This is a genomic window from Subdoligranulum variabile, assembly GCF_025152575.1.
GTDB lineage: Bacteria > Bacillota > Clostridia > Oscillospirales > Ruminococcaceae > Gemmiger > Gemmiger variabilis.
This window is the reverse complement of sequence record NZ_CP102293.1, coordinates 1,761,881-1,819,551: the sequence shown is the minus strand read 5'-3', so window position 1 is coordinate 1,819,551 and position 57,671 is coordinate 1,761,881. Positions and strand designations below refer to the sequence as shown.

The 57,671-nt window shown below is 55.7% G+C and carries 42 protein-coding genes and 1 tRNA gene (2 of these 43 running past the window's edge); 31 read left to right on the top strand and 12 right to left on the bottom strand.

Annotated features, from left to right (window positions below; all coding sequences use genetic code 11):
- Positions 1 to 955: the 5' portion of a DUF3048 domain-containing protein gene (locus NQ490_RS08665; protein ID WP_007048250.1), read on the bottom strand. 464 nt of this gene lie to the left of the window's left edge; the window shows 955 of its 1,419 coding nt (coding positions 1–955); it begins with the start codon at positions 953 to 955; its stop codon lies off the left edge, out of view.
- 128 nt (positions 956 to 1,083) lie between these two features.
- Complete coding sequence (locus tag NQ490_RS08660; RefSeq protein ID WP_007048252.1) at positions 1,084 to 1,584, bottom strand: CYTH domain-containing protein; 501 nt, start codon at positions 1,582 to 1,584, stop codon at positions 1,084 to 1,086.
- Positions 1,585 to 1,839: 255 nt separating this feature from the next.
- Here NQ490_RS08660 and NQ490_RS08655 point away from each other — a divergent pair, with 255 nt between their 5' ends.
- From NQ490_RS08655 to NQ490_RS08645, 3 genes are all read left to right on the top strand, one after another.
- Positions 1,840 to 3,930, top strand: coding sequence for a glutamine synthetase III family protein (locus NQ490_RS08655; RefSeq protein WP_007048255.1), 2,091 nt, complete (start codon positions 1,840 to 1,842; stop codon positions 3,928 to 3,930).
- A 313-nt stretch (positions 3,931 to 4,243) separates the two neighbouring features.
- Positions 4,244 to 5,554, top strand: a complete 1,311-nt coding sequence (locus NQ490_RS08650) for a glutamine synthetase family protein (RefSeq protein WP_007048257.1) — start codon at positions 4,244 to 4,246, stop codon at positions 5,552 to 5,554.
- Between the two features lie 35 nt (positions 5,555 to 5,589).
- Positions 5,590 to 6,159, top strand: a complete 570-nt coding sequence (locus NQ490_RS08645; RefSeq protein WP_007048258.1) for an ANTAR domain-containing response regulator — start codon at positions 5,590 to 5,592, stop codon at positions 6,157 to 6,159.
- A gap of 161 nt (positions 6,160 to 6,320) precedes the next feature.
- Here NQ490_RS08645 and NQ490_RS08640 read toward each other — a convergent pair whose 3' ends face one another.
- The 4 genes from NQ490_RS08640 to NQ490_RS08625 all read right to left on the bottom strand — a co-directional run bounded on the left by NQ490_RS08640 (position 6,321) and on the right by NQ490_RS08625 (position 11,561).
- The gene (locus NQ490_RS08640) at positions 6,321 to 8,639 is read right to left on the bottom strand and encodes an LPXTG cell wall anchor domain-containing protein (RefSeq protein WP_007048259.1); all 2,319 of its coding nucleotides are present in this window, start codon (positions 8,637 to 8,639) and stop codon (positions 6,321 to 6,323) included.
- A gap of 94 nt (positions 8,640 to 8,733) precedes the next feature.
- The gene (locus tag NQ490_RS08635) at positions 8,734 to 9,582 is read right to left on the bottom strand and encodes a class B sortase (RefSeq protein ID WP_007048260.1); all 849 of its coding nucleotides are present in this window, start codon (positions 9,580 to 9,582) and stop codon (positions 8,734 to 8,736) included.
- Complete coding sequence (locus NQ490_RS08630) at positions 9,579 to 10,064, bottom strand: hypothetical protein (RefSeq protein ID WP_040918490.1); 486 nt, start codon at positions 10,062 to 10,064, stop codon at positions 9,579 to 9,581. Before NQ490_RS08630 ends, NQ490_RS08635 begins: the two co-directional genes overlap by 4 nt.
- Before the next feature lie 249 nt (positions 10,065 to 10,313).
- Positions 10,314 to 11,561, bottom strand: a complete 1,248-nt coding sequence (locus tag NQ490_RS08625) for a DNA polymerase Y family protein (RefSeq protein ID WP_007048262.1) — start codon at positions 11,559 to 11,561, stop codon at positions 10,314 to 10,316.
- 117 nt (positions 11,562 to 11,678) lie between these two features.
- Between NQ490_RS08625 and argF the strand changes: the two genes are divergently transcribed.
- Entirely contained in the window at positions 11,679 to 12,674 is a 996-nt protein-coding gene (gene argF, locus NQ490_RS08620; RefSeq protein WP_040918494.1) for an ornithine carbamoyltransferase, read from the top strand.
- A gap of 200 nt (positions 12,675 to 12,874) precedes the next feature.
- Here the strand turns inward: argF and NQ490_RS08615 are convergent, their stop codons facing one another.
- From NQ490_RS08615 to NQ490_RS08595, 5 genes are all read right to left on the bottom strand, one after another.
- Entirely contained in the window at positions 12,875 to 14,599 is a 1,725-nt protein-coding gene (locus NQ490_RS08615; RefSeq protein ID WP_007048264.1) for a peptide ABC transporter substrate-binding protein, read from the bottom strand.
- A 190-nt stretch (positions 14,600 to 14,789) separates the two neighbouring features.
- A complete protein-coding gene (locus NQ490_RS08610) occupies positions 14,790 to 15,788 on the bottom strand; it encodes an ABC transporter ATP-binding protein (RefSeq protein ID WP_007048265.1) in 999 nt (332 codons plus the stop codon).
- The gene (locus tag NQ490_RS08605; protein WP_007048266.1) at positions 15,785 to 16,786 is read right to left on the bottom strand and encodes an ABC transporter ATP-binding protein; all 1,002 of its coding nucleotides are present in this window, start codon (positions 16,784 to 16,786) and stop codon (positions 15,785 to 15,787) included. Before NQ490_RS08605 ends, NQ490_RS08610 begins: the two co-directional genes overlap by 4 nt.
- 21 nt (positions 16,787 to 16,807) lie before the next feature.
- Complete coding sequence (locus NQ490_RS08600; protein ID WP_007048267.1) at positions 16,808 to 17,857, bottom strand: ABC transporter permease; 1,050 nt, start codon at positions 17,855 to 17,857, stop codon at positions 16,808 to 16,810.
- A 14-nt stretch (positions 17,858 to 17,871) separates the two neighbouring features.
- Positions 17,872 to 18,789, bottom strand: a complete 918-nt coding sequence (locus tag NQ490_RS08595) for an ABC transporter permease (RefSeq protein WP_007048268.1) — start codon at positions 18,787 to 18,789, stop codon at positions 17,872 to 17,874.
- A 549-nt stretch (positions 18,790 to 19,338) separates the two neighbouring features.
- On the opposite strand from NQ490_RS08595, the gene NQ490_RS08590 reads away from it, so the two are divergent.
- The 26 genes from NQ490_RS08590 to NQ490_RS08465 all read left to right on the top strand — a co-directional run bounded on the left by NQ490_RS08590 (position 19,339) and on the right by NQ490_RS08465 (position 55,783).
- A complete protein-coding gene (locus tag NQ490_RS08590) occupies positions 19,339 to 20,412 on the top strand; it encodes a tyrosine-type recombinase/integrase (protein ID WP_040918958.1) in 1,074 nt (357 codons plus the stop codon).
- Complete coding sequence (locus NQ490_RS08585; RefSeq protein WP_147644578.1) at positions 20,342 to 21,514, top strand: hypothetical protein; 1,173 nt, start codon at positions 20,342 to 20,344, stop codon at positions 21,512 to 21,514. Before NQ490_RS08590 ends, NQ490_RS08585 begins: the two co-directional genes overlap by 71 nt.
- Positions 21,511 to 21,828: a hypothetical protein gene (locus tag NQ490_RS08580; protein WP_007048737.1), complete on the top strand. Its 318-nt coding sequence runs from the start codon at positions 21,511 to 21,513 to the stop codon at positions 21,826 to 21,828. The genes NQ490_RS08585 and NQ490_RS08580 overlap by 4 nt, the downstream gene beginning before the upstream one ends.
- 92 nt (positions 21,829 to 21,920) lie before the next feature.
- On the top strand, positions 21,921 to 22,322 hold the full coding sequence (locus NQ490_RS08575; RefSeq protein WP_007048738.1) for a hypothetical protein: 402 nt from the start codon (positions 21,921 to 21,923) through the stop codon (positions 22,320 to 22,322).
- 5 nt (positions 22,323 to 22,327) lie between these two features.
- Complete coding sequence (locus tag NQ490_RS08570; protein WP_007048739.1) at positions 22,328 to 23,284, top strand: 3'-5' exonuclease; 957 nt, start codon at positions 22,328 to 22,330, stop codon at positions 23,282 to 23,284.
- A gap of 198 nt (positions 23,285 to 23,482) precedes the next feature.
- Positions 23,483 to 24,238 carry a ParA family protein gene (locus NQ490_RS08565; RefSeq protein ID WP_007048741.1) on the top strand — a complete coding sequence of 252 codons (756 nt, stop codon included), beginning with the start codon at positions 23,483 to 23,485 and terminating at the stop codon, positions 24,236 to 24,238.
- Positions 24,239 to 24,243: 5 nt separating this feature from the next.
- Positions 24,244 to 25,206 carry a ParB/RepB/Spo0J family partition protein gene (locus tag NQ490_RS08560; RefSeq protein ID WP_007048742.1) on the top strand — a complete coding sequence of 321 codons (963 nt, stop codon included), beginning with the start codon at positions 24,244 to 24,246 and terminating at the stop codon, positions 25,204 to 25,206.
- 116 nt (positions 25,207 to 25,322) lie between these two features.
- The gene (locus NQ490_RS08555) at positions 25,323 to 25,478 is read left to right on the top strand and encodes a hypothetical protein (protein WP_156793910.1); all 156 of its coding nucleotides are present in this window, start codon (positions 25,323 to 25,325) and stop codon (positions 25,476 to 25,478) included.
- Positions 25,479 to 25,504: 26 nt separating this feature from the next.
- Positions 25,505 to 26,296 carry a class B sortase gene (locus tag NQ490_RS08550; protein ID WP_084759191.1) on the top strand — a complete coding sequence of 264 codons (792 nt, stop codon included), beginning with the start codon at positions 25,505 to 25,507 and terminating at the stop codon, positions 26,294 to 26,296.
- Positions 26,293 to 27,555: an Ig-like domain-containing protein gene (locus NQ490_RS08545; protein ID WP_007048745.1), complete on the top strand. Its 1,263-nt coding sequence runs from the start codon at positions 26,293 to 26,295 to the stop codon at positions 27,553 to 27,555. Before NQ490_RS08550 ends, NQ490_RS08545 begins: the two co-directional genes overlap by 4 nt.
- An 80-nt stretch (positions 27,556 to 27,635) precedes the next feature.
- Entirely contained in the window at positions 27,636 to 27,962 is a 327-nt protein-coding gene (locus NQ490_RS08540) for a BlaI/MecI/CopY family transcriptional regulator (protein WP_084759192.1), read from the top strand.
- Between the two features lie 220 nt (positions 27,963 to 28,182).
- Complete coding sequence (locus tag NQ490_RS08535; protein ID WP_007048747.1) at positions 28,183 to 33,459, top strand: hypothetical protein; 5,277 nt, start codon at positions 28,183 to 28,185, stop codon at positions 33,457 to 33,459.
- Positions 33,460 to 33,482: 23 nt separating this feature from the next.
- A complete protein-coding gene (locus NQ490_RS08530) occupies positions 33,483 to 34,523 on the top strand; it encodes a DUF3991 and TOPRIM domain-containing protein (RefSeq protein WP_007048748.1) in 1,041 nt (346 codons plus the stop codon).
- 42 nt (positions 34,524 to 34,565) lie between these two features.
- The gene (locus tag NQ490_RS08525) at positions 34,566 to 34,841 is read left to right on the top strand and encodes a hypothetical protein (RefSeq protein ID WP_007048749.1); all 276 of its coding nucleotides are present in this window, start codon (positions 34,566 to 34,568) and stop codon (positions 34,839 to 34,841) included.
- Positions 34,842 to 34,918: 77 nt separating this feature from the next.
- Positions 34,919 to 35,779: a conjugal transfer protein TrbL family protein gene (locus NQ490_RS08520; RefSeq protein WP_007048750.1), complete on the top strand. Its 861-nt coding sequence runs from the start codon at positions 34,919 to 34,921 to the stop codon at positions 35,777 to 35,779.
- A gap of 404 nt (positions 35,780 to 36,183) precedes the next feature.
- Positions 36,184 to 38,520, top strand: a complete 2,337-nt coding sequence (locus NQ490_RS08515) for a VirB4 family type IV secretion system protein (protein WP_259951105.1) — start codon at positions 36,184 to 36,186, stop codon at positions 38,518 to 38,520.
- On the top strand, positions 38,520 to 39,833 hold the full coding sequence (locus NQ490_RS08510) for a M23 family metallopeptidase (protein WP_007048752.1): 1,314 nt from the start codon (positions 38,520 to 38,522) through the stop codon (positions 39,831 to 39,833). The genes NQ490_RS08515 and NQ490_RS08510 overlap by 1 nt, the downstream gene beginning before the upstream one ends.
- Before the next feature lie 323 nt (positions 39,834 to 40,156).
- Positions 40,157 to 40,567 carry a hypothetical protein gene (locus NQ490_RS08505; RefSeq protein ID WP_040918967.1) on the top strand — a complete coding sequence of 137 codons (411 nt, stop codon included), beginning with the start codon at positions 40,157 to 40,159 and terminating at the stop codon, positions 40,565 to 40,567.
- A gap of 110 nt (positions 40,568 to 40,677) precedes the next feature.
- On the top strand, positions 40,678 to 41,991 hold the full coding sequence (mobL, locus tag NQ490_RS08500) for a relaxase MobL (protein WP_007048755.1): 1,314 nt from the start codon (positions 40,678 to 40,680) through the stop codon (positions 41,989 to 41,991).
- 200 nt (positions 41,992 to 42,191) lie between these two features.
- The gene (locus NQ490_RS08495; RefSeq protein WP_007048756.1) at positions 42,192 to 42,893 is read left to right on the top strand and encodes a TnpV protein; all 702 of its coding nucleotides are present in this window, start codon (positions 42,192 to 42,194) and stop codon (positions 42,891 to 42,893) included.
- 84 nt (positions 42,894 to 42,977) lie between these two features.
- Positions 42,978 to 51,212 (top strand): YodL domain-containing protein, encoded by an 8,235-nt coding sequence (locus NQ490_RS08490; RefSeq protein ID WP_007048757.1) that lies wholly within the window; start codon positions 42,978 to 42,980, stop codon positions 51,210 to 51,212.
- Positions 51,213 to 51,225: 13 nt separating this feature from the next.
- A complete protein-coding gene (locus tag NQ490_RS08485) occupies positions 51,226 to 53,094 on the top strand; it encodes a type IV secretory system conjugative DNA transfer family protein (RefSeq protein WP_040918970.1) in 1,869 nt (622 codons plus the stop codon).
- A 62-nt stretch (positions 53,095 to 53,156) separates the two neighbouring features.
- A complete protein-coding gene (locus NQ490_RS08480) occupies positions 53,157 to 54,128 on the top strand; it encodes a helix-turn-helix domain-containing protein (RefSeq protein ID WP_007048759.1) in 972 nt (323 codons plus the stop codon).
- Between the two features lie 35 nt (positions 54,129 to 54,163).
- On the top strand, positions 54,164 to 55,009 hold the full coding sequence (locus tag NQ490_RS08475; RefSeq protein ID WP_007048760.1) for a hypothetical protein: 846 nt from the start codon (positions 54,164 to 54,166) through the stop codon (positions 55,007 to 55,009).
- Between the two features lie 242 nt (positions 55,010 to 55,251).
- Positions 55,252 to 55,524: a type II toxin-antitoxin system RelB/DinJ family antitoxin gene (locus tag NQ490_RS08470; protein ID WP_040918972.1), complete on the top strand. Its 273-nt coding sequence runs from the start codon at positions 55,252 to 55,254 to the stop codon at positions 55,522 to 55,524.
- A complete protein-coding gene (locus tag NQ490_RS08465) occupies positions 55,511 to 55,783 on the top strand; it encodes a type II toxin-antitoxin system YafQ family toxin (RefSeq protein ID WP_007048762.1) in 273 nt (90 codons plus the stop codon). Before NQ490_RS08470 ends, NQ490_RS08465 begins: the two co-directional genes overlap by 14 nt.
- A gap of 648 nt (positions 55,784 to 56,431) precedes the next feature.
- Here the strand turns inward: NQ490_RS08465 and NQ490_RS08460 are convergent.
- Positions 56,432 to 56,508 (bottom strand) — tRNA-Arg (locus NQ490_RS08460).
- 188 nt (positions 56,509 to 56,696) lie between these two features.
- Here NQ490_RS08460 and NQ490_RS08455 point away from each other — a divergent pair.
- A protein-coding gene (locus NQ490_RS08455) for a phospho-sugar mutase (protein ID WP_007048272.1) crosses the window boundary here: on the top strand, positions 56,697 to 57,671 show its 5' portion. It continues 699 nt past the right edge of the window; the window shows 975 of its 1,674 coding nt (coding positions 1–975); it begins with the start codon at positions 56,697 to 56,699; its stop codon lies beyond the right edge, outside the window.

Below are 57,671 nucleotides of genomic sequence, written 5' to 3'. Positions count from 1 at the left end.
CCTTGGCCTCATGGCCGGGATAGGTGTGGATGTCGGTGTAGAGCACGATGACGTTGGGGAAGCTCAGCACGGTGTTGTCGGCGGCTTCATCCACGGTGTCGCGCCACTGGCCGTCCGAGTAGTTCTGCTGCATCTTGTAGGTGTTGGAGGCGCTGTCATAGATGAAGCGGGTCTTGTAGGAGGGGCTGTGCTCGATCTCCACGTACTCGCCGTCGCTGACCACCGGGCCGTACTTGTCGCTGTAGGCGCTGTCCAGGCTGTTGGACAGGTCGCGGGTCTGGCCCAGACGGTAGTCCACGAAGTTGAAGAAGGTGGAGTTGTAGGTGCGGTCCATATCCACGCTGTTGTCGTCGATGTACTTCTGGATGTTCTCCGAGTTGGTGTACATCGTGTGCTCCAGCGCCAGGTTGCCGTTGTTATAGGAAGCGCCCGCCCAGTTCACGCGGCCGTAGTCGCGGTAGCCGTTGGCACCGTCGTTGTTGTTCAGGTTGCCGTAGCTGTAGTCGATGGCATACTGCTGCATGACGACGGACTGGCCCTCGTGGATATACAGCGCCTGCCAGGGCAGGATCAGGCGGAAGAACTGGTCACGGCCGGAGCGGACGGGACCGATCTCGCCGATGTCCTGATAATCGGTGAAGACCGGCATGAAGCGGGTGATGCCGCCTTCCACCTTGATCTCGAACAGGATGTCGGCCTTGGACAGACCGCGCTGGGGACGGGCCGCCACGATGTTGTTCACCATGACGGCGGTGATGCGCTGGTTCTTGTAATCGTCGCCCTGGGGCTCACCGGTGAGGACGTTGGCCTTGTAGGGCTCCAGCGAGGGTTCCGGCGTGGCGGTGACTTCCGGTGCTGCGGAGGTGGTGTCCGATTCGGCCTTCTGCTTCTTGCAGGCGGCAAGCACGACGCACAGCGACAGGATGGCCATGACGAGCAGTAACTTACGTTTCATTCACAGTTCCTCTTTTCTTGGTTGATCCGTCCGGGCGGCGGGGCGCACACAGACTTTGCCGACAAGTAGTTAGCTCTATTGTAGCCGCTTTGTAATCATTTGTAAAGGCGGGCGGCACAATTTTACAATTATAAGGAAGCGATCTGCCCCCGGGTCTGGATCCAGTATTCCCCCATGCTGGACCCCGGTTTGCCGGTGCATTCGTCGGAGAGATACTCCCCCAGGCCCACCGACGCCGGGTCCCAGGCCAGGGCTTCGGCCTCGGTGGCAAATTCCACCTCGGCGTACCAGAAAGCGGTGGGCAGGTCGGCATCCACGCAGTTGACCTCCAGCGTCAGCCCGCCGGGCAGCGCGTAGCCCCGGCGTTCCTTATGGATGAGGGGCTTGCCGATGAGGTGTTCCAGCTTTGCAAAGAGCTCGGGGTCGATCTCGGTCTCGATCTCCTCCCGGCTCAGGGTGCCCCCGCCCTTGAAGCAGAGCACCAGCGCCGTGGGCCCGCCCGCCAGCGCCTCCCGCCGGATGCGCACCGTGGGCCGCACGCTGATGTAGCCCTGGTCCATCCGGTACTCCTCGGTCAGGGGCAGACCTTCCGGCCAGCCGGTGACCATCCATTTCCGTTCAATTTCCATAGTATACCTCGTCCGGCGGCCCGCAGAGTGTCGTTTTGGGGCCGCCTTTCCAGTATACCATATCCCGCCGTGCCCCGGCGATGGACAATATTGCCAGTTTTTGCTTTGGAATCACCCGGGATTTGAGCAGTTCGCCAGTTGCATTTTTCCATCACAGCCCGTATAATGGGAACATAACAGCAAGGGCGCTGCGAATGTGTTTTCGCAGCGTCTTTTTCTGTACTACAGAGTTTGTGATGTAAGGAGTAAGTAGTTATGGCAGCAACCGTCATGGAACTTTACGGCAGCAAAGTCTTTAACGAGCACGAGATGCGTGAGCGTCTGCCCAGCTCTACCTACAAGAGCCTGAAGGCGACCATCGAGAAGGGCCAGCCCCTGGACCTGGAGGTCGCCAACGTGGTGGCCAGCGTCATGAAGCGCTGGGCCATCGAGCAGGGCGCCACCCATTACACCCACTGGTTCCAGCCCCTGACCGGCATCACCAGTGAGAAGCACGACGGCTTCGTCAGCCCCCAGCCCGACGGCACCGCCATCATGGAATTCTCCGGCAAGGAGCTCATCAAGGGCGAGCCGGACGCTTCCTCCTTCCCCTCCGGCGGCCTGCGCGCCACCGCCGAGGCCCGCGGCTACACTGCCTGGGACCCCACCAGCTACGCCTTCGTGAAGGATGACGTGCTGTGCATCCCCACCGCTTTCTGCTCCTACACCGGCGAGGCCCTGGACAAGAAGACCCCGCTGCTGCGCTCCATGCAGGCCATCAGCGACCAGGCCTGCAAGGTGCTGCACCTCTTCGGCAAGGATGTGCCCCGCGTGGCCACCACCGTGGGCCCCGAGCAGGAATACTTCCTCATCCGCAAGGAAGACTATGAGAAGCGCCTGGACATCGTGCTCACCGGCCGTACGCTGTTCGGCTCCGCCCCCTCCAAGGGCCAGGAGCTGGAGGAGCACTACTTCGGCACCATCCGCCCCATCGTCTCCGACTTCATGAAGGAGCTGGACGAGGAGCTGTGGAAACTGGGCATCCCCGCCAAGACCAAGCACAACGAGGTGGCCCCCGCTCAGCATGAGCTGGCCCCCATCTACGATACCACCAACGTGGCCATCGATCACAACCTGCTGACCATGGAGATGATGAAGAAGATCGCCCTGAAGCACGGGCTGGTCTGCCTGCAGCACGAGAAACCCTTCGAGGGCGTCAACGGCAGCGGCAAGCACAACAACTGGTCCATCTCCACCGCCGACGAGAACCTGCTGGATCCCGGCGACACCCCCATGGAGAACCTGCAGTTCATGGTCTTCCTGTCCGCCGTCGTCAAGGCGGTCGATGAGTACGCCGACCTGCTGCGCACCTCGGTGGCCACTCCGGGCAACGATCACCGTCTGGGCGCCAACGAGGCGCCCCCGGCCATCATCTCCATCTTCGTGGGCGAGGAACTGGAAGCGGTCATCGATGCCGTCTGCACCGATTCTCCCTACGCCGGCCCCGTCAAGATGAAGATGGACCTGGGCGTGGATGTCCTGCCCAAGTTCAGCAAGGACACCACCGACCGCAACCGTACCTCTCCCTTCGCCTTCACCGGCAACAAGTTCGAGTTCCGTATGCCCGGTTCCGCCGAGAACCTCTCCGACGCGAACACCATCCTGAACACCGCCGTGGCCAAGGAACTGAAGGAATTCACCGAAGAGACTTCCGGCGCCGCCGACTTTGAGTGCGCGGCTGCCGCCTGGGTGAAGAAGACGCTGAACGACCATCGCCGCGTCATCTTCAACGGCAACGGCTACAGCGAGGCCTGGGAGGCCGAAGCCGAGCGCCGCGGCCTGCCCAACCGCAAGTGCACCCCCGATGCCATGATCGCCCTGAAGGACCCCAAGAACATCGCCCTGATGGAAGAGTTCGGCGTCCTGACCAAGACCGAGATGCTCAGCCGCTACGAGGTGGAGATGGAGCACTACTCCAAGATCATCAACATCGAAGCCCGCACCATGCTCAAGATCGCCAACAAGCAGCTGATCCCCGCCGCCACCTCTTACATGGGCGAAGTGGCCAACACCGCCGCCGCCAAGGCCGCCGCTGTGGAGGGCATCTCCACCAAGGCCGAGACCAAGGTGCTGCAGGCTCTGAGCCACTACACCGATGAGATGTCCGACGCGGCCGATGAACTGAAGGAAGTCACCGACAAGGTCTGCGCGCTGGAAGACGAGAGCGCCAAAGCCCACGCCTTCCACGACGAGGTCCTGCCCGCCATGGCCCGGCTCCGTGCCGCCGCCGACGTGGCCGAGGAGCTCGTCGATGAGGAATACTGGCCCCTGCCCTGCTACAGCCGTATGCTGTTCTACACCGAGTAAGGCGCAGATTCCTTCTTAATTATTGCCATTCTCCTTTTCCTATTTCTTACACCGCTCGAAAGGCCCGCCCGGAAACGGCGTGAGTGACCTGACAAAACAAAGTCTTTCAAAGTCGCGCAAAAGCGGCAGATGCAAGGCAGAGGGTTGCAGCACTCCTTTGTGGAATGCAAAACCCGATAACGCAGCAGATGCCGCTTTGGCGGCAGACTGGACGGCTTTGGTTTGTCAGGGAGCTCCGCTTACAGGTGGGCCTTTCGGGTATCTATCTGCGGCAGCCCTTGCGCCAAGATGCAATTGATTCCCGGAGGCATTTATGAAACGTACCGCACAGGATATACTGAATTTTGTGGAGGACAACGACGTCAAATTCGTCAAGCTGACCTTCTGCGACATCTTCGGCAACCAGAAGAACATCTCGCTGTTTGCCAGCGAGCTGCCGCGTGCTTTTGCCCAGGGCATCAGCTTTGACGGGTCCTCCATCGCCGGCTTCATGAACGTGGAGGAGAGCGATCTGGTGCTCTGGCCCGATCCCGACACCGCCACCGTGCTGCCCTGGCGTCCCACCGAGGGCCGGGTCATCCGGATGTACTGCGACATCACCCTGCCCAACGGCAAACCCTTTGAGGGCAACTGCCGGGGGTATCTGCAGTCGGTGGTGGGCCGGGCCAAGGCCATGGGCCTGACCTGCAACGTGGGCTGCGAGTGTGAATTCTACCTCTTCGAAACCGACGAAAACGGCAACCCCACCCACATTCCCCTGGACCGGGGCGGCTACTTCGACATCCCGCCCCTGGACAAGGGGGAAAACATCCGGCGGGAGATCTGCTTCGCCATCGAGGAGATGGGGCTGCACCCCGAGCACAGCCATCACGAGAGCGGCCCGGGCCAGAACGAGGTATGCTTCCTCTACACCCCGGCCCTGAAATCCGCCGACAACCTGAACACCTTCAAGAGCACCGTCAAAGCCATTGCGGCCCGCAACGGTCTGTTTGCCAGCTTCATGCCCAAACCCCTGGCCGACCAGCCGGGCAGCGGGCTGCATGTGAACATGTCGCTGGTGCGGGACGGCAAGAACCTCTTTGAGGGGGATCTGGTGCCGGACAGCGAGGCCGGCCATTTTGTGGCGGGCATCATGGCCCACGCCCGGGAGCTGACGGCCTTCTGCAATCCGGTGCCCAACTCCTACGCCCGGCTGGGCGCCAACGAGGCGCCCCTCTATGTGAGCTGGAGCCGCCAGAACCGCAGCCAGCTGGTGCGGCTGCCCAGCGCCAGCGGCGAGTTCTGCCGTGTGGAGCTGCGGGGGCCCGACCCCGCGGGCAACCCCTATCTGGTCATCGGGCTGATCCTGGCGGCGGGGTTGGACGGCATCCAGCGCCAACTGCCTCTGCCCGAGGCGGTGAACCGCAACCTGTTCCATCCCAGCGCCGCGGCGGGGTTGGAAAGCCTGCCCCGCTCTCTGCGGGAGGCCATCACGGTGGCCGGGCAGAGCGAATTTATCAGCGCGGAACTGCCCATTGCCCTGATGAACAAGTATTTCGAGTACCAGACCCTGCTGTGCCACGACTACGAGGCTGCCACCGACGTGGACGCCTGGGAGCGGGCCAACGGGTTCCTGATCATCTGACGGCCGTATAAATATGCAGAGAGGAGGGGCGGCCTGTGGCCAAGGCGCTGATCGTATCGGCGGGCACCAACGCCAATGAATACCTGGCCCGGCACATTGCCGAGCTGGGCTACACCCGCCCTGTCATCGTACCCAGCGGCGGCGAGGCCCGCCGTCAGATGGACGGCAAGGATTTCGAGGTCATCGTCATCAACACCCCGCTGCCCGACGAGTTCGGCCATGAACTGGGCACCGATGCCGTCCAGAAGACAGACGCCGGCGTTATTTTGCTGGCCAAGAGCGGCACGGCAGAGCAGATTTCGGCCAAGCTGCAGGACTTCGGTGTGCTGGTGCTGAGCAAGCCCTTCAGCGGGCCCCAGTTCCGGCAGGCGGTGCAGATCGCGGCCAGCAACTATAAGCGGCTGGCCCTGCTGCGGGCGGAAAACCAGAAGCTGCTGGACAAGATCGCCCAGCTGCGGCTGGTGGACCGGGCCAAATGTTTCCTTATCGAGAAGCGGGGCATGACCGAGACGGAGGCCCACCGGCTCATCGAGAAGAACGCCATGGATACCCGCCGCAGCCGCGGCGAGGTGGCCCAGGAGATCCTGGAGTCCGCCGAGGAATAACCAGAACACCCCCGGCAGAGCGGATGCTCTGCCGGGGGTGTTCTGTTCTGCGCCGCCGGGAAGAGCCGTCCCCGGCTGTGGAGGACGGCTTTCCGGCCGGGCCGGGCGTTCGGCCTTCAGGCCGGGAACGGCCCAGGGGGAGAGGTCCGAACGCTGCGCGCTCAGTTCAGTTTCTTACGGAGCGCGAAGAGGTAGACTGCCGCACCGGCCAGTGCTGCAAAGAGCATGACCACGAAGACGACGGACGTCTGGGTCTGCAGACCGGTCTTGGGCAGGATCTTGGTGGTGTTGGCCGCCGGGGCCGCCGCCTTGACGACCTGCTGGGCCGCCGGTTTGGCCTGGGCCTTGGCGGCAGGCTTGTTCTGGGCGGGTTTGGCCTGGGACGGCTTGTTATCCGCCGGCTTGGCGGGGGCGGGGTTCTTGGCGCAGTGGGCCGCCAGCTCCCAGCTGCCGGGCACTACCAGCTCGGTACCCTTATAGGTGTTGGTGCCGTTCCAGCTGCTCAGCGTCTTGAAGGTGTAGCCCATGGCGCCCACGGTGGCCAGGGTGTCCTTGAGCTGCGCCATCAGGTTCAGCTGCTGGCCCTCGGTCCAGCTCACCTTCACGGTGGCGGCGGACTGGAACTCCTTGCCCTTCTCATCCACGAAATGGACGATGTAGCTGCTCTCGTAGTGGGCGAGCGGCGCCAGATGCACCGTCACCGTCTTGCCGGCCAGGGCCGGGGTCACGGTGAACTGTCCGGCGGCGGTGTAGGACGCCTCTCCCGCCGGCTGTACCACCGTGAAGTCCCGGACACGGTAGCCCTCGGCGCCGTAGCTGCGGGCGGTGGCGGTGCCCGCCAGATAGTTCCAGGCATCAAAGCCCTTGGTGCTGGGATCGTAGGTGACGGAGGCCTGCCTGGTCACGTCGATCTTGCCGTCGTCGCTGAGGAAATGCAGGGTGAAGTCCACCATCTCGGTCTTGGCAGTGCTCTTCTTGACCAGGTGGACGACGATTTCCTTGCCCTGCAGGTCGGTGGTCACCGCCTGCATGCCGCGATGCTCGCAGACGCGGTCGCCGTTCTGCGCCGGGATCACGTAATCCGACAGGGTGTAGTCCTGGGCTGCGTAGGTCTTGTAGGGTTCCTGGGCCATCACGAAGTCCCAGACATCGGTGAGCACGCCGTTGGGATCATAGACCAGGGAGATGGCCTGGCTCTTCTGGATCTGGTTGTCGGTGCTCAGGTAGCGCAGGGTGAAGTCCACCGTCTTGTTGGGGGAGACCACCGGCTTGTCCAGCGTCACGGTGACGGTGATGCCGCGCAGGCTCGGGGTCACGGCGAACTGATCCGCGCCGGTGTAGGTCTTGTTGCCCTCCTGGTGGGGCACCTCGAAGCTCTTCATGGTGTAGCCGGCCGTCTGGTAGCTCTGGTAGACGCGGGAGTTTTCGATGTAGCTCCACAGGTCGTAGATCTTGCCGTTGGGATCGTAGGGGACTTCCACGTCCTTGTCATCCGCGATGTTGCCGTCGGTGCTCAGGTAGCGCAGCCGGAAGGCCACCTGCTCCGCCTTGGCCTCGGTCTTCTTCACCAGGTGGACGATGATCTCCTTGCCCTCCAGGTCCGCGTTCACGTTCTGCAGTCCCTGTTTGTCGCAGAGGCGGTCGCCGCCCTCGGCGGGAATCACATAGTCCTCCATCTTGTAGCCCTGGGCTTCGTAGGTCTTGTAGGCAGCCTGGTCCATCACGAAGTCCCACAGATCGGTACCCGCTTCGTCGGGGCGGTAGGTCAGGGTGGCGGGCTGGGTATCCTGGATCTGGTTGTCGGTGCTCAGGTAGCGCAGGGTGAAGTCCACCGTCTTGTTCTCCGGCTCCTTGCCCAGCGTCACCACCACGGTCTTGCCCGCAATGGCATCGGTCAGTCCGTAGTGGTCCGCCTCGGTGTAGGGGGCGTGGTCATCCCCCGAAACGGTAAAGCCCTTGATGCGATAGCCCTGTTCCTGATAGGTCTTGTACGCCGTCATGTTCTGCAGGAAACTCCAGGCATCCACACTGCGGCCCGGCCGGTAGGACAGCGATACGCCCACCGACTGGGGCTCCTCCACGCCCTCAAAGCGGACACGGAAGCTGGGATGCTGGATGGTGGACGCCAGTTCCACCGTCAGTTCCGCTTTCCAGGGCTTTCCGTCCTCTTTGAGGGAGAAGGTCAGTTCCGTTTCGCCGGTCTGCTTGTCCTTGATTTTGGTATCGGCGGGCAGGTTCATCTTTCCGTACAGGGTCTCCCAGCTGTACCGGCCGGTCAGCGCGGACCCCGGCTGATAGGGCAGTTCCCCCAGGGAAATGGTCTGGTCGTTCAGCTGGCGGATATCCAGCCGATAGTGCACATCCAGCTCCACGGCCACCTTTTGTTCCTCCGCAAAGGCGCTCACCGGCAGGCTGCAAACCGCCAGCAGAACGGCCACCAGAACGGCCAGCAGGCGGTGCAATCGTCTTGTCTTCTGCATGATCAAACTCCTTTTTTCTGATCTATTTCCAGACACCGGCCGCCCTCCCCCCCCTCTGAGGGCCGCCGCTGCCAGAAACCTGGGTCGTGCCCCGTCAGGCCCCTGCGGGCCAACGGGCGGGCAGGCGGGGGGACGGGTTCTCGGTCACGGTATCGGGGCCGGTGCTCTCCCCCGGACGCAGGGGCCGCGCCATCACGATGAGGCGGGCATCCTCCATCTCGTAGGTACAGATGCACAGGCTCAGCAGCCGTTCGTCGGGCCGGGCATAGTCCCCCGCCGTGTAGAACGCCCGGGCCGCCACCTCGTCCAGGTAGCGCTGCTGGGCGGCCTCGTCGGCAAAATCCACATAGCGGTTGAAATCGAAGTAGTCTGCGTCCTCCGGCCGGGCGCTGAGGGCGTACACCGCCGTCACCTTGTACAGTGCGCTGCCCCAGAGGGTGTCCAGCGTGATCACCGGGTGCCGGGTGTAGTAGTCGGGATGGCGGTAGTTCTGCAGGCTGGAAAACCGCGCCGTCTGCCCTACCCCCATGTTGTGGCCGTAGAGGATCAGGTGATCCCCCTTCTCCACATCGCACTCGTAGTCGGCGTAGGGCAGGCCCTCCAGATCGTACTGTTTGTCCAGGTCATGGCGCAGATAGTAGTCGTTGTCCCTGCCCTGCACCACCGGAAAATCCACCGGCGTGCCGTCAATGGCGATCCAGCCCACCACGTCGGGGTTGCGGGCCAAAAGGTCGGTGAAGTCCCGGGGCGGCAGCGCCGTGGGGGCAGGCGTGGAGCCGGGTCCGGTCTCCGTGGGGGCCGGTTCGGCCTGGATCACGGCGGGCCGCTGGGACTGCAGCGCCCGGTTCTGCGCCCAGCCCGGCAGCAGCATGGCCACCGCCGCCATCATGGCCGCCGCCATCCCCGTGACAAAGGCCCCGCCGAAGAGCAGCAGACGCTTCACAGCGGCACCTCCACAAAGTAGGTGCCCGCCGACGTGCCGTCCGCCCGCTGTTCCTCATAAGCCACCGTCAGCGCCGTGCAGTCCCGGGGCACCAGGACCAGCACCAGCCCGCCGCCGCTCTCCCCCGCCGCCAGATCCTGGGCGTAGGGCATCATCCGGTCGTCCAGGGCGTCCAGGCAGCAGCCGAAATCCTCCGCCCCCTCCCCCCACTGGAACTGGAAGTCCCGGGCAAAGACCGGCAGCGTCTCCGCCCCGGTGTTGGTCACCGTGAGCATCAGGCTGATGAGCCGCCGGTCCTCCGGCACCGTCACCCCCGGATACTCGGTGAGGGGCTGGGCTTCGCTCACCGCAAAGTCGAACAGCGCCGTGGACACCGTCTGGTCGGGTTTGGCCCGCACCGTTTTGGCACAGCCCGCCAGGAGCAGTACAAGAAAAATTGCGGTCCATCTTATCTGCCTGAAATGTTTGTTTTTTGGAATCATAGCGCGCCTCACCTGGTACATATGTGCTATATTCAACAATATTTTCGTGCGCTTTTGTGCATTATCACCAATTTTCGAGGGTGTGCTCCAGCGTAGCACGGCGGAAAGCCCCTGTCAATACAACCGCTTTTCCATGCAATCGATCCCACCTTGTTCCGGCCCGTCGTCTCTTGTCCCGGTCCCGCCATTTTCTTCGCTTCAACGAAAAAAGCCGCACAGACAACTTTGTCTGTGCGGCCCTGGGCTGCGCTATTTCTTTTTTTCCTTGTCCCGCTCCTTGGCGGCGGAGAGGGCTGCCGGCGCCCGGGTATCGGGGGTCAGCAGCTTGGCCCGGGTCACCGCCGCGCCGCCGAATTTCCGGCGCAGGGCGTCCGCCGTACGGTCCAGTTTTTCCTGTTTCTGGCGGCGGGTGGTGTCGGTAAAAAGGTCCAGCTGCTCGAAATTGTCGGTGCCGGTCTTCTCGGCGCTGACCCCCACCAGCCGCACCGGACGCCCCGGCCACATCTGCCGCATGAGCTGCAGCGCCACCTCATAGAGGCGGTCGGTGGAGTTGGTGGGGTCGGGCAGCGTCCGCTGGTGGCTGGTGCGGCGGAAGGCGTTGTCCACCAGCTGCACCGTCACCACCCGGGCGGTTTTGCCGTCGGTGCGCAGCCGCCGCCCCACCGAATCGCAGAGGGCCAGCAGGGTGGCGTCCGCCTGTTCGGGTCTTGTCAGGTCCTGGGGCAGCGTCACGCTGTTGCCGTAGGTGTTGTCCCGGGTGGTCTGCTTGGTCACCGGGTCGGCCTCCCGGCCGTTGGCGTAGTTCCACAGGGTGTCCCCCCGGGTACCGAAGATGCCCACGATCACCCGGCGCTCGGTCCGGGCCAGGTCCCCGATGGTGTAGATGCCGCACTGGTTCAGCCGTTTCACGGCGCTGGGCCCCACCCCGAAGAGGGATCCCACCGGCAGCGGCCACATCTTGTCCGGCACCTCCTCCGGGAAGAGGGTGTGGACCTTGTCGGGCTTCTCAAAGTCCGAGGCCATCTTGGCCAGCAGCCGGTTGGATGCCACCCCGATGTTCACCGTGAAGCCCAGCTCCTCCCGCACCCGGTTGCGGATGGTGTGGGCCACCGTCAGCGGCGGGCCGAAGAGGGCCTCGGTGCCGGTCATGTCCAGAAAGGCCTCGTCGATGCTGTACTGTTCCACGTCGGGGGTATAGTCCCGCAGGATGGCGATGAGGGCCTTGCTGTTCTGCACGTAGAAATCAAAATCCGGCGGCGTGACGATGAGTTCCGGGCATTTCAGCCGGGCGGAAAAGAGGCTTTCCCCCGTGCGGACACCGAATTTTTTGGCGGGGCTGCTCTTGGCCAGCACCACGCCGTGGCGCTTTTCCTCGTCGCCGCCCACCGCCGAGGGCACGGTGCGCAGGTCCAGCGTCTCCCCCGCCCGCAGCTTTTTCAGCGCCGACCAGGAGAGGAACGCCGAGTTCACATCCACATGAAAATAGACTTTGGCCATCCGGTCCACCCCCTTTTTTTCTATTATACCATAAACAAAGAGGGGTTGCGCAATGGCGCAAAACGTGCGATAATGGATGCATAAACTTGCACAAAATCTGCATAGGGGGTTATGACAATGAATTTGCAGGGGCGTGATTTTCTGACGCTTTTGGACTATACGCCGGAGGAGATCGGGTATCTGCTGGACCTGGCGGCCGAGCTGAAAGCCAAAAAGAAGGCGGGCGTGCTCCACGACGTGCTGCGCGGCAAGAACGTGGCCTTGATCTTTGAGAAGACCTCCACCCGGACCCGTTCGGCCTTCGAGGTGGCGGCCCACGACCTGGGCATGGGGTCCACCTATCTGGATCCCACCGGCAGCCAGATTGGCAAAAAAGAGTCCATCGCCGACACGGCCCAGGTGCTCTCCGGCATGTTTGAGGGCATCGAGTACCGGGGCTTCGGCCAGGAGATCGTGAAGGAGCTGGCGAAATACGCCGACGTGCCGGTGTGGAACGGCCTGACCAACGAGTTCCATCCCACCCAGATCCTGGCGGATTTCCTCACGCTGCGGGAGCAGTTCGGCACGCTGAAGGGGCTGAAGTTCGTCTACATGGGGGACGCCCGGTACAACATGGGCAACAGTCTGATGATCGGCTGCGCCAAGATGGGGCTGGATTTTGTGGCCTGCGCCCCCAAGGCTTACTGGCCGGACAAGGCGCTGGTGGCCACCTGCCGGGAGCTGGCGGCGAAGAGCGGCGGCAGCGTTACCTTGAGCGAGAACACCGATGCGGTGTCCGGCGCCGACGTGGTCTACACCGACGTCTGGGTGAGCATGGGCGAGCCGGTGGAGGTCTGGGCGGAGCGCATCGAGGCCCTGGCTCCCTACCAGGTGAACGCCGCCCTCATGGCCAGGGCGAAACCCACGGCGGTCTTCATGCACTGCCTGCCCGCCTACCACGACCACAAGACCGCCGTGGGCAAGGAGATGGGCGAGAAGTTCGGCCGCGCCGAGATGGAGGTCACCGACGAGGTGTTCAGCGGGCCCCAGTCCATCGTATTCCGGGAGGCGGAGAACCGCATGCACACCATCAAGGCGGTGATGGCCGCCACTTTGGGCGCCAAGTTCGACTGACTTCGTCCTTTCTTTGCAAAGAAAGGACCAAAGAAACTCTAATCAAATATTCCGGTACTGCGCAGTAACGGAAAAGAGGACCGGTTCCCACGGGAACCGGTCCTTTTTCAGGGCTATAAACAAACACATCCCCGCCGCGGAGATCCGCGGCGGGGATGTGTATTTATACGGTCAGCTGTTGACTACCGCACGGGGGCGAATCAAGCCTCCAGGTAGCCGTACTGCAGGTACCAGTAGCCGTAGGGGCTGTGCCAGGTGCCCTTCAGAGAGGGGCTCTGCAGCCAGAAGTCGTTGTAGTAGGCAACGGGGATGCAGCCCATGTCTTCCATGAGGATGTCCTCGGCCTTGTGCAGCTGCTCGAAGTGGGTGTTGGTATCAGCAACCTTGGAAGCCTCGATGGCAGCATCGAAGTCGGGGTTGTTGTACTTACCATCGTTGTTGCCGTTGCCGGAGGTGAAGATCTCCAGCATGTTGGAAGGATCATTGTAGTCCATGACCCAGCCGTTACGGCTGATGTCGAAGTCACCGGCGCGGCGCAGGGGCAGGAAGCTGGCCCAGTCGACCTTGTCGATGTTCATGGTGATGCCCAGCTCACCCCAGGCCTGCTGCAGGTACTCAGCCACGGGGATGTGGTAGCCGGCGTCGTTGGCGCTGTAGGTGATGGTGGGGAAGCCCTCGCCGCCCGGGTAGCCGGCCTCTTCCATCAGCTTCTTGGCCTCTTCCAGATCGGCCTCGTAGTCGCTGCTGATGTAGCCTTCACCGCCGTTGGCGTTGTCGATGAACTCGCCCTTGCCCTCGGCATCCATGATGCCAGGTCCGACGATGTTGTAGGCGGGGCTGTAGGTGCCCTGCATGATGACGTCGGCCACGTACTCACGGTCGATGGCCAGGCTCAGAGCCTTGCGGACGTTGGGATCCGTGAAGGGTTCCTTCTGGTCGTTCAGGCTGATGTAGTAGGCGCCCAGGATGGTGTCGACGTAGAAGTCGCCGCCGTCCTCGGCCTTGGTCAGGCTGGGGATCTCATCGGTGGGAACGTCCTTGACCAGCTGAGCCTCACCGCTGTTGTAGGCGGCGTAGGAAGCGCTGGAGTCCTCCAGGAGCAGGAGGGTGATGGTGTCAGAGACGATCTTGCTGGTATCCCAGCCGCCCACGTAGTTGGGGTTCTTGGAGAGCACGATGCGCTCGCTGGGAGTCCATTCGGTGATCATGTAGGGACCGTTGGAGACGAAGGTCTCGGGGCTGGTGCACCAGGCATCGCCGTTGGTCTCCACAGTAGCCTGCTGCACGGGAGACAGAGCGGCAAAGGCAGCCAGCTTGTCAAAGTAGGAGCAGGGATAGCTCAGGGTAACGGTCAGGGTCTTGCCGTCCTCGCTGGCGACGACCTGCAGGGCGTCGGGGTTGGGATCGGTGGTGGGGTTGCCGTCGGCGTCAGGGTTGCCCTGGGCCTCGTCAAAGCCGGCGATCATGCCAACAGCGGTCTCCGCGTAGGGAGCGGCGGTGTTGGGATCGGCCAGACGCTTGAAGCTGTACTCGAAGTCCTTGGCGGTCAGGTCGGAACCGTCGCTCCACTTCAGGCCGTCACGCATGGTGAAGGTCCAGGTGAGGCCGTCCTCACTGACAGACCAGTCTTCGGCCTGGCCGCCGATGATCTCGTTGTTCTCGTCGATCAGCAGCAGGGGCTCGAAAATGGTGATGATGGTGTTGGCACCGTCAACGGCGCTGTTCAGCGCGGGATCCAGGGTCTCGGGGTTAGGTCCGAGCTGAACGGTGAATCCGGAACCGGTCGCGGTGGCTTCGGTAGCGGCTTCTGCAGTAGCACCCTCAGTGCTGGCCGCGCTGCTGGTGCTCGCGGTGGAACCGCAGGCAACCAGAGAAGCGGCCATGCAGCCGGCAACCGCCACAGCGACAAATTTCTTCATCTTCATGTGGTTTTTCCTCCAATTTAAAAATTACTATACCCAATCCCTCCGGTTTTGCCTTCGGAATGAATACCATAACTATAAACCCGGCGAACCATCGGTGCAAGAGCTCAAAGGCTTTTGTAATTGTTTTGTGATGGTCCTTTTACCGCACACCGGGCGGGAATTCCGGGGCGCACACCCCGGCAGTTTCCTCTCAGTCCGCCACTTTGTCCAGGTGGTGGCAGGCAGCCCAGTGGCCGGGGCCGACCTCCTTGAACTCGGGCACTTCCGCCGCGCAGCGCTCGTCCGCGTAGGGGCAGCGGGTGCGGAAACGGCAGCCGCTGGGCGGGTTCAGCGGGCTGGGCACGTCGCCCTGCAGCACGATGCGCTTGGAAGAGCGCGCCGTCTTGGGATCGGCCACCGGAATGGCGGAGATCAGGCTGCGGGTGTAGGGGTGGACGCTATGGGCGATCAGCTCAAAGCTGTCGGCCAGCTCCACCAGCTTGCCCAGGTACATGACGCCGATGCGGTTGGAAATGTGCTTGACCACGCTCAGGTCATGGGCGATGAACAGGTAGGTCAGGCCCATCTCCTGCTGCAGGTCCTCAAACATGTTGACGACCTGGGCCTGGATGGAAACGTCCAGCGCCGAGACCGGCTCGTCGCAGACGATGAATTCGGGGTTGACCGCCAGGGCGCGGGCAATGCCCACGCGCTGCCGCTGGCCGCCCGAGAACTCATGGGGGTAGCGGTTGGCGTGCTCGCTGTTCAGGCCCACACGCTCCAGCAGGGCGATGATCCGGTCGTGGCGTTCCTTGTCGTTGGCCGCCAGCTTGTGGATGTCGATGCCCTCGCCCACGATGTCGCCGATGGTCATGCGGGGGTCCAGGCTGGCATAGGGATCCTGGAAGACGATCTGCATGCGGCGGCGGTAGGGCAGCATGTCCACAGCGATCTTCTTTTCCTTGTCGAAGAGGACCTTGCCGTCATAGATGATGGTGCCGTCGGTGGGCTCATAGAGGCGCAGCAGGGTACGGCCGGTGGTGGTCTTGCCGCAGCCGGACTCGCCCACGAGGCCCAGGGTCTCGCCCTTGCGGATGGCAAAGCTGACGTCATCCACGGCCTGGACGTAGCGCTTGTTCTTGCCCACGCCGCCGGCCGGGAAATACTGCTGCAGATGCTTGACTTCTACGAGGTTCTTCTGCTCACTCATTCGGCTTTGCCTCCCTTCTCAAATTCTTCTTTCTGGCGCAGCCAGCAGTAGGTGTAGTGGGTGTCGCTCAGCTCGGTGCGGGGCGGCATCTCCCGCAGGCAGACCTTCATGCAGCTCTTGCAGCGGGGCGCAAAGGGGCAGCCGGCCGGGGGATTCAGCAGGTCCACGGGGGTGCCCTCGATGGGGACCAGACGCTCCTTCTCGGTGGCGTTGAGCTTGGGGATGGAGTTGATCAGGCCCTTGGTGTATTCATGCTGGGGGTTGTAGAAGATTTCGTCGGTGGTGCCGTACTCCACGATGTGGCCGGCGTACATGACGGCGATCTTCTCGCACATGGAGGCCACCACGCCCAGGTCATGGGTGATCATGATGATGCTCATGCCCAGCTTCTTGCGCAGGTCCTGCATCAGTTCCAGGATCTGGGCCTGGATGGTCACGTCCAGGGCGGTGGTGGGCTCGTCGGCGATGAGCAGCTTGGGCTCACAGGCCAGGGCGATGGCGATCATCACGCGCTGACGCATACCGCCGGACAGCTCATGGGGATACTGCTTCAGACGGCGGTCCGGCTCGTTGATGCCCACCAGTTCCAGCAGTTCCCGGGCACGGTCCCAGGCTTCCTTCTTGGTCTTCTTGGTGTGGAGCAGGATCACTTCCACGATCTGGTTGCCGATGGTGTACACCGGGTTCAGGCTGGTCATGGGATCCTGGAAGATGATGGAGACTTCGTTGCCGCGGATCTTGCGGAACTCTTTCTCGGTCATCTCATCGATCTGGTGGCCGTTGAACCACACCTTGCCGCCCACCAGGCGGCCGGGATAGGCCGTCAGGCCCATGATGGAGTAGGCGGTCACCGACTTGCCGGAGCCGGACTCACCCACGATGCCCAGCACATCGCCCTGGTTCATCGTGAAGGACACGCCGTTCAGTGCCTTGACCTCACCGGCGGGGGTGAAGAAAGACAGGCGTTCGTCCTGAATTTCAAGAATCTTTTCGCTCATGGTGTCTTGTTTCTCCCCTCGTTAGTTTTTCAGCTTCGGGTCAAAGGCATCGCGCAGGCCGTCGCCGAAGAGGTTGAACACCAGGATCATGACGCTGATCATCACCGCAGGTGCCAGCAGCAGGTGCGGGTAGGTGTTCATGCCCTTGACGGCATCGGTGGCCAGCGAGCCCAGGGACGGCATGGGAGCCGCCACGCCCAGGCCCAGGAAGCTCAGGTAGCTCTCGGTAAAGATGGAGGAGGGGATCTGCAGGGTGGTGGTGACGATCAGGGTGCCGATGCAGTTGGTCAGCAGGTGGCGCTTGATGATCCGGCCGCCCGAGGCGCCCAGGGCGCGGGCCGCCGTGACATACTCGCTCTCCTTGAGGGTCAGCACCTGGCTGCGGACGATACGGGCCATGCTGACCCAGTACAGCAGCGCGAAGATGATGAAGATGGAGATCATGTTGGGGCCCAGCTTCTGCATCCAGCCGAACCCGGGCTGCTGCGCCAGGGATTCCAGCGGGTCCTTGATGGCCATGCCCAGCAGGATGATGAGCAGGATGTCCGGGATGGTGTAGAGAATATCGGTGATACGCATCATGATGATGTCCACCCAGCCGCCGGCAAAGGCGGAGATGGCACCGTAGGTGGCGCCGATGACCAGCACCAGCACCGAGGCCAGGAGGCCGACGGACATGCTCACGCGGGTGCCCATCATCAGACGGACGGCGAAGTCACGGCCGTTGCGGTCGGTGCCCAGGATGTGGGGGAAGACGCTCTCACCGGCAGCGATCTGTTCCAGCTCCTTCTTGCCGTACTCGAAGGGGGCCAGGTTCTCGCTGTATTTGATCTGCTCATCGTAGCCGTAGGGCCAGACCATGGGCAGCACATAGGCAAAGATGGCGATGAGGATGATGACCAGCAGGCTGACCATCGCGATCTTGTTCTTGCGCAGACGGCGCAGACCGTCCTTCCAGAAACTGACGCTGTCCCGCATGATGACGAGACTTTCCTTCTCCTCGCTGGAGGCGGGGACGAAGTCGTCCACGTTGAGGTGCAGGCTCAACGGATTCTTCTTGAGATTTTCCACAGCTTGCTCCTCCTTTACTTCAGTTTGATACGCGGATCGATGACCTTGTACAGGATGTCCACGATGACGTTGGCGATGATGACCATGGTGGCCAGCAGAATGGTGGTGCCCATGATCAGGGTGTAGTCACGGCTGGTGATGGCGGTGACGAAGTCACGGCCCAGGCCGGGGATGGTGAAGATCTTCTCCACCACGAAGGAACCGGTCATCAGGGCGGCCAGCATGGGGCCGACGTAGGTGACTACCGGCAGGATGGCGTTGCGCAGGGCATGCTTGAAGAGGATCTTCACGCTGGAGACGCCCTTGGCACGGGCGGTGCGCATATAATCCTGACCCATGACGTCCAGCAGGCTGGAACGCATCAGACGGGTGATATAGGCGGTGGGATAGATGGCCAGAGCGGTGACCGGCATGATGTAGGCTGCCGGTTCGTTCAGGCCGATGGTGGGCAGGATCTGCAGATTCATGCCGAATGTGTATAGTAACAATACACTGGATATGAAGCTGGGAATGGCGATGCCGCAGGTGGCCAGCACGATGATGAGGTTATCGGCCCACTTGCCGCGGTTGTACGCCGAAATACAGCCCAGAGGAATGCCCAGGCAGAGGGCCACCGCCACAGCAATGCCGGCGGTGCGGCAGGAGACGGGCAGTTTTTCGGCAATGATCTGGTTGACGGTACGGCCGCGCTGTTTCAGGCTCAGGCCCATATCGCCGTGCAGCAGGCTGTTCATATAGTTGAGATACTGCACGCCCAGGGGCTTGTCCAGGCCGTACTTCTCGTTCAGTGCCTGCTGGGCGGCCGCACTGATGGATTTTTCTGCCACGAACGGGCCGCCGGGGACCAGGTTCATGATGAAGAAGGTAAGCGTCGCCACAATAAACACACTGAAGATGCCCATTGCCACGCGCTTGATGACGTACTTCGCCATTGTGTTGTGCCACTCCGTTTCATTATGGAATACAAATTTGCGTCAGTCGGGTGGGTTTTGCCCCCTGTACACGGCATTACAAACACGGTTGTGCGCTATCCGCGGACAGAGTCGGGAACAAAAAAAGCGGTGGCGGTTGCGGCTGCACAAACACCATCGTTCATACCCGAAATCTTTTCTATTATAATGAACCTGTCGTCTTTTGTCAATTGCATGTTCTTGTTTTATTTTTACAATTCATGCAGAAATCGTGAAAAAAAGTGTGAAATTTTTCAGTTTTCGCGGATACGGCCCCCGCGCCGGAGAAGCGGAGCCGGGACAGGACCAGCGGCTCCCCCGCCGCAAAGCCGGAGCGCCGGGGCCGCCGGAAAGAAACAAACAAAAAAACGGTCTCACATTTCTGTGAGACCGTGGTGCGCCGGAAGAGACTCGAACTCCCGACCTTCTGATTCGTAGTCAGACAGGTCATTTGCATTTGAACACATTGCCCTATAAAATTTAATGTTGACACCCGTTTGTCGATATTAAATTTTATAAGGAGATGGTAAAATGCGAATCTGCAAGAAGTGTTTGAGAGAGATTAAAGATTATCCGTTTTGTCCTTTTTGTGGGGCATCTCAAAACAGTAACCTTCTGACGCTGGAACAAATTTATAGCGAATGGAGCACGCTGTACTTCCGAAAAGTAGGAAGAAAATCCCGCGAAGGATATGAAAACGCCTGGCGGACGCTCCACTTTTTGGGGCAATACGCAATGTCGGATATCAAGATCAGCGACTATCAACTGGCTATGGATACTCTGCAAAACAAAAGCCGGTCTCTCCAGAACAAGTTACTGCTGCTGATCGGACAGCTTTGCAAATACGCCGTGGCCGTCCACCGCCTAGACGTGATCAATCCATCGCCCTATCTCATACTTGATGGAGTGCAATCTAAAAGCCGTGAAATTTTTTCTGACGAAGAAATCTCACGGCTTTTTTTGTATGCTCAAGCGAACGAGCGTTTTTCTTGTACTGCAAGAGAAGTTCTTATTCTTATCTTCACCGGCTTACGACCAGAAGAACTTTTTGGAGTTGAGAAAAACGATGTCAGCTTACAATACCATTTCCTTTTTACCTGGGGTAGTAAAACCGATGCAGGTAAAGAGCGAATCATTCCCCTTATCTCCCAAATCATGCCGTATGTGTTTTCCTTTTACTTTGCACGAGGCCAAGAGAACTACTTGATCACCAGTCCGCGCGGGTATCGGGTTCGCATTGACAACTGGAGAAATCGTCAATTCTACCCATTGATGAAAGAATTGGGAATCAACTGTGCAGACACTCCCCGCCGCATGGTGCCCTACTGTTGCCGCCACACATACGCCTCTCTGGCCGACCGAGCGGGGGTCGATAAAGACACCATCATAAAAATTGTAGGTCACACAAGTTACAAATTCACAAAACGAACCTACATACACGAGAAGCTACCACAGCTCCAGGCCGAAACCAATAAAATCGACCGCCTGGTAAAACAAGAAATTACAAACAAAAAAGAAAGAGAAGGAGATGTAAATGGTTGTTGTAGTCGGAAAGCCGGAAACCGCCGAGAGCGTCCGGGAACTGAACTTTCGTGGCGAATTTGAAGTCTGCGAAATCGTGGAACGCAGCATTCCCGTAATCCAACGCCAGTTGGAGCAGAACGGTGACCAAATATCTCACCTGGTGTACGATGTGCGAATCATCGGCAACATAGATCAATCCCTCGGTCTGTTGGAGCGAATCTGCGTCACCGTTCCTGGCATCAAAATAATCGTAGTAACCGAAGGACTATCTACAGACAGCGCCTTCATGAAAGACATTCTGACGCTGGTTCCTGCGGAACAAATTGTCTCCGATCATGGCGCGGAACTAAAACGTGTCCTCAATGCGATGCTTTGCGACGCCGGATTGATCAGCGAAGATAATACTTCAAATAACACTCCTCTCCTGGAAGAACCGCCACCCGTAGACGAACCCCCTCCGGCACCTCCGGCCTCCACCGTCGAGGTCATTCCGCCCTCACAAGTTGACCGCGAGACAGCCCGGGCGCACCTGGTTCTACCGAAACCACGGCTGCGCGGGCGAAACGCCACCACTATCGCAGTCTGTGGAGCCGGACACCGCATCGGCACCACAACACAGGCCATGCAGTTATGCCTGTATGTCAAGGCCATGGGCTATAAAGCTGCCGTCATCGAGATGTCCGTAAGCAGTCTGACCCCCTACACGCAAATCAGCGATGAAGTGGTGCTGTTTGATGAAAAGCACTTCCGCATTGAGGGGACCGACATCTACAACGATAAAACCTGTATCCTTGCCACCAAAACCAAATATGATTATCTGATTCTGGACTATGGTGCTTTTGGAGAACTGAGTGAAGTAGCCGACTACCTGCGAAACGATATTCTGGTGGCCGTCTGTGGTGCCAAGCCCTCGGAGGTCGATCTGGTGAGTGACATTCTCCGGGTTGACAACGGCACAATCCACTATGTTTTTTCTTTTGTACCGCAAAGAGACCGCGACGATATCCTCAAATCCATGTCTCCCTTTGATGTGCGCACCTACTTTGCAGGGTGGACGCCTGATTACTTCCTGTATTCCGGCAACGATGAACTGTACGGGTACATCACCGGGCAGCTCAAGGCCAAAGAAACAGTACAGAAAAAAGGCGGCCTCAAATGGCCATTTGGGAGGAAAAGAAAATGAAAAAGAAAACCGTCCCTACCAGACATGCCATCCTGATGGCGGGCATCCAGGAAGAAAAGCGTCAGGCACAGCTTAAAGAAGCATACGGCATCACGGAAGAAGTAACGGTCGTGGAGAAAAAATCACGCACCGCCCAGCTGCTCCGGGTATTGGTCAATGCCATATTTGTGATGATGCGCTGCGTCGCTCTGGTCGTGCTGATTGTCCTGGCGATCATCGGTGTGGCCACGCTGATCTATCCCAATATGAGAGCCGCTGGTCTGGAAACCTGGCTGGAAATCGAAACCCAGCTGGCCGAATATCTTTGCAAATAGAGCGCTAAAAAGAATCGGCATATCGCAGTAAATCGGTTGTGCCTAACAGGCACAACTGCAAAATAAGACAAAGAAATGCGAGGTAAAAGATTATGACTATCCCCATGCCCAAAAAAGAGTACATCTCCATCCAAATGACCCCCGAGCACCGCAATCGGTACAACATTCTCACCGGCGCACTGCTGGAGCGCCAGCAGTCTGATCGAAGCTATCTGGCTGCATGCTATCTTTTGTCCGCTGACGAAGATATCTTCGATATCTCTAAACCGTACGTGTCGTTTGATGGTATCGACTTTGCGGCCATTCGTATGCGCGTCAAAAAGCGCTTTGGTACTTACAACGAATACACCGCCATTGAAGTAGGTTATAGTCTTTTCACCTGGTGTAACTGCAAAGTGAATCCACACGAGATGGCACAGAGTGGGCCGTTCTGGCTCCCGTTGATCTGCAACGCTCTGCTCATTCAGGGCAATGCCGCCAATGTTGGGGAGTGAGCGCCATGAAAAACTTGTACTTCTCCCTTTTGCCTGATGCCGAAAAGGCAAAGTGCAAGACAGAAAAACAATGGTTTAAGTTGGGCTTTGTTCCCGTATCTCAGGATGCGGGAACCATCATGTATTCCAATCGTTTCTGTACTGGAAAATACAGATACTTGACCTCCGAAGAAGTTCGCAAGGCTACCAACGAGGAAATGACCCCCTACCACGAGGAGCAGCGGCGCAAGCGCCGCTCCCGCTATCTTCAATCGAAGAAAGAACGGGAGCAAGCAATCCGCTACGGAGAGCTGCTGTCCCTGTGTGACCAGCAGCGGCAACTTGATGAAGAAAACTACCGAGGGACCATCCCTACCCTTACGGTGTCCATTGACATTGAAACAACGGGCCTGGATTTTAACCAGGATGAAATACTTCAAGTTTCAATTCTGGATATTGACACCGGGGAAGTTTTGCTGGACAGCTATGTGAAACCGTACTTCACAGAAGATTGGCCAGAAGCGCGGCGAGTAAACCACATCACAAAAGAAATGGTTTGCAATGCTCCCTATATTTACGAGCTTTTGCCCCGATTAAATCAGGTGTTGGCGCAGGTAAAAACCATTGTCGGCTACAACTTCACAGGGTTTGACAATGGTTTCTTGACCCGCTACGGAGCCAGTTTCAACGATGAAACCATCGTTGAGGATCTGAGCAATATCTTCGCCGCCATCTACGGGGAGTTCTCACCGAAGCATGGCGATTTCAAGTTCAAAAACCTTTCGACCTGCGCCGACTATTTCGGATACGATTGGGGCGAAGAAACCGCCCACAACAGTCTGGCAGATTGTCGAGCCACAGCGTTTTGCTATAAGAAAACACAAGAAGAAATGTACCAGGAACTTTATCAAGAGAACATACACAAGCGCGACTGCGGATTTTTCGACGAGAGCTATGATGCGTGTGGTGATTACAATGGCTGAGTTTTGCCTGGATTGTTTTAACAGAATGAACGGCACCCACTACAAAGAAAAACAAGTCTGGCTGGAAGAATACCTTTGTGAAGGTTGCGCCGAATGGAAACCCTGCGTAATGCAGCTGTACCCCAAACCGATCATTTGTAGAATCGTGGATTTTGCAAGAAACAACACAAAAAGAGACGGAAAGTGAGGAAAAACAAAATGAACATTATTGCTGTAGCAAACCAAAAGGGTGGCGTGGGCAAAACCACCACCGTCGTGAACCTTGGCGCGGCTCTGGCCCGCAAAGGTAAATCTGTTCTCTGTATTGACTTTGACCCCCAGGCGAATCTCACCAACTATGTGGCCGGGTGCGAACCCAGGGAAAACTCCATCGCCAGCGTGATGCGTGCAGCAGTATTGTTCCAACCTGCTGACATCCGCGAAACCATTTATCATTCCGAGAGATTCGGGTTCGACTTCATCCCCTCGGACCTGCGGCTCAGCGAAGCGGACATCTACCTTGCTACGGCAATGAGCCGCGAAACCGTGCTGCGGCGCGTGCTGGAGCCGGTGCGTCAGGCGTATGACTACATCCTGATCGACTGCAACCCCAGCCTGGGGCTGCTGCTCACCAATGTGCTGGTTGCCAGCAACCAGGTCATCATCCCGGTGCAGACACAATACTTTGCCACCCAGGGGTTGTCATCGTTGGAGGGCGTCATCGGCAATGTGCGCATGACGCTGAACGCTGACCTGACTACCGTGAACATCCTGCTCACATTCAAGGACAAAACCAGCGTGGCCACCGCTGTAACCGAGACGCTGCGCGAGCAGTACCCGCAGTCCGTTTTTTCCATTGAAATCACCAGAAAGCAGGAAGCCATCAACAGTTCCATGATGGGCAAACCTGCCGGTGGTGACACGGGGGCAGAATACCGCGCCCTGGCTGACGAACTGATTGCGAGAGAGGGGTAAGCACCATGAGCAAGAACTTTGATTTTAAGGGTCGTTTGGCCGGAAACAATTTCGGGCAGCAAATGAACACCCAGGCAGCCTCCGTTGTCAGCACGCTGGCGGGCCGGACCGCCAAAGATTCCGGCTGGTCAAAGAAATTCCAGGTATTGGATATTCCCCTCACCAAACTGCATGAGTACCCAGAACAAAAAGTATTCAGCATGGACGAAGCCGAGCTGGAACAACTGACCGAAAATGTGCGGTCCTCCGGCATCCTCCAGCCCCTGATCGTCAGGGTACACCCGACAATTCCGGGCGATTTTGAAATCATCGCCGGTCACCGGCGCAGAGAGGCCGCACGGCGGGCCGGGATGGAAACCGTACCGTGCCAGGTGTACATGGGCATGACCGACGCCGAAGCCAAAACCGTCTTTTATGCCACCAACATGGGACAGCGCAGCGAGCTGCTGCCCTCTGAGCGGGCTGCCGGGTACAAGGCGCTGGCCGAAGTGCTGCGCCTGGAAGGCAACGGCGCGGTCAACGAAGTTGCCAAGATCGGCTCCGAAGGCAAACGGACAGTCTACCGCTATATGCGCCTTGTAAATCTGGAAAAGCCGCTATTGGATAAGGTGGATAAAAAGGAAATTTCCGTGTATGCGGGGGCCGCCCTGGCAGACTTGACGCCGACCGCCCAAATGAACCTGCTGGCTGTTCTGGAGCAGCACGATCAGGATGGCATCACAGAGAAAGCCGCCAAGGAAGTAGCAGCTCTCCAGCGCCATGATGTTGAGACGATTGATCGTTGCCTTTTCCCCACCCGGGAGAAGAAGGTTACCGCCGCGCCCAGGGCGGCCAAATTGAAACTGAGCCTCAAGCGGTTTGACCACTATTTTGTAGGTTTGGATACCGAGGAGGAAAAACTGGACTATCTGGAGGCCGCTTTGATCGCCTATAGCACAGCCCAAAAGAAAGGTGATGGCCAATGTTGACTTGCAAGATAACAGATTTTTCGCGGCCCTCTCAGACCGTAAAATCGTCCTGCCGGGCGCGGTTTTCCGTAACCCTTTATATGGATGAACAGCCCTTAGTGGAGATCCATAATTGTGTGCTGCTGTACAACCAAAAGCTACAGGCATACTATGTTGGGTATCCTGGATATAAACGCGGCAATAGATACGACAACATTGCTTCTGTCGTGTCGCCAGAAATGAATGCCGAAATCATTGCTGCCGCAGTCCATATTTTGGGACAGAACCAGTGATAAAATGAATATGGAAGGAGAAAACAATGAGATTTTCCAGACTACACGGCAGCGTTCTTGCCGGGGCATTCTTTTTGGCCAGTTCTCGCGCTCACCTGAGAATCCCGGCAATCCTGTCTGGCACGGTAATGGTAGTGCTGGCATTGTCGGGGTGTACTGCAGCTGGCTCTTCTTCCGTCCCAGAACCTGCTCCCACACCAACACCGTCCCCAGCAGCAACAGCAGAATCAGCTTTGCACGAGAGTACAAACCCTGATACGGTTGCCTGGCTCACCATTCCCGGCACCAATATCGACGGGCCGGTGCAGCAGGGGCCGGATAACGACTACTATCTGCGCCGGGACAGCGACGGCAATGAAGATTACCGTGGCTGTTACTTTGCTGATTCCGACGCCATCGTTTCTCTGGCCAATCTCAGCCGCAATGTGGTCATCTACGGGCACACCTTCACTGACGGCTGGGAGGGCGGCTTTGAACAGCTGGACAAGTACTTAGACACTTCCTGGGCACAGAATCACAAAGCACTCCAACTGGAGATCAACGGCACCGTGCTGGAGTACGAAGTATGTAGTGTGGGCTTCTGCGATGTTGAGGAAACCAGCCTTCCCATTTACTGTAACCTAGAGGATGAGGCATTTCGCTATCTGATCGAAGATGCAAATGCCCGAAATCAGGTAGACGGTTTGGAACAGCTTTCTGCCGGTGACCAGATTTTAACACTGGCTACCTGTACAGAAAAAGAAACCGAGCGTTTGGTTATTGTAGCAAAGCAAATTTATGATACAATGATTGCAACAGAGGAGGACGCGCACTCATGAAAAATCAAATCAAATTGTTCTGTATTGCCCTCGCCGGTGCTTTCATGCTTGCGGCCTGCGGCGGGCCGAAGCTAATTGGCGTGACGCTGCCGGAAACGCCGCTGGTGCTGGCCACCGGCGAAACGGCTACGGCAGAAACCTCGTATACCTATGACGGCGAAACGCCAGAGAACGCCCAGCCGGAAGTGGTCTATACCAGCGGCGATGCGACTATCGCCACGGTGGACGAGAACGGTGTTATCACTGGCGTGGCTGAGGGCGAAACCACCATCACGGCCACCGTGGGCGAACTGAGCGCCAGCCGCACGGTATCGGTCATCATCCCGGTGGAACGTCTGGAGGCCGAATCCATGGCGCTGCACCTTGCCGACGGCCCCGCCTCACTCACCTACACCGTGGTGCCGGAGAACTTCACCGGCGAGCTGACCTTTGCCAGCGCCAACAACGCCATTGTCACCGTGGATGCCAATGGGCAGATCACGCCGGTAGCCGCAGGAGATACCAACGTAACCGTTACGGCCCCCAACGGCATGACGGCCACCGCCCAGATTCGCGTCTGGGACGGGCCGAAAGAACTGAATCTGGCTCCGGCAAAGACCGAAGTGACAAAGGGAAGCGGCACGCAGATCGGCGTCACCGATGAACAGGGCAACAATGTGGAAGCCGAAAGCCTGACCTGGGCCTCCAGCGACGAAACCGTTGCCCAGGTATCGGGTGGCTGGGTAGACGTGACCGGCACCGGCGCGGTGACGATCACGGCCAGCACCGAATATGGCGTTTCTACTTCCGTAGAGCTGACCGGCGTCGCACCCGCTGCGCGACCGGCAGCCAGCGCAGGGGCCGCCTCTGGTGCTGCCGCTGGCTCTGCCAGTTCCGGCGGCTCTGGAGCCGGTGGCAGTTCTGCTCCCGCAGCCGGTGCCGGACATGGCTATTGGACCGTGTACGGTGACGGCGGTGCGCTGGATTTGATCAACGGCATTCGCGCCTCTGCAGGTTTGGGCGCACTGACCTGGGACGATGGCCTGGGCGACATTGCTGCCGCCCGCTGCCGCCAGCTGATGGACGATTTCAGCCACAACGGAATGACTGCCCCGGAGATTTGCGCCATGGGTGCGCCCGATGCTTCCTCTGTAGTCTCCTCCTGGCAGGCAAGCAGCGCCCACTATGCACAAATGGTCTATGAGGGCTACACCCGTTGCGCAGTCGCTCACTGCTATGATGGCGATGGCTGTCATTATTGGTGCGCCACGTTTGGTTGATAAGTAAATATAGCCGCAAAGAGGTACGACAATATCGTACCTCTTTTTTCTTTCTGTATTGTATTGGAAGGAGGATTGAATTGGAACAATTATCAAAGAGCGAAAAGCAAATCATGAACTCTTTCTGGAATAGCACTTCTCCGCTGACCGCAAATGATCTGCTTTCCGTATGTATCGGTCGCACTTGGAAAACGCGGTCTGTATTCCCTCTTGTAAAGAAACTTCTTGAAAAAGGTTTTTTATCTGAGGTTGGCTTTGTGCGCTGCGGAAAGACTTATGCCCGAACCTTTAGACCTGCAATTTCACGAGTTGAATATTGGGCAGAAGTTATACGGCAAGAGAATTTAACAAGAGCCCAAGTTTCAGAATTGAAACGGCTTCTCAGTGTGCACCATAAAGCATCATAATGTCAATACCTACTTTTGTTAGATTTTCAAGGCAAATTTTCGACTTTTTTCTTTTTTCTATAAAAATAATTACTTTGCAGCATTTGTCAAGCATATCGGTATTCGTTTTTGAGGTGTACCATGCCAAAAAGAAAGAATCGCGTTTGGGACAGCAGCTAAAGCCCCACATTTATCCATTCATCCTTTGAATTTTTAATGATAAAGAAAGAGGTAAAACAGAATGAATAAACCCAGATTGCGCCAGTTTCTGGCGCTTTTTTTAGTGTTGTGTATGCTGTGCAGCACAACACTACCGATTTATGCCGAAGTTCCTACTGGGGAAGTAACGCCGGTAGAGACTTCTGTATCTGTGTCCACGCCCGAAAACGCGGCTAGTGACGCCGGTACAGAAAAAAGTTCCGATGACGCATCTTCTCTTTCTTCGGCCACCCCTGAAACAGCCCTGAGCGAAGCTGCCCAGGCATTTGTGGACGCCGTTGCCGCGCTGGACCGGGAAGGTATCTTGACCGCGATCAACGCCTGGGGCCTGGCAAGCCAGGCTTGGCAGGCCGATCAATCGAATGCCGAACTGACCGCAGCGTTGGAGGCCGCCACGGAAGCCTCGGATGCGGCGGCGGCTCCCGTCTATGCCGCGGAAGATCTCTATATGGCTCTTTCCGATGAGGAGCGCGAGATCGACGCCGTCAAGGCCGCTTACAGTTCTCTGACCGCGCTGTTCATTTCCATGCAGTTGGCCATGCAAAACCCGGTCGTCCCTGGTGGCGGTGGTGATGAACCTGATCTTGAGGAAATCGCCACTGTACTCTACGGCGATTTGCCGGATGCGCCGACCGGCAGCTATATTGGCGAATATGGGCTGCCGGTTGCCACTGGCGACACCAAAATCAGCATTTCGGCCTGGAAGCACGACTTGCTGGACGCCAGCAGCAAAGGCCGTCTGGACGCAGACGCACTGAATGAAACCAACGCTGTAATGACAGTAGCAAAGCAGGATGGCACAGATTATGCTATCGTTCCCATCGCCGTCCAGGTCGAGTACCCTGCCAACGGTGCTACCACAACAGTTACCCTGCCGGACAGCGTGGAACTTCTGAGCTATACATCTACCGCTGAAAATCTGGTCGTTGCCAGTGAAAAGGAACGAGCCCAAATTTTGAATGCCAGTTACAAGGATTCGTCGGCTTCTGCCTCCGGCTTTTATGTGAAGGCAACCGAAGATTTTTCTGTCACATTCACCTATTCGGCCCCCGACGGCACAACCATCAGCAAAAAGCTCGATGTTTCCATCAACGGCAGTGCGGAATCTGCCGTCCTCCCCGCGTCTAATAGCAATGGTGTCAGTACCTACGCCAACACCCCGACGCCGCCGTTTCCGACCGGCAGAATCACGAAGATCGAGTATGTGGTAAGTACCTGGCTGGTCTGGTTTAATGGCATTGAAGCCTATTGCTGTGATAACGGGCTGTATGCTGCGCCCGATGGCTGCCCGACCTATTCATTTGCATACGTTTCCAAGTTGGAACCTGGACAGTACACCCCCGGAAACCATTATGCCAACCAGGTAAACATTTGGGGTGGCCTCAATCAGCTTTCTATGGGGCTTTTGTCCAAGAGCCACGATGCAAATGATTTTGCTGGCAGCAGCTTTGCCGCCAGCGCAGCAACCACCTACTCCACCACCGGCAACGAAGTTCTGAAAACCGCCTACGAGTATTACAACGACACCCAGCTTTGGATTATCGAACACTATCCGAACAGTGTGGCGGCACAAACCTACATGAAGGCCGCTGCTGCTCTGGAAAACAATGGTCTGGATGTTCGCCCCTATTTAGGAAATGGTGGATATTACACTTTCGCGTATTTTCCCCCTGCCGGTTATAACTGGCAGCGCATTGTCGTTATCGGCCCGGAGATCGACGAAGATGACGATACAAGCGAATTGCCCGAAACGCCGGAAATGCAATACTATTCCGCAGACTGGACGGCCCCGCCGCAGTCTGCCAGCGGCAGCTTCGATCTGACCTATACCGTACACATTGACAAGTCTGCCAACATCACCCATGAGAAGTTGGATGATGCCATCTTCAAGCTGACCCCCAATCCTTCCAGCGGCACGATCAGCGGCGGCACCTGGACCATTGGCGACCCGCAGATTGTGACCACAGTGGACGGCGCCGCCTCTGCCACCTGGACGCTTCATTACGAAGTAACAAAAACCAGCACCACCACATTGAGCGGCAAAGAAGGACCGTACAACACACAGGAGGAGGCCAACGCTGCCGCCGAGGCCGCCAAGAACAACGCGATTGCCCAGCTGCAAAATGAGGCTCAATCCATGGTTGACGCAGCCATTGCCGAAGCAAAAGACCAGCTGGCAAAAATCACGATTGACTACGAGGAAACGACTGTCCCGCACGGTTTCGACCCCACGGACAGCAGTTCTGGTTCTGTTTCTGTACCGTCTAACGGCTCCACTACTGCTGTTGTGGCAAATCAGCCCTGGCAGGCGCATGTAACCTGGGAAAAGCGCGACGCCCTCACCGGCGGACGCATCACAGAAGATGCGGAGTATGTTTTCTATGAATGGAATGTGGACGCCAACGAATACGAGATCAGCAGCAACTACCGCGTCACGCGCCTGGAAAACGGCCTGTACACTGTGACCGTGACCAACCCGGTCTACACCGATTGGACCGAGGGGTATGTGTATTACACTCAGGACAACCTGGGCAAATTCCGTATCGAAGAAGTCACCGCACCCGCAGGGTATACCGATGCCGCCCTGCAGGGGACCGATTGGGTCGAACACTGGAGCCAGGAATTTGAAATCACTGCCAGCGATCAGACCTACAGCTATACCGGCGACGATGCAGACTACAACCGCCCGCAGGGGAACAAAGTCATCATCAAAAAAATCGAAGCCCATACCGGCGAGATCATCGTGGACGATGCTGTATTCACGCTCTACCAGTGGAACGAGGAACGCGGCCTGTACGAAAAAAGCAAAGACTATGCCTTTGTTCGGGACACCGAGGGCCTGTACACCATCACCTGCCTGCATGATGACTGGTCACAGTATGAAGAAGGCAACCTGTACTACGAGGATACTCTGTGCGATGTCCGAGAAGATACTGTGAACAGCGACGGCACCACAACTGAACACCCGCAGTATTATACCGACTATGAGCCGATTGACTTCTTCATCGACGAGCGTGCAGTCACCACTGACGGCCAGTTTGTCGTGGTGGAATCTAAGTCCCCGTATGGATACTACGGCGACTGGACCGGCTCACGCGAGACACCCAATTTTGAGGTTGAGGATGCTGGGAAGCATGCCTATTATATTCGGCTGACCGACGATGGCTCCACAATCACCCTCACGGATAGCGAATACAATGCCCACGTCCTGACGGAAAATAAGGGCGGGACCCTGATCGAGCTGGGCGACGGCAGCGTGGTGACACTCGACGTTTTCAGTCCGGCGCTGGAAGAATACGACGAAAACAACCTGTTCCGCAACAATCCCTGGTACAGCACCGTTGTTTGGGAAAAGCGCGACGCCCTCACCGGCGGCCTGGTTGATGCAGACACCACCTTTGAAATCCAGGAGTGGAACCCCGAAAAAGGTGAATATGAAAAGAGCACCCATTACCAGGTCGTGCGCCGTGAAGATGGCAAGTACACTGTACACTTGATTGGTGACGCCTTTTTTGAAGGCTGGGAGGGCAAGCAAGGCGTGCTCTACTACCATCAGGCCAACCAGGGCAAGTATCGGATCGTCGAGCTAAAAGCCCCGGCCTCCTACAATCTGAAAGCCTGGGAGCATAACACCTGGGTCATCGGTTGGAGCGAGGAGATTATCGTCCACCCAGACTATCCTACCTATGAGTTCCTGGGCGAAACCGCTTCTCGCAACATGCCCTACAAAACAAAAGTCCTCATTAAAAAAGTCGATAATGCCACCGGCGAATTTATCCTGCCGGACACGACCTGGACACTGTACGAGTGGAATGAGCGGAATAACCAATATGAGGTCAGCACCAACTACAAAATCGTGCGCCGCGAAGATGGTTACTACACTGTAACCACACTGCACAGCGACTGGACACACTACGAAGAAGGATACCTTTACTTCGAGGACACACAGACGGATTACCCGGATAGCGGGCGCTGGTTCTCCAATGAAGGAAAATTCCTCATTGTAGAGAGCCAGGCTCCTACCGGGTACTACGGCGATTACTGGCGCAACGATGAGCCTGGCACCCATTCCACGGACAACGGCTCCGATCTCGGCAAACGCGGCTATGCTTTCACGTTGACCGAGGACAATGGCACACTCTGGCTGACCAATGCAGACTACAACGCCAAGATTCTGTATAACCTGGATGAAGGCAATGCTACTGTGGTTCTCGCTGACGGTCGGCCCACCAGCGTCATCATCAACGAGGAGCAGCAGCCCTCCTATAAGCGCGATGAGACCAGCTTTGGCAATACCGCCAAATACGGGTATGTGGTGTTCGACCGCAGCCAGTACAACAAAAAGTGGGCACAGACGGGTGATGATGATACCTACACCACCAGTTATGAAGCCACTACAAGCAAGCTGGGCGACAAGATTGCCGCTCCCGAAGATACTCTTTGGAAGAACGGCAAGCTGTTCGAGCTGGAAGATTATGTCACCGATCTGATCAGCGGCCCAGTGTATTATGATGTGACCTTAGAAAACATTAAGTCGCTGGATGAGGTTCCCTCTACGATGGAGTATCAGCTGAGCGCTGAAAAAACCATTACATTGGCCCTTGTTTCTGCCGACTGGCTTGAGGAACCCCGAAGCAGCTACACCGGCTTTGTGGACCTCGGTTATTCCCCCAAGCAGCCGACAGCCAACGAGACCGAAACGATAACTGCTGATGACGGCCACACCTTCACCGGCCATCTGGTCGGCATCGAACAGACTGGTGACTATGGCTGGGTAGACATGGAGATTCCCGCCACCTACTACGGCTGGCCTGACGTTAAAGGCATCTTCCTCGGAAGTCTGGTTCTGCCCCACAACGACAACAAGCCGGTCTATGAGGGCTATGAGACGGAAATTTTGACCTATCTCGGCTTCAACAATAAGGACTACAAAATCGTTGATGCAGAATGGACAGGTAATTGGGAGGCGCTGCCCGGCTCCGACATGATGAACCGCAGTGCTACCTTCACGATCTCCGTCTATGCCACCGGCTGGATTGCCCGATACGAAGAAGGTGAAGAAGGGGAACGCACCGGCACCGCGACGGCCTCCTACAGCTTCGAGGACACCGCCAGTCAGGAAGATGGGTTGTACCACTGGCTGGTCACCGCGCACTACAAGCCTGCCAGTGTATGGACCGTCCTGCAGGCCGCAGCGGCCGTGCTGGGCATTGGCCTTGTCATTGCTGCCGTGGTCCTTATTCTTTTCATTCTGTCCCGCAAGAGAAAGGAAAAGAAACGCACAACGGAAAAGGTGTAACTGCACCTTGATGGAGGTGAATTATGTCCAGCGATTTAAGGACGGCAATCATTGAAAATATAACCATTGCCGATTTTCTGCGCTCTGAGGGTTATGAAGTAATACCACGAGGGCGAAAGCTCACCGTGAAAGGGCATGATAGCCTGGTCATAACACCAGACAAAAATGTATTCACCTGGAACAGTCGCGGTTTTGGCGGTTCTGTGATCGACCTCTACATGGGGTTGCACAGCTGCGATGCCCGCACGGCCATGACAGAGCTGCGGAAGCAGCTGCCGGAGTACGAAAAAGAACGACCGAAGCCAAACCGGCCACACCCAGCAAAGCCTCCTGCACCAAAAGACAAAGAATCGGTCCCCCTAATTCTTCCCACCGAGGACAAAAACAAATGGCGACGGGTTTACGCCTACTTAATCAGTACAAGAAAAATCACGCCGACCATTGTGAAGTGGTTGGTGCAGGAAAAAACCATTTATCCCGACGAACGAGGCAATCTTTGTTATCTCGGACGAGATGGCAAAGGAGGAATCAATTACTGTGCAAGAAAAGGCACCTTGACGCCCCGCGACGGCCAAAAGGGATACCGCAACGTGGTCGAAGGGAGCGACTATCAAAAGCGCTGTGTGATGAACCATAGCCCCAGTCACACCAAATTGGTGGTCACCGAAGCGGCGGTGGACGCATGGAGCTTCGCTTCGATGCTGGAGATCCACGGCCTCGACCACAAGGCATATACTTACCTTTCCCTGGAAACAACCTACGAGGGGCCGTTGGGAATTTTTCTTGACGAAAATCCCCAAATCAGAACAATCTATCTCGCCCAGGATGCAGACGAAGGCGGCCTAAAGAGCCGGACAAACTGCCGCAAGCTCTTAGAAGAAAAGGGGTTTACTGGCAGAGTGATTGACAAGCTGCCCAACGCCAACGCCCCCGGCGCGAAAGACTGGAACGACGCGCTGATTCTGAAACGCGCAGAAATGGAAAGAGAGCCTGTCGAACAAGCGCCGACCCACACCGATGAACCGACGGTGCAACCGTCGATTGGTTTAGAGCTTACACCATAAGACCAGTTCTTTCATTAGAAAACACACAAAGGAGAATACGATATGATTGATGTAAATACTTTCACTTCTGAAGTGAAAAACCAAATTCTTGGATGGCTCTCTGCTATCGGCACCAACCTAGTCTGCCCCTTAATCACCGCCGCCGCTATTATTTACTGCATTTTCCAGTTGCCGCAGCTGTTCAAGGCTCACCGGGATGGCATGTCGGATGTTTTCTGGGAGTTTATGTGGAAGGAAATCATCGGCTTGTTGGTAGCGGTCGGCACCGGCGGCCTTTGGCTGCTTCTGTCTGCCGGTGTATTCGGAACCACTGTTTAACCCACTGTGTACAAAAGTCTGCTGCCCAGGAGGTTCACCCCTGGGCAGCAGCTTATTTTTTCATCGGGGATTAAAAAATGGAAGTAATCGGAAAATTTATCCTAAACCTCATAGCAGACGGCATCGCCACTTTGATACACGACATTTTTGTTGCACTTTTGACAGTCATTATGGATTTTGTCAGCAAAATGATCGTGTCTCTTTGGGATGATTCGATTATCAGCGCTATCGTGTCCTGCTCCAGTTGGATAGCCATGGGAGTATTTGCTATCGGCTGTATCCTGATGCTCTATGACATTTTAGAGGCACGCTCAGAAGAAAAAACCGTCTACATGTCCTCAGTCACAAAGAACTTCGTCTCAGGGCTGGCCTTTGCTCTTTTCGGTCCCAAGCTGGTGCATGTGATGACAAAAGCCATATTAAGTTTGATTCAGCTTCTGAAATTGAGCGATTCAGTTACAAATTTCGAGGGAACAGAGTATGCAAACTCGTTGACCAACTTGTGGTTGTCTCCTGATCTTGTTGTCGGCAGCAGCCTCCTGGAATCTGTGATCTGCTTCTTTATTGTCGTAATTGGCAGCGGAGTTTTTATCTATAAAATCACGTTGCGCTTTGTACAATTCATCACTTTAATTGCCATGGTTCCGCTATACGAAACCAGTGTCTTGCGAGGCGATCAAACAGCCTTCTCAGGCTGGTTTCGCCAGGCTATGGCCGTGGGCTTGACTTTTTTCTTTGAGTACTTTTTTTATGCCCTGGCTATCACCTTACTGATGAGTACCGGCATCGCCAATACGTTTTTGGGGATGGGCTGCCTGCTCGGTATGGGTGGTGTGAGCCGCACGCTGGACAAATATGGTTTATCCAGCGCTGGGCCGCATATCAACCCAACGGGCGTCGCATATTTCGCAGGGGCTGTCAAAGGACTATTAAAGTAGCCACCGCGTATGCAAAAGCAAAAAGAAAAACAATCGAACCATCGAAAAAAACAAACTGTGCCTAATAGGCACAAACCCACCCAAAAGGAGGAAAAATGACTACGCAAAAGTACCTCTGTCCACCACGGCTGCAAAAGAAGTTTCTTTTGTGGTGGTGGACAGTCCCGGAATTGATTCTGATTGCCACTTTGGTGGTAGCAACATTTTACCTTACTTCTTTGGAATTGCTGGCGTTGACCCTGTTTGTTGCCATTGGCGCGGCGCGGGTGGATTTTGAACACAATCTATTCGGTGCATTGCGCACAAGAACCCTTTACCAGCTTTTCACAAAAACCTTTACCGCCAATGAAAAACACGCCGCAAATAAAGAAGAAAAGCGCAAACGCAAGCGCCTAGTGAAACAAATGCGTTCCCGGTTGCCTATCCAGGATTTGATTCAGTTCCGCTTTACCGACGGCGGCATCTATGGCGGCAGGGACGGCAAGGAACTGTTCCGTTTCTATCGCTATTACCCGCCGAACACCGACGTGATGACCGATGAAGAAATCGCGCAAGAAATCGAACAGCTGTGCCGGTTGTTCGATTCCCTGCGCTGCCCCTTCACCATGTTCGGTACAGATAAAATCGAGGACATGAGCGCCCTCAAGGAATACTACCGCAGCTTGCCACGCCGCTATGACCACATTCTGGCAGACGTAGTCAACGAGATCGAAAGCACCGAAACAAAATCCAGTGCCGTGCAGCGGGCGTATTATTTTATCTACAAAGCGCAGTCTGAGGAGGATGATATCTACACCCTGATCGTCGGCAAAGGATATAAAATTGACCGCGTAAAAAACGACGAAATGGCCGTTCTTCTGCGCAATTACCTGGTCCGTGAGTTCATCAATGTGGATATCTACACCATTGCCGAAGAAGTGAAAAACTACCCCAACATGGCAAAGGCCAAACCGGCGATCTACAACAAGGAAATTCAGCGCCGTCTTTGCCCCAACCGCATTGACTTCACCCGTGACCATGCCGAGCAATCCGGCCTGATGCGCCGAACCCTTATGATAAAGAACTTCCCGGCTCAGATTCCGCCGCGTGCCTTGTACACGGTAGCCAGCATGCGGGGCACTTCTTTCACCATGCGAATGACCCCGCTCCAGAAAGACAATGCGCGAAAGCTGATTGACGAGCAGATTCGTAATAAGGCCGTTATCGGCGGCAAAAGCCAGGCCACGGAACAAATGGACGCAGCCCAGGAGACTATGGACATCAAAAACTTCTATGCCGAAGTCACCCGTAACCAGAATACCATTTACAGCGTCAACGTGTATATCGAGATTTACGGCAAGACGCTGGAGGACCTGGCTAATCTGGAGCAGCAGGTAAAGATTGAGCTTGCAGGCGTCGGCATTACCTATGACCAGCTGAACTATGAACAGCGCAATGGTTTTTCCTCCGTGCAACCGCTGGGCAGCGACCACTTTATCCTGTGTTCCAACAATCTGCCCAGTAAAACCGTGGCAGCCCTGTATCCCTTCAGTTACTCCAGCCTGATTCATCCCCATGGCATGCCCCTTGGCCGTACCGACCGAGGCGGCCCGGTGTATGCCGACATCTTCCAGCGGGATGACCAAATCACCAACGGTGTGTTCTTCATTTCTGGCTCCGCTGGACAGGGCAAGAGTTATCTTCAGAAGAAAATTCTGACATTCATGGTGACACGCGGGGTTCACTGCTACGTCATGGACCCCGAGAATGAATACAGCGATGTCACACGCGGCCTGGGCGGTGTCGTGATCGACTGCGCTTCCGGCAACCACAAAATCAACATCTTCGAGGTGCGCAGAATTAAATTGGAGGATGATGTAGAGGAAGGAGCCGAGCTGCCGGAGATTTCCAATGAATCGCCCATGTTTTTGCAGCATCTTTCCTGGCTCAAAGATGAGTTCCGCATTATGATGCCGGAGATGCCGGACAGCACTCTCCGTGCGCTGATGATTCTGGTCCAGGGAATGTATGCATCGGTGGGCATCGATCAGCACACCGACTTTGACCGGCTGCAGCACCAGGACTACCCCACCTTCAGCACGCTGTATGATTTCGTGCAAAAGCAGTTGGGCAAAAACAGCTACCCCATGCTCACCAAAGAAATGATTTCTGAGGTTCTGTTGTATATCAACGACCCGACCTACGGTGAACTGTCCAACATCTTCAACGGTACGACCACCATCGACGTAAAGAACAATCCGCTGATCTGCTTCTCTATGGGCGCTCTGCTGGAGGGCAGCGAACAGCGCCTCCAGGCCGTGGAGAACAACCTGAACACCTACATCTGGTCCATCGTGCTGCTCCGAGAGTTCCAGGTGCTTCTCAGCTTCGACGAGTTGTACATGTACCTTGAGCAGCCGCTGATGGCCAAATATATCAGCTATTTTGCCCGTCGCAGCAGAAAGTATAACGCCTGTATCGGTGTGGCGACGCAGCAGCTCCAGGACTGCCTGGATGAATCGGTGCGACGGTACAGCTCCCCGATCATCAACATGTCCTCTTTCAAATTCCTGTTTTACAGCGGACAGGTTGATCTCCAGGATATGAAAGAGGCATTGAAGCTGACGGATGGCGAAGCCGCTTGCATCAGTGTTTCCAACAAGCGTCACTGCCTGCTGAAAGCAGGTAACGGAAAATACTACATGGAAGTGGGGACGCTCCCCTTTGAAGCCGAGTTGTTTGGTGACAAAGGGGGCATCTGATGCCTGCCAAGATTGCGATTCTCATCGCGCAGAAACTGGCCGATGAGAGGACCCGCAAAATCATCATCACCATCGTGGCGGTGGTGCTTTCGATCATCTTTCTGCTGGTCGCCGGTCTGCAGGCGATCATTGCGCTGTTCACGATAACCCTCTCCACGTTTCTCACCGAGGACACATCCCTGGTCGGCCAGACCGCAGCGCTTATGGACGAAGCCAGGGATGCCTATGTGGATGAGCAAATGGCCGAGTACCGGCAGCGGACTGACCGTAACGGTAATGAATACCGTAACGTCATCCTGCAATGGGAAAACGGTTTTTCCAATAACGACAAGGAAGTTCTGACCATTGTTTCCTGCTATTATGAGCAGGATTGGGAAACGGATATGTCCCCGCTGGCCTGTTGGGTCGCATTGAAAAGTGTTTCCTTCTCCACCAGGGAGCGCGGGCCATATTCCTGCGGTGGCTGCATGAGCCGGAAGGTGTGCGACGGTCACCCCGATGGTAACGGGGGAACCTATCACCACAGCGATGACAGCGCCGATTGCGATAACTCCCACACAGAAAGCTACTGCCCCGGAGATCACTACGACTTGTATGTGACGGCTCGTTTGCCTGGCTGCGAGAACTGGAGCGGAGAAAGCGGTGCCACTGAACAGACCGTTGCTCAATGGGAAGAACTGTGCAGCCCCTCTTACACCGGCGAAAGCGAAGTCATGGAACAGTACCTGCAGGAGCTGCAGGCGGCGACGCTGAATGACGATTGGGAAGGTTGGTCCGAAGTCAATATCGAATGGACCAAAGTGTTGTATCAGACCGACTGGGAGGACCTGTATGGTGTCACCGTCACCCAGGTCGGCATTACCAACACAGACAGCTTTACCCCGTCTGAAGATTACACCGGCGGGATCACCGGCAGCGGCAACGGAACTTTCATTATACCGCTGGCCAGCTACAGCTACATATCCTGTCACTTCGGAGAGCCGGATGGCTGGACAGGCGCACCGCACGGGGGAATGGACTTTGCCGCCGGTTACGGAACGCCGATCTATGCCGCCGCTGATGGCGTGGTCGTGAAAGCCGGTTATCATAACAGCTGGGGCAACTACGTCAAGATCTACCATGGCGTTGTGGACGGCAATCAAATCTACACTCTCTACGCGCACTGCTCCTCCCTGGGCGTTTCTGCCGGTCAGACCGTGACCCAGGGTCAGACAATCGCAGCGGTGGGCAGCACCGGCGACAGCACCGGCAACCACCTGCACTTTGAGGTGTATGTCAACAATACTCGCGTTGCGCCTGAGAACTGGCTGTAAAGTCTGCAATACAGGAAGCAATACACAATATTACGCAGAAACGATTCTTTTTTCTGTACTGCAATACACACTACAAGCAGGCGAGAAGAAAAAACTAACGATGATAAGCGTAATATTTTGATGCTTTGGTTTTGAGGGTTTGAAAAGGTTGCGACAGCAATACAAACAGCAATACAATAACAGGAAGAAAAACCGCGCTGCACTGCGGCGCGGTGTGTTGCTGTATTGCACCTGTGCAATACAGCTTTATCCTGCATTTTCCCAACCACTTTCCAATTTTCATAAAAAAGGGGAAAATCGTATCCCCAGAAAGGAGCCACGTAATGGAAAATAAGTCAAAGGGTCGTGTGGCCAGAGCGTATAGGATCAGTGATGAGACGGTAGAAACCCTGAAGGCCATAGCTGACAAAGAGAACTGCACAGAAACTGCTGTTATCGAGAACGCCATCCGCTACTACAAAGACTACCTGTATATGCAAACTGACGGGGCCTTCATCAATGAGAGCGTGAAGCGCACCTTCCTTGCCAGCGTCAACCTGATGGAAACACGACTGAACAACCGCACCAACAAAGTGTTATCTGAACTGGCGATCCAACAGGCTATAATCTGCCAGGTTCTTGCGCACGAACTGGAAATCAACCCCCGCGCGCTGGACAATTACCGCCGCGCCGCCGTGGAATACTTGAAAATGAATGATCGTGTGTTCCGGCTGGAAGATATTTTGGAAGAATGAGCCTATTTCTCTTGCAAAAACGCCGGATAATTCCATCGAATTATCGAGAAAAACAGGTTGTGCCTAATAGGCACAACCTGTTTTTCTCCGTCCGAAAGTGAGGTGAGACAGTGAAAGTCAAAGCAATACTCAACTCCGGCTATTTTGCCAATACCCGCCATGCCACAAACTACATTGCGTATATCGACCGGCAAAGCCCCATCTTCGACCAGAACGGTACAGAAAAAAAGGTGCTGTCCGCGCAGGTGGAAGTGGAAGCCCCTGGCAACAGCACTGTATGGCGTCATGTGTACTCGCTGAACGCCAGCGATTGTGAGCGGCTGGGGGTAGACCGCAATTACATGAAAAATCTGATCGCGCTGAAAGCCGATGAACTGGCGAAAGCATATAACATTTCCCCCAACAATCTGCGGATGGTATGCTCCTGGCATAACAAAGACTTTCACCCTCATCTGCATTTTTTGGTCTGGTCCACTGACAGCCGGGAAGCGTTCATACCTCATCGAGAGAAAGAGACTGACAAAAGCGCGGCGCTCAATGCTGCCACGCGTAAAGTAAAAAGCAGTTTCACCAATGAAATCTTTCGCGGCGATCTGGAATATCTGAAGGAAGAAAAAAGCAAGCGCCGCGACAAACTCAATGAGCAGCTGCGCAAACTGGTGTCCAGCGAGTATCTGGTGGACCGTGAAATCACCGATGCCCTAAAGGATTTGGGGAAAGACCTGCGGGAAACGCCAGGCAAACACACTTACAAATTCTTGCCGCCGCAACTCAAAGCCGAAGTGGATAGCGTATTGGAAAAAATCATGCAGCGGGACCCGATCTTGCGGTCCATGTATGAAGAATACCTGGACAGTCAAAAAGAACTGGCCCTGACATACGCCTCCTACGAAGAAACACTGGACAAAAAGTTTGCAGAGATCGAAAACAGCTTCTTTCACCCATATTGCGATTTTGAAGAACGCCGCGCTGGCCGCGCCGAGGTGACCAGGCACAATATCATCATCCATGCCGCCGAGCGGTATGTGCGGCCAACAGTACAGAGAAAAACAGCCTCGCACGTTCCTCAGAAAAAGTCAACACCGGCCATGACTTCGGCGGGAAATGCTGCTGCTCTCTCTCAGACCGGCAAACCACCAAACGCGCCAACAGTACAGGAAAAAACAGCTTCGCACAGTGAGCCGGAAAACGCAACCCCGGATGAAAAGGTGGATGGTTCCGATTATCAGGAAAAAAGCCCCACTTATGCAGTGCAGAACATGCTGTTTCGCCTGGCCAAAACACTGAACAGAGATCAGCAGCAGACACAAAGAATGAACCGGGCCGCCCACGTCGCCAACGGTCTGACCGGCGAAAAGCAAAATGTGAGGAAGTTGAAAACCGGGCTTTCCGATGAACGCAACCTATCTACCATTGATCTGTAATCACCGATTTGTGCCTAATAGGCACAGTCAATTATTCACGAAACACCGAAACATTTCTAGCTGCAATTTGCAAAAAACATTGCATATTTCGGGGTGAAACGCTCTGAGATGACTTTTCGTTGAAATCCCCCTTGACAAAATCATCAGATTAAGCGAAATTGTGTGTAAGAGAATCACACGAAGCACGCGGAGGTACACTTATGAACATCAACATGCAGTTACTGGAGAACATGACCGAGCAGGAGCGGTTCGACTGGTTTGAGGACATCCCGGAGGAGGAACTGTTGGCGCAGCTTGATGCTATGGCGGAGCCGGAACGCCTGGCTTTGCTCGAAAAAATCCCGGAAGAAATCCGCTGCAACATGGGCTTCCTTTCCGATCAGGAGATCGCCTTCCAGGAAGCACGCACCCGTTATAACACAAGCTGGCCCGCGGCTGCTGATTTTGGCGGCTTCAGCGGAAAATACGGGCAGCAGTATAAAGATTGGTTGGAAGCCTACTGCCCGGAGGAATTTTGGGAGCTGGTCTGCAAGGGCGAATTGGCGGCCCTCTGCCAAGAGAAAAACGTGGAAGTCGGAGACTTCGTTGAGGACACTGTAAAGGCTTTGCTTGCCAACAACCCCGCCCCGGACCAGAACACCCAGCCTTTGGAGCATGTTGGTCACATGAACGCCTTGAAGGCTCAGGCAGAGGAACTGGCCGAACCGCTGATGTTTGGCGGTCACCAGAAAGGCGAACTGGGTGTTCCCAGAATGGCCCGGCCAGTCGCAACCCGTGGGCGGGCCAAAAACAGATTTTTCGATGGCACACAGGAGGATTGGGAAGCGCTGGACCGTGATGCAGACAGCGCTTCTGACCACGAGTTCGCTTTGATCGAGGATGGTGAAGCATCGCCCTTCTAAATATTGCAAATACGTCTACCATTGGGAGCAGGCTCTGTCCTGCTCCCTTTTTGTTTTGGGGAAACTTATGAAAGGGGTCAGCCGATGGAACACAAAACCAAATATAAGCAACTAACAGAGGCATATCTGCATGCTCTTGGTGTAATCACCGAAAGCACCGCCACCTGGGCAGAATTTCTCTGTTCGGCTGCGTACACCTATGAGGAACGATTTCAAAGCCAGGTACTTTTGCACCATCAACGGCCAGGGGTAAAGGCTGTCGCAACGCTGAATCAATGGGACCGTGAAAAAAACCGGCACATTGTTCGTGGAACGCACGGAATCCCTGTTTTTGATGCAAAACATCCAGAATGTCTGACGTATGTCTTTGACTACCAAGACACGGCGGGGCGCAGCACCCCCGGTCTCTTACCGTGGACCGTATACGAAAACAAATCGGGAATTGCGAGGCACAACCTGCTGAGGCGTAGTGGAGAAAAAAGCCTGGACAGCTATGTGCATACCAAAGTTCAGCAAATTGTAGATACTGAAGTAAAGTCTGAAACGTCTGCCGCGATGCGTACCGAGTTGCAAAAATTCCTTGAACAAAGCGCAAAATATGTGGTCTATACTCGCCTCAATATGCCGGTGGATAATCTGGATACCAGCGCCTTTTCTTTTGCAACGCAATATCAAAACAGGCCCAAAGTGCTTGAGCGGTTGGGGACACTACTCAGCCATTCGCTGGTAGCGTGCCTGTCCCCTGTCCGCGATATAGCCCAAGCCATGCACATGACTATGCCCCCGCCGGAGGGCCTTGCCGTACAGAAAAAAGATACGAGAACCCGCAGCGTCCCGGAAACATCGGAAGTCACCGCTGAAGCATCGCCGGAAGCGCCCAGAGAATGGGGTTTTTATGTAATTCCCGATTTGAAAACCTGGGCCACAAATTCCTCGGAACGCACCCCCATTGAACATTACGAAACCTTTGAGGAAGCCAGGGACCGATTCGCCGCGCTGCGCGACCAACCCTATAACAAAACCAACGATCTGAACGATGACGGCCAGCCCTATGCCCATCTGACATTGGGCCTCGAAAGCAAAGACAAATTGAGTTCCGTTGACATCCTTCAGGTACGGGCGGGCCAGAATTATCTTGTGGAGGATTTTACCCGCATGCAACGGCTGCGGGCCGATTCTGTAGTGCTAGAAAATCTTTCCCGCGTGGCAAGGGAAATCGGCTTTGACCGGGTGCGGCCCTATGTGATGGAGAACGGCAGCTACAAAGCCTTGCCGGATATGCCTTTCTCCCAATGGGAAAACCCGTATTTCACCGTCGATTCCCCGGAGCAGGGCGATACCTTTACTATCTACCAGCTAAAAGGCGGGTCGGAAACACGGGACTATCGCTTTGAGCCTTACGAGAGTTTGCAGGAAGCTGGGCTGGCCATTGACCGGCAGAATTACGATCTGGTCTACACAGCCCCCCTGGATGGCAAAACCACGCTGGAGGACATCTTCCGCACATTCAACCTTGACCGTCCCCCTGACTTCACCGGCCATAGCCTTTCCGTTTCCGACATTGTTGTTCTGAACCGCGGTGGGGACACTAAAGCGTATTACTGTGATAGTGCTGGATTTGTAGACGTTCCCTCCTTTCTGGAACAGAAAATTGAAACCGCTGTTGACCAGCCGATAATCAATGAGGATGAGATCAGACGCGCTCTTTGTGATGGAAGTGGTTTTGAAAATGGCAAAATGCGGATTCAATACTATTTTTCCCAGCCGGTATTGCCGCCGAGAGAAGAAACGATTCGCTGGCTAAAAAAAGAATATGGAACAGGCGGCAGGTCTTGGGACTTTGCCAACGGCTCCCGCGGGTGGCTGGATTACAACAATAAAGGCTTCGAAATCCAGTGTAAAACCGATAATGGGCGGGTAAGCCACACACTGACATGGCAGGAAGTTTCCAGCCGACTGCAAGAACTGGTGCAAAGCAACCGTTATCTCACAGACGCAGAATATCCCGAATATGAGGAATGGCTGTCAGCCCGTCAAGCAGAGCAAGATAAAAGGGCAGCCGACTTGGAACAGGCCAAAGAAATCATTCGGGAATACTGCACCGAGAATGGCTTCGACCCACCAAAATTTGAAGATCTCCGCCACATTGACCTGGCCTATTCCTCAGCCGGCGAAGGAGAGCATAGCATCAATGTCTATGTGGATCTCCTTCACCACAAAATAGTCTATAACGTTGATGGAGAAAGAATCCTTTCCGCGCAGTACGCTTCGACGGCAGAATTGGTTGAACATGAGTTGTCCGGGGTAACCTTTGATGAACTCATCGGAACAGCTGAGCAAGAGTACCAGGAACGGAAACGTGAACAGGCTATCCGTTCTGCTCCCCAAAAGCGTCCCTGTATTCCTGGCGATATTGTCTATTTGGAAAACGATAAGGCTTTTATTGTCCAGGATATTGGCGAAGGGGAGATTCTTCTGCAAGACCAGGAACTTCCCTTGTTCAGCCGCTCTGTGAGTAAGGAAGAATTTTCCCGGCTTCTGGAACGGAACGAGCGAAACAGCCGTCTACAGGCCCCAGCCACTCCCAGCATCGAAACCTCCGAAAAGACGAAAGAATCTACGGCCCCGGAGCAAGTTCAGCCTCAGCCCATCCCACAAAAGACCGCTGTAGAAATACCTATCAATGGGAAATGGACGAAATTCCAGACGGTAGCAGACGCCGAACAGGCCGCCTATGAGGAATATAAGGCAAATATCGCCCGTAACGCACAAAACTACAAAGCTCTGCCGGATGAGCAAACAGAGCCGGGCGGGCCAAAGGCCCGGTTCCAGGACAACATCAACGCCCTTCGTCTGCTCCAACACCTGGAGACAACCGGCATGCAAGCCACCCCGGAGCAGCAGCAGCTTCTCGCACGATATGTGGGCTGGGGCGGCCTGGCAGACGCATTTGACGCACGGAAAGACAACTGGCATAAAGAATACCAGGAACTGAAAGAGCTTCTTCCAGAGGCCGAATACGAGGCTGCCAGAGCGTCCACACTTACCTCCTATTACACGTCGCCGGAGATCGTTCGCGCAATGTACAGCACTTTGGAGCGCTTTGGCCTGCAGGGCGGTAACATTTTGGAACCGAGCATGGGTGTGGGTGCGTTCTTCGCAAACAGACCGGCCAGCTTCGACGAAAGCGCAAATTTGTTCGGCGTGGAACTTGACCCCGTGACAGGCCGCATTGCAAAGCAGCTGTACCCTAAAGCCAATATCCAGATTTGTGGGTATGAAAAAGCCACGTTGCCGGACAGCTACTTCGATGTGGTGATTGGTAACGTCCCCTTCGGTCAGTACAAAGTAAATGACCCTGCATTTAACCGATATAACTTCCTGATACATGATTACTTCGCAGCCAAAAGCATTGACAAGCTGCGCGTAGGGGGTATCCAGGCCATAATCACGACCAGCGGCACGATGGATAAGCAAACAGAAGATGTGCGAAAGTATCTTGCAGCCCGTTGTGAGCTGATCGGTGCAGTGCGCCTGCCGAATACGGCCTTTAAGGCTCTGGCCGGTACGGAAGTGACAGCCGACATTCTGTTTCTTCAGAAACGGGAGCACATTCTTGACCAGGACGTATCCTGGTTGCACACAGGAACAAATGCGGATGGCATCCCCATGAACCAGTATTTCATCGACCACCCGGAGATGATTTGCGGAAAAATGGAGATGGTCAGCGGCCCCTATGGGATGCGCCCTACCTGTCAGCCTGATACCAGTACTACGCTGGAGGAGCAGCTGCAGGCTGCGATGGGAAGATTGAATGCCACGTTGGTGAAGACTGAGCCGATTATCCTGGAGCAACCCGGAGAGATATCCCCTCTTCCTGCAGACCCGGATATACGGAATTACAGCTATGGCATCCGTGATGATAAGATTTTTTTCCGTACTGATTCAGTCATGCGGGAAGTCACCGCAAACGCCACAGCACAGGCCCGAATCAGGGGCATGGTCTCTATTCTGGCCACCACGCGGGAGTTGATTCAGGCCCAGCTCGACGATCTCCCGGATGAGGCTGTTGCGCAGCTTCAGCGCCGGTTAAATCACGAGTACGACGCCTTCACGGAAAAGTATGGCAGGCTTAGCAGTCGCGCAAACGCCCTGGCCATGCGTGAGGACAGCGGATACAGCCTGCTTTGCTCTTTGGAGATTTACGACGACGATCGCAATTTCAAGGCGAAGTCGGATATGTTTACTAAAAGAACCATCCGGCCAAACCAGGTGATTGACCATGTAGAAACCGCCAGCGAGGCTCTCATGCTGTCTGTCCAGGAGCGTACCAGTGTAGATCTGTCCTATATGGAACAACTGACCGGCAAACCCCGTGATGAACTGCTGCAGGAACTGACCGGCGTGGTGTTTCGCGTTCCCGGCGAAACGACAGCTGCCGGTGAGCCATTGTATCAAACCGGCGAAGAATATCTCTCTGGTGATGTACGCAAAAAGCTGGCCACGGCTGAAATATTCGCTCAACAGGACCCCAGTTACCAGGTCAACGTGGACTCGCTGAGAGGCGTTCAACCGAAAGACCTGACGGCATCCGAAATTGAATTGCATCTCGGCACTACCTGGATTCCTCCAGAGGATATCAAACAATTCATTCTGGAAACGATGGAGCCAAATCGCTGGGCGGCACAATCTATAAAAGTCAGCTATAACCGGCTCAACGCTACCTGGAACATCGAAGGGAGTTCCGTAGACAGCTACAGCTTGAAGGCTACAACCACTTTCGGTACAAAGAGAAAGAATTTTTATGAGATTTTACGTTGCAGTCTGAATTTGCAGGCGGTCAAGGTTGTCGATTATATCGAGGACGTAGACGGGAAGAAGAAGGCTGTACCAAACGTCAAAGAAACTCGATTGGCCCAGGACAAGCAGCAACAGATTGAGACCGCCTTTAAGGATTGGATATACCGCGATCCCGTCCGGCGGCGGCGATTGGTTGATTATTACAACACCCATTACAACAACCTGCGGCCACGCGAATATGATGGAAGTTTTCTGCGCTTTCCGGGCATGAACCCGGAAATATCGCTCAGACCCCACCAGCGCAACGTAGTAGCCAGAATTTTGTTTGGCGGTAATACTCTAGTAGCTCACTCAGTTGGCGCAGGTAAGACAATGGTTATGGGCGCTGCCGCGATGGAGAAAAAGCGCCTGGGGCTGTGCAATAAAACACTAATCATTGTCCCCAACCACCTGACCGAACAAATGGGCAGCGAACTTCTCAGTCTTTACCCCAACGCCAATATACTCGTTTCCACAAGGCATGACTTTGAGAAAAATCGCCGCAAGCTATTTTGTTCTCGTATCGCCACCGGCAACTATGATATCGTGATCATGGGACACAGTCAGTTTTCCCGGATTCCGCTGTCAAGCGAAAGGCAGCAGAAGTTCCTGCAGGACGAGATCGAACGGTACACGCAAGAAATTGCCAGCGCAAAAAAGGAAAAAAGCGGGCAAGATCTGAGTGTCAAGCAAATGGAGGCCACCAAAAAACGCCTTCAGTCACATTTGGAAGAACTGATGGATTCTCCCAAAGATGATGTGGTGACATTCGAACAGTTGGGCGTCGATTCACTCATGGTTGATGAGGCCCACGAATTTAAGAATCTCGCAGTCACCACAAAAATGCAAAATGTTGCCGGTATATCGACCTCAGAAAGCCAGAAAGCAACTGATCTTCTGATGAAAACCCAGTATTTGGATGAAATCACTGGCGGGAGAGGGCTTGTTTTCTGTACTGGCACCCCAATCAGCAACTCACCCGTTGAGCTGTATACTATGATGCGGTATTTACAGGCCAGCACGTTGCGTGCCCATGACCTTTTGTCTTTTGACGCCTGGGCCGCCAACTTCGGACAAACCACAACCTCCATTGAACTAGCCCCGGAAGGTACTGGCTATCGGTCGAAAACACGCTTTTCAAGATTTTTCAATCTCCCCGAACTTATCAGCATGTGGAAGTTGGCCACCGATGTACAGACTTCCGATATGCTGAACCTAAAAGTTCCCGATCTGGAAGGAGGAAAAGCCACAGCTGTGATGTGCCCTCCCACGGAGCTACAGAAAGAAAGCATCCAGGCCCTTGGAGAGCGGGCCGAGAAAGTCCGCGCTGGCAATGTAGACCCGCACACAGATAACATGCTCAAAATTACAACGGACGGCAGGAAACTGGCTCTCGATCAACGGCTGCTCAACCCACTTCTCCCGGATGTTCCCGAAAACAAAGCCACGGCCTGCGCCAGCAAGGTATTTGAGATTTGGCAAAACACCATGGCCACACAATCGACGCAGCTGATCTTCTCCGATCTGGCCACCCCCAGCACTGGAGAATGGAACGTTTACGACGATATCCGTGACAAGCTGATTGCCAAAGGTATTCCGAAGGAACAGATTGCATTTATCCATGACGCCAATACCGACGCCAAAAAAGCCACTCTGTTTGCAAAAGTGCGTGCCGGAAAGGTGCGCATCCTGATGGGCAGTACACAAAAAATGGGAGCCGGAACCAACGTGCAAACCAAATTGATTGCACTCCACCATCTTGATGTGCCCTGGCGGCCCTCGGATATTGAGCAGCGCGAAGGTCGGATTCTGCGCCAGGGCAACGAAAACCCATCTGTGCAGATCTATCGGTATGCAACCGAAGGCAGCTTCGACGCCTACAGTTGGCAGCTGATCGAAAACAAGCAAAAATTCATATCGCAAATCATGACCAGCAAGTCGCCTGCTCGATCTTGTCAGGATTTGGACGAAGTTGCACTGTCCTACGCGGAAATCAAAGCCCTATGCGCCGGCAATCCCCTTATCAAAGAAAAGATGGAACTGGACAATGAAGTGGCGCGACTGAGTACATTGCGCTCGTCCCATATGTCGCAGATATTTGAGCTGCAGGATAAGATCGCTATTGGATATCCTGCCTCCATCCAAAAAGTCGAAGAATCTTTGGATGCAATTTCCAAAGATATTGACCTTTACAAAGCCAATAGTCGTTTCAATTCAGACGGCAGCGAAAATTTCTCTGCTACTGTAATGGGTACTTTCTACACCGAACGCAAAGCAGCCGACGCTGCTTTGCGCGATGCGCTCCAAAGCGCTACGGCTGGTGATGTCATAATAGGTGAGTATAGAGGATTCCAAATCCATGCCTATTATGATGCCAAAGCCACCAGCTTTTTGGGATATCTACAGGGTACACAAAAATACAACTTCGAGTTTAACCCGAAAGAAAACTTTTCCTCGTTCCGGCACCTTTTGGAAAAGTTATCTGACACACAGGCTCAGGATCAGGAACTGTTGACGGCGCTGAACAAAAACCTGGAGGATGCAAAAGAAGCTGTAAACCAACCTTTTGCGTATGAGAAAGAGTTTCAGACCAAGCTGGCCAGGTTGAACGAACTGAACACCATCCTTAACCAAGAAGGAGGAAAAACAGACGTGCATCCCGAAATACAAGAACTTCAAGCTAAAATTGATCAAACTTATGCCGCTATGGCTGCCGATCCGCAGAAGTATCTGGAATACTTGAATTTCCGCGGTCAGTGCGTTGGCATGGGTGTGGAAAACAGTGTGGCGGTGTTTGCTCAGAATCCAAAAGCCACCTACTGCCCCAGCCCGGAAGCTATCGGCTCCCCTAAAGTCAAACCTGGAGAGGAAGATCGTTCTATCTCTGTTTTGCGCACCGATGGGATAGAGCGCGTCTATGCTTTGGAGCAGTACGATCTGCCGGAAAGTGAATATCTGGATAAAGCCCCTCTACAATGGACAGAGGCCCAGCACAGCGACCTGATCCACCGCGTTGAAGATGCAGCGCAGTTGGCCGATATATCTGTTTTAAGCGATCTGCGGCATGGCACAGGATTTTTTGATGCGTCCCGAAACGTCATACATATTCGGGAAGGAAACAACAGTACAGAACAACTGAAAAGCCTGCTGGAAGGCTATTCCGAGGCTGTGATTACCCGGACAAGTACATCCGACAAGCCGGTGGCCGAACTGGAAAGCGCCGCCCTGACGGCGCTTCTGCAGGTGCGCTGCGGCGTACCGATCGATGAGCAGTTGACCGAAAGAATCACCGCCGCCTTGGAAGACGCCGGAAATGTGGGCGGCTTTAGTATGCGGGACAGCGTAGCGCGGCTCCATAACGCGATGGAGTACTGCGTTCGGTATGCCGAGCTTGAACAGACCAGCGAACAGTACCAGGCTCAACAGATTGAGCCGGAGGAACTGACCCCGCAAAGCGAAGCCTTTATGGAAATGATGTAAGGCAGGTGATTTTTTGAAAAAACTGTTTCGCCCATTGCTGGTGCTGGTCATTGGCTATGCCCTGCTGACGGGCTTCCAGCTGTTCCTGCAGATACCTATGGATTGGCGGTTGGCGGTTAGCAAATTTCTATTGGCCATACTGGCCACGGCTGTCATTGAACTGCTCAACCGTCAGCCCCTGGCTGTCCGGGATGTAAAAGCCGGGCACGGCCAGCACGGCGACGCCCACTTCATGGAGCCGGAGGAAGTCAAGCGGGTTTATCAAGAAGTGCAGCAAGGACATGAGGCGCAACCGGCCATGCTCGTGGGTGCATCCAAAAGCACCTGGCTGGTCGATACAAGCGATCAATCTGTATTGATGGTCGCCCCGCCTGGTGCCGGTAAGTCCACCAGCCTGTATATCCCCACGATCACCTACAACGCCCGGGTAAATCTGCACACGCAAGACGCCCAGGGAATCGGCCAGGGGGCCAGCATGGTTCTGGTATCTGTCAAAGATGACCTGTATACGATTACCAGCGCCGAACTGAAAAAGTGCGGCTACCGCGTGCTGAAGCTCGATCTGCGAAACGTGTTTTGCTCCTGCCATTTTAATCTTTTGTACCGCGTCAACATCGAAATCGACGCATGGCGCAAGGAGCAAGACGCCAAGCAGCGGGCCGTGCATTATGCCACGGCAGAACGCTACGCCAAGGTCATAGCCAGCGCGATCATCGGTAATACCGGCTCTGTGAACAGTGGTGACAGTAGTGAGTATTTTAACGAGACTGCCCGTGGCCTGATAACCGGCCTGGTCCTGCTGGTGTCTCAGTATGGCCAGGACGGTGAGCGCCACATCGTCAGTGTTTTTAATCTGATTGTCGAACTGGCAGGGGCAGATAACCCGGAGAAAGGGAACACCGTCCAGAAAAGCCGTTTGGCTGCCATGCTGGAGGGGGTTACCGACCGGCGAATTAAAGGCTATATCAGCACTACCACAAGCGCGGATATTCGAACCACCCTCAATATCGTTTCTTCGGCGCTGTCCAAACTGCTGAAATTCGTGGATGCAGAACTGGAACAGCTGATCTGCACCCACGACAACGATCTGGATGCCGAACAATTTATCGAGAGGCCCACGGCGATCTTCCTGATTGCGCCGGACGAAAACGAAACCAGGCACTTCCTGGCTTCGCTGTTTGTCCGCTTCCTGACCGACGATCTGATTGCTCTGGCTGAGCGCCAGGGCGGGCATTGCCCTCGTCCCTTCTACTATTTTTTGGATGAGTTCGGCAACTTCCCGGCAATTCCCGGTGTCACCAGCCTGTTCTCCGCTATCCGCAGCCGAGGCGGGCGCATCCTGGTCGCAGTGCAAAGCTACAGCCAGTTTTTGCTCAAATACGATAAAAACGTCACCGAGATCATCAAAGACAACTGCCAGATTTTGCTCAACACGTTTGTATCGCCGTCGGCCCAGGACACCGCTACCAGCATATCCAAAATGCTGGGCGACGAAACCATTTTGACCGGCTCCTCCTCTCGATCTGACGGCAAGACCACCAGCAGCCACCAGCTGATGGGTCGCCCTCTGATGTCCCCTGCTCAGATGGTGCGCATCCAGCGTGACACATGGATCGTCGAGAAAGCCGGGTACGCCCCCATGAAAACCCATCTCGAGGGTTACTGGAAATACTTGTCTTTGGCTCCCCAGGAACAGGACACCACCAGCGAGAACGACTACCTGGAAATCAAGTTACTCAGCACGGAATCTCTGCGTCAGGCGCTGGGAAGTGCCCCGGCACGCCCTCACGCACCCTCGGCAGCTACCAGAGAACCGCGCCGCAAGCTGGGAGCTTCCCGGCGCGAAGCGGCAGCACTGTACCCCGGAAAATTTAATCCGTAAATAACAACAATGCCCCAGGCAATCCGTTTGCCTGGGGCTGCTTTTTTGGAAGGAAGAACAACATGTTTGTAAAAATTTATAACAGCCTATTTGAATACGGGCTAAAGCCTAAAGAACTGATGGTTTATTTGTTTTTGTCGTACTGTCAGAACTGCCTGGGCACGGCAACCGTCCGCAACGCCACCATACAGCAGCGGTGCGGTCTGAGCGAGAACACAATCCGCTCCGCAGTGGTCGGTCTGGAACAAAAGGGCCTGCTGGTAGTGTCTGCCCGGCAAGATCGGGAAGGCCGCAGAATCTCCAATCAATACAAGCTCCGGCAGCTGTCCGGCGCATGGGGCAAGCTGCCGGTAGAAGCATTCAACCTGGATAAACGGGACTTTGCCGTGTATGCTTACCTCTGCCGTTGCTCCAATGGGCAGCGCAAGGCGTTTCCCTCGTTTTCACACATGGCCACCGTGCTGCACATGGCCATCGGCACAGTGCAAACGGCCATCAAGTCTCTGATGGCCGCTGGGAGGCTCCTCAAAGCCGCTTTCCGTGCCGGGAAGCACAATCTGTACATACTCGTCGAAACGGTCGCACAGGCGCTCCCAGGGGCCAATCCTGGCGCACAAAAAGAAAACCGCCGTGCTGGAACACGGCGGCAAAAAATCGAGATGCTGCTGGCAAGCATAGCAAGTCTCATTTCCAATTCCAAAATACTACACGAGATCGGTGCTTGTCAAGAGGTCTTACTCGTTTTTCTGAAAAGGGTATGTCAAAATTTGCGGAACAGTAATAAGACTAATCCCACTTACAGTACAAAAGAAAGATATTTTTCCCTCTCTAGATTAGCAACAAGGGGAGAAGTGCGCCTTTCGGAACCGCCTGAGCCAGCGGCAGAGGTAGGCGTACACGGCAAAATCCCGTTTATCCAGGCTGAAGGGTTCCGCGTGTGCTCCGCTTTTCGTGCCCACGGCCTGCCTGATCGCTGCGCCCGATTATTTTTTTCTTTGTACTGTCTTTACAGTCGTTGTCACCAACGGAGATAGCAGGTATAATTTAAGCAACAGGGAGTGACTTTTGCATGAAGATGGTGTTCATCAAATTCAAGCCGGATGGCAAAGAATACGGGTTCGGCGTGCCGGAGGACTACAAAGGAAGCGCCGGGCTGAAGCCTGGCAGCTGGGTGCGGGTCCCCGTCCCGGGGTGTCGCAAAAAGATGCTGCGGGTGGTGGTGCGCGTTGCCGAGACCGCAACGCCGCCGGAAGGGTTGAAGATGATCGGCTACTCCGGGCGGCAGATTGCGCAGACTGCAAACAAAAAAGCCCGCCGCGCCGCACATCAGGGCGGTATCATCTACCTGGCAAAAAAGGCCAAAGCCGAAAAGCGGGCCATGCTGGGCGGCAGGCCGATAGACCTGGCCTGGGAGGCAGAAAAAGCGGCCTGGATTGAGGACGATCTGGACATTGAGCCGTATCTGGCCAAGGGGTACAACACCGACGAGGGCCTGCCCAAGCTCACCGAACTGCGCCTGGGGATGCGCATGGGCTTTGATGAAAGCAGCTACGATGACCCGTCCCTATCGTTGCGTATCATCAAGAAGCGCCGTGTGCATCAGCTGCGGGATTGGGCCAGAGAGCAGGGCTTGTTGCCGCCCATGTACTACGAGGACCCTGTTCACGGCATCGACAAAAACCAGTTGCGGGAACTGCTGATCGGCATTGCCAACGGCATTATGCCGGACACCTACGGCCTAAAGCTCATCAAGCTGCACAAGTGCGGTCCCCGTGTCTTGCGGGAAATGCGCCTGTGCCGCGAAGCCGGTATGACCGGCAAAGAAATTCGCCCCTATTGGGCGCTGGGGGTCAAAAAACTGCAAGAGGTTCGCGCCGCATTCCTGGCGGCAAAGGAAACAGACGACGGCCAATGATACAGCCCGGGCTGGCGCTGCAAAACGCTTTGTGCCTAACAGGCACAAAGCGTTTTGATTGTCCTGTCGTTATTTTTCCCATTGAAATTTGCAGAGTTGTGTGTCGAACAATCACGCCCGAAAATATAGTGGAGCGAGCAGGAAGCGGGAAAAAATATGCAAGCATTGTAAATAAATATATTGACATCGTGCGCAATGTCTGGTATAATAGTTACAGAATCAAGGAAAGGAGATTGCACTGTATGGCGAACATCAACATCAATATCCGCATGGATTCCGACTTGAAGCAGCAGTTCGAGGCTTTTTGCAATGATGTTGGCATGACGATGACAACGGCATTTACCGTTTTTGCGAAAAAGGCGGTCCGGGAATATCGAATCCCCTTTGAGATTGGAGCCGAAGTTCCGAACGCCGAAACGAAAAAGGCAATTGAAGACGCCAGAAAAGGTATTGGAATGAGTAAGGCTTTTTCTTCCGTAGAAGAACTCATGGAGGATCTAAATGCTGACGATTAAGTATCAGGCCGCCTTCAAGAAAGACTACAAAAGAATTGTAAAGCGCGGCTATGATATGCGCCTGCTGGAAAAGGTGATCGAGCTGCTGGCCAACCAGAAACCGCTGCCAGAGAAGAACCGGGACCACCAACTTTCCGGGGACTATGCGGGATGCCGCGAGTGTCACATCACCCCGGATTGGTTGCTGATCTACGAAGTGGCCGATGAGGAATTGATTTTGTACCTCACCAGAACCGGCTCACACAGCGACCTTTTCTAAGCCCTATTATGCAGAAAAAAAAGAAAGCCAAGCGGCTTTCGTCGCTTGACTTCCTTTTCGAATCTGCTTATAATAGTCCCGATAAGAACTCCACCCTGGAAGCCACCTTCAAAATCTGGCAACCAGTAACCACAAGGCTAAAAAACGAGCAGCGTTGTGGGGTAACGTGGTACTAAGCAATACAATCTGTGTTGCATATCTGTATGGTTATAAACCAATTTCCGTTTGGTTTATCGCCTAAACAGTTTACAATACAGTTTGACCTTTGTCAAGGTACACCAAACCCCCACCGTTGTGAAATGGTTGGGGGTTTTTATCGTTGTACCTTGAAAATCGAATATGTTGTTCCTGTGGAAGTATTTACTTCTTTTGTACTGTGGTCGGCCTCAAAAGCCGCAGGGATGCAACAGACCCCGCCAGCCAGTACAGCCCCCATAGGCAGAAACCTCCAGCCGGGATGCTGGGTCGGGGGAAAGCGGGAGAACACCCGCTGCCAGGAACACTATAGAAACACGCTTTTTTCTGATTTTCAAATCGGATTAACGGCGGTGACCGCCCTCGCAACGATGGTTGCCGCCGTTTGTGCGCTTTGAAAAAAGCGATACAAACAAAAAATGCACCGAGGCATCTCTGCCCCGGTGCGGTGCATGGTGCGCCGGAAGAGACTCGAACTCCCGACCTTCTGATTCGTAGTCAGACACTCTATCCAGCTGAGCTACCGGCGCAAGTGCAGTTAGTATAATACCACCCACCCCACCAAATGTCAAGCGGTTTTTTCAAAAAATTTCAATTTTTTTCTCCGGCGGCCGCCGCTTGCTTTTTGCGCCCGCCTGTGGTACGGTAGTAGCAGGTTTTCCCCGCCCCGGGCCCGCCCGGTCCGCGGCCCTTTATATAAGGAAAGGAGATTTTCCCTATGCATTCTGCGGAACTCTACGATCTCTGGCGCGCCCGCGCCGGGGAGGATCCCGATCTGCTCGCCGAGCTGGATACCATTGCCGGCGACGCCGACGCCATCAACGACCGGTTCTACCGGGATCTGGCCTTCGGCACCGGCGGGCTGCGGGGCGTCATCGGCGCCGGCACCAACCGGATGAACATCTACACCATCCGCCGGGCCACCCAGGGCCTGGCCGACACCCTGAACGCCTCCGGCCTGCCCAAAAAGGTGGCCCTGGCCCACGACAGCCGCCACAAGGGCGAGCTGTTCTGCCGCGAAGCCGCCCGGGTGCTGGCGGCCAACGGTATCACGGCCTACGTCTATCCCCGGCTGGAACCCACCCCGGCCCTTTCCTGGGCGGTGCGGTATCTGGGCTGCGGCGCGGGCATCTGTGTCACCGCCAGCCACAACCCCGCCAAGTACAACGGCTACAAGGTCTACGGCGCCGACGGCTGCCAGATCACCCTGGAGATGGCCGACCAGGTGCTGGCGGCCATCGGACAGCATGACTACTTCGACAGCCCGAAACTGGCGGACTACGACGAGGCCGTGGCCGACGGCCGCATCGTGACCATCGACGACCAGTGCCTGTCGGACTTCGTGGACGCCGTGCTGGCCCTGCGCCCCGGCAACGATGTGTCCCACCTCAAACTGGTCTACACCCCGCTGAACGGCACCGGCCTGGAGCCGGTGAAGCTGCTGCTGAACCGCATGGGGGTGACCAACGTGACGGTGGTGCCCGAGCAGGAGCAGCCCGACGGGGACTTCCCCACCTGCCCCTACCCCAACCCCGAGATCCGGGAGGCCATGGAGACCGGCCTGAAGCTCTGCGACACCGTCCACCCCGACCTGATGATCGGCACCGACCCCGACTGCGACCGTATGGGCGCCGCCGTGCCGGACGGCCAGGGCGGCTACCGGCTGATCACCGGCAACGAGATGGGCGTGCTG

What these genes read in the sequence shown, in the direction of transcription:
- NQ490_RS08660 (WP_007048252.1), bottom strand. Translation starts at nt 1,584, where the DNA reads ATGGAAATTGAACGGAAATGGATGGTCACCGGCTGGCCGGAAGGTCTG.
- NQ490_RS08655 (WP_007048255.1), top strand. Translation starts at nt 1,840, where the DNA reads ATGGCAGCAACCGTCATGGAACTTTACGGCAGCAAAGTCTTTAACGAG.
- NQ490_RS08650 (WP_007048257.1), top strand. Translation starts at nt 4,244, where the DNA reads ATGAAACGTACCGCACAGGATATACTGAATTTTGTGGAGGACAACGAC.
- NQ490_RS08640 (WP_007048259.1), bottom strand. Translation starts at nt 8,639, where the DNA reads ATGCAGAAGACAAGACGATTGCACCGCCTGCTGGCCGTTCTGGTGGCC.
- NQ490_RS08630 (WP_040918490.1), bottom strand. Translation starts at nt 10,064, where the DNA reads ATGATTCCAAAAAACAAACATTTCAGGCAGATAAGATGGACCGCAATT.
- NQ490_RS08625 (WP_007048262.1), bottom strand. Translation starts at nt 11,561, where the DNA reads ATGGCCAAAGTCTATTTTCATGTGGATGTGAACTCGGCGTTCCTCTCC.
- argF (WP_040918494.1), top strand. Translation starts at nt 11,679, where the DNA reads ATGAATTTGCAGGGGCGTGATTTTCTGACGCTTTTGGACTATACGCCG.
- NQ490_RS08615 (WP_007048264.1), bottom strand. Translation starts at nt 14,599, where the DNA reads ATGAAGATGAAGAAATTTGTCGCTGTGGCGGTTGCCGGCTGCATGGCC.
- NQ490_RS08610 (WP_007048265.1), bottom strand. Translation starts at nt 15,788, where the DNA reads ATGAGTGAGCAGAAGAACCTCGTAGAAGTCAAGCATCTGCAGCAGTAT.
- NQ490_RS08605 (WP_007048266.1), bottom strand. Translation starts at nt 16,786, where the DNA reads ATGAGCGAAAAGATTCTTGAAATTCAGGACGAACGCCTGTCTTTCTTC.
- NQ490_RS08595 (WP_007048268.1), bottom strand. Translation starts at nt 18,789, where the DNA reads ATGGCGAAGTACGTCATCAAGCGCGTGGCAATGGGCATCTTCAGTGTG.
- NQ490_RS08590 (WP_040918958.1), top strand. Translation starts at nt 19,339, where the DNA reads ATGCGAATCTGCAAGAAGTGTTTGAGAGAGATTAAAGATTATCCGTTT.
- NQ490_RS08585 (WP_147644578.1), top strand. Translation starts at nt 20,342, where the DNA reads ATGGTTGTTGTAGTCGGAAAGCCGGAAACCGCCGAGAGCGTCCGGGAA.
- NQ490_RS08580 (WP_007048737.1), top strand. Translation starts at nt 21,511, where the DNA reads ATGAAAAAGAAAACCGTCCCTACCAGACATGCCATCCTGATGGCGGGC.
- NQ490_RS08575 (WP_007048738.1), top strand. Translation starts at nt 21,921, where the DNA reads ATGACTATCCCCATGCCCAAAAAAGAGTACATCTCCATCCAAATGACC.
- NQ490_RS08570 (WP_007048739.1), top strand. Translation starts at nt 22,328, where the DNA reads ATGAAAAACTTGTACTTCTCCCTTTTGCCTGATGCCGAAAAGGCAAAG.
- NQ490_RS08565 (WP_007048741.1), top strand. Translation starts at nt 23,483, where the DNA reads ATGAACATTATTGCTGTAGCAAACCAAAAGGGTGGCGTGGGCAAAACC.
- NQ490_RS08560 (WP_007048742.1), top strand. Translation starts at nt 24,244, where the DNA reads ATGAGCAAGAACTTTGATTTTAAGGGTCGTTTGGCCGGAAACAATTTC.
- NQ490_RS08550 (WP_084759191.1), top strand. Translation starts at nt 25,505, where the DNA reads ATGAGATTTTCCAGACTACACGGCAGCGTTCTTGCCGGGGCATTCTTT.
- NQ490_RS08545 (WP_007048745.1), top strand. Translation starts at nt 26,293, where the DNA reads ATGAAAAATCAAATCAAATTGTTCTGTATTGCCCTCGCCGGTGCTTTC.
- NQ490_RS08535 (WP_007048747.1), top strand. Translation starts at nt 28,183, where the DNA reads ATGAATAAACCCAGATTGCGCCAGTTTCTGGCGCTTTTTTTAGTGTTG.
- NQ490_RS08530 (WP_007048748.1), top strand. Translation starts at nt 33,483, where the DNA reads ATGTCCAGCGATTTAAGGACGGCAATCATTGAAAATATAACCATTGCC.
- NQ490_RS08525 (WP_007048749.1), top strand. Translation starts at nt 34,566, where the DNA reads ATGATTGATGTAAATACTTTCACTTCTGAAGTGAAAAACCAAATTCTT.
- NQ490_RS08520 (WP_007048750.1), top strand. Translation starts at nt 34,919, where the DNA reads ATGGAAGTAATCGGAAAATTTATCCTAAACCTCATAGCAGACGGCATC.
- NQ490_RS08515 (WP_259951105.1), top strand. Translation starts at nt 36,184, where the DNA reads ATGCGTTCCCGGTTGCCTATCCAGGATTTGATTCAGTTCCGCTTTACC.
- NQ490_RS08510 (WP_007048752.1), top strand. Translation starts at nt 38,520, where the DNA reads ATGCCTGCCAAGATTGCGATTCTCATCGCGCAGAAACTGGCCGATGAG.
- NQ490_RS08505 (WP_040918967.1), top strand. Translation starts at nt 40,157, where the DNA reads ATGGAAAATAAGTCAAAGGGTCGTGTGGCCAGAGCGTATAGGATCAGT.
- NQ490_RS08495 (WP_007048756.1), top strand. Translation starts at nt 42,192, where the DNA reads ATGAACATCAACATGCAGTTACTGGAGAACATGACCGAGCAGGAGCGG.
- NQ490_RS08490 (WP_007048757.1), top strand. Translation starts at nt 42,978, where the DNA reads ATGGAACACAAAACCAAATATAAGCAACTAACAGAGGCATATCTGCAT.
- NQ490_RS08480 (WP_007048759.1), top strand. Translation starts at nt 53,157, where the DNA reads ATGTTTGTAAAAATTTATAACAGCCTATTTGAATACGGGCTAAAGCCT.
- NQ490_RS08475 (WP_007048760.1), top strand. Translation starts at nt 54,164, where the DNA reads ATGAAGATGGTGTTCATCAAATTCAAGCCGGATGGCAAAGAATACGGG.
- NQ490_RS08470 (WP_040918972.1), top strand. Translation starts at nt 55,252, where the DNA reads ATGGCGAACATCAACATCAATATCCGCATGGATTCCGACTTGAAGCAG.
- NQ490_RS08465 (WP_007048762.1), top strand. Translation starts at nt 55,511, where the DNA reads ATGCTGACGATTAAGTATCAGGCCGCCTTCAAGAAAGACTACAAAAGA.